Annotated in this window: 52 protein-coding genes (2 of these 52 only partly in view); 42 read left to right on the forward strand and 10 right to left on the reverse strand. The window is 70.4% G+C overall.

Annotated features, from left to right (window positions below; genetic code table 11):
• The 3 genes in view from ACGFQ9_RS34730 to ACGFQ9_RS34740 are tightly spaced (each overlapping or abutting the next) and all read right to left on the reverse strand, a layout consistent with a single transcriptional unit that may run on beyond the window.
• On the reverse strand, positions 1 to 1584 hold the 5' portion of the coding sequence (locus tag ACGFQ9_RS34730) for a hypothetical protein (RefSeq protein ID WP_393579511.1). Its footprint begins 21 nt before the window's first position; only the first 1584 of its 1605 coding nucleotides appear in the window; the start codon lies at positions 1582 to 1584; the stop codon falls past the left edge of the window.
• Positions 1581 to 1979 (reverse strand): hypothetical protein, encoded by a 399-nt coding sequence (locus ACGFQ9_RS34735; protein ID WP_393579512.1) that lies wholly within the window; start codon positions 1977 to 1979, stop codon positions 1581 to 1583. The genes ACGFQ9_RS34730 and ACGFQ9_RS34735 overlap by 4 nt, the downstream gene beginning before the upstream one ends.
• Complete coding sequence (locus ACGFQ9_RS34740; protein WP_393579514.1) at positions 1976 to 2395, reverse strand: hypothetical protein; 420 nt, start codon at positions 2393 to 2395, stop codon at positions 1976 to 1978. The genes ACGFQ9_RS34735 and ACGFQ9_RS34740 overlap by 4 nt, the downstream gene beginning before the upstream one ends.
• A 267-nt stretch (positions 2396 to 2662) precedes the next feature.
• Here ACGFQ9_RS34740 and ACGFQ9_RS34745 point away from each other — a divergent pair, with 267 nt between their 5' ends.
• The 12 genes from ACGFQ9_RS34745 (at position 2663) to ACGFQ9_RS34800 (ending at position 15718) form a co-directional block, all read left to right on the forward strand.
• Complete coding sequence (locus ACGFQ9_RS34745; protein ID WP_393579515.1) at positions 2663 to 3406, forward strand: GntR family transcriptional regulator; 744 nt, start codon at positions 2663 to 2665, stop codon at positions 3404 to 3406.
• A gap of 613 nt (positions 3407 to 4019) precedes the next feature.
• Complete coding sequence (locus ACGFQ9_RS34750) at positions 4020 to 5057, forward strand: hypothetical protein (RefSeq protein ID WP_393579517.1); 1038 nt, start codon at positions 4020 to 4022, stop codon at positions 5055 to 5057.
• Positions 5054 to 6415 (forward strand): replicative DNA helicase, encoded by a 1362-nt coding sequence (gene dnaB / locus ACGFQ9_RS34755; RefSeq protein ID WP_393579519.1) that lies wholly within the window; start codon positions 5054 to 5056, stop codon positions 6413 to 6415. Before ACGFQ9_RS34750 ends, dnaB begins: the two co-directional genes overlap by 4 nt.
• A 13-nt stretch (positions 6416 to 6428) precedes the next feature.
• On the forward strand, positions 6429 to 8642 hold the full coding sequence (locus tag ACGFQ9_RS34760) for a Mucin-19 (protein WP_393579520.1): 2214 nt from the start codon (positions 6429 to 6431) through the stop codon (positions 8640 to 8642).
• The gene (locus tag ACGFQ9_RS34765) at positions 8639 to 8890 is read left to right on the forward strand and encodes a hypothetical protein (protein ID WP_393579522.1); all 252 of its coding nucleotides are present in this window, start codon (positions 8639 to 8641) and stop codon (positions 8888 to 8890) included. Before ACGFQ9_RS34760 ends, ACGFQ9_RS34765 begins: the two co-directional genes overlap by 4 nt.
• Positions 8887 to 9687 (forward strand): hypothetical protein, encoded by an 801-nt coding sequence (locus ACGFQ9_RS34770; protein ID WP_393579524.1) that lies wholly within the window; start codon positions 8887 to 8889, stop codon positions 9685 to 9687. The genes ACGFQ9_RS34765 and ACGFQ9_RS34770 overlap by 4 nt, the downstream gene beginning before the upstream one ends.
• Positions 9688 to 9700: 13 nt before the next feature.
• Positions 9701 to 10072: a DUF192 domain-containing protein gene (locus ACGFQ9_RS34775; protein ID WP_393579526.1), complete on the forward strand. Its 372-nt coding sequence runs from the start codon at positions 9701 to 9703 to the stop codon at positions 10070 to 10072.
• A gap of 205 nt (positions 10073 to 10277) precedes the next feature.
• Positions 10278 to 10622, forward strand: coding sequence for a hypothetical protein (locus ACGFQ9_RS34780; protein ID WP_393579528.1), 345 nt, complete (start codon positions 10278 to 10280; stop codon positions 10620 to 10622).
• Positions 10619 to 10882 carry a hypothetical protein gene (locus ACGFQ9_RS34785; RefSeq protein WP_393579530.1) on the forward strand — a complete coding sequence of 88 codons (264 nt, stop codon included), beginning with the start codon at positions 10619 to 10621 and terminating at the stop codon, positions 10880 to 10882. The genes ACGFQ9_RS34780 and ACGFQ9_RS34785 overlap by 4 nt, the downstream gene beginning before the upstream one ends.
• Entirely contained in the window at positions 10879 to 13296 is a 2418-nt protein-coding gene (locus tag ACGFQ9_RS34790) for a Helicase associated domain protein (protein ID WP_393579532.1), read from the forward strand. The genes ACGFQ9_RS34785 and ACGFQ9_RS34790 overlap by 4 nt, the downstream gene beginning before the upstream one ends.
• A gap of 383 nt (positions 13297 to 13679) precedes the next feature.
• The gene (locus tag ACGFQ9_RS34795; protein ID WP_393579533.1) at positions 13680 to 14993 is read left to right on the forward strand and encodes a hypothetical protein; all 1314 of its coding nucleotides are present in this window, start codon (positions 13680 to 13682) and stop codon (positions 14991 to 14993) included.
• A gap of 272 nt (positions 14994 to 15265) precedes the next feature.
• On the forward strand, positions 15266 to 15718 hold the full coding sequence (locus ACGFQ9_RS34800; protein ID WP_393579535.1) for a hypothetical protein: 453 nt from the start codon (positions 15266 to 15268) through the stop codon (positions 15716 to 15718).
• A 76-nt stretch (positions 15719 to 15794) separates the two neighbouring features.
• Here the strand turns inward: ACGFQ9_RS34800 and ACGFQ9_RS34805 are convergent, their stop codons facing one another.
• Together ACGFQ9_RS34805 and ACGFQ9_RS34810 are read right to left on the reverse strand one after the other, a co-directional pair.
• Positions 15795 to 16370, reverse strand: a complete 576-nt coding sequence (locus tag ACGFQ9_RS34805) for a hypothetical protein (RefSeq protein WP_393579537.1) — start codon at positions 16368 to 16370, stop codon at positions 15795 to 15797.
• Between the two features lie 13 nt (positions 16371 to 16383).
• The gene (locus tag ACGFQ9_RS34810) at positions 16384 to 16698 is read right to left on the reverse strand and encodes a hypothetical protein (protein WP_393579539.1); all 315 of its coding nucleotides are present in this window, start codon (positions 16696 to 16698) and stop codon (positions 16384 to 16386) included.
• Between the two features lie 1032 nt (positions 16699 to 17730).
• Between ACGFQ9_RS34810 and ACGFQ9_RS34815 the strand changes: the two genes are divergently transcribed.
• The 12 genes from ACGFQ9_RS34815 (at position 17731) to ACGFQ9_RS34870 (ending at position 32506) form a co-directional block, all read left to right on the forward strand.
• A complete protein-coding gene (locus ACGFQ9_RS34815; RefSeq protein WP_393579541.1) occupies positions 17731 to 18414 on the forward strand; it encodes a restriction endonuclease in 684 nt (227 codons plus the stop codon).
• A 191-nt stretch (positions 18415 to 18605) separates the two neighbouring features.
• Positions 18606 to 19760 (forward strand): ParA family protein, encoded by a 1155-nt coding sequence (locus ACGFQ9_RS34820; RefSeq protein ID WP_393579543.1) that lies wholly within the window; start codon positions 18606 to 18608, stop codon positions 19758 to 19760.
• Positions 19757 to 20800: a ParB/RepB/Spo0J family partition protein gene (locus tag ACGFQ9_RS34825; protein WP_393579545.1), complete on the forward strand. Its 1044-nt coding sequence runs from the start codon at positions 19757 to 19759 to the stop codon at positions 20798 to 20800. The genes ACGFQ9_RS34820 and ACGFQ9_RS34825 overlap by 4 nt, the downstream gene beginning before the upstream one ends.
• Positions 20801 to 20937: 137 nt before the next feature.
• The gene (locus ACGFQ9_RS34830; RefSeq protein WP_393579547.1) at positions 20938 to 22611 is read left to right on the forward strand and encodes a DUF2637 domain-containing protein; all 1674 of its coding nucleotides are present in this window, start codon (positions 20938 to 20940) and stop codon (positions 22609 to 22611) included.
• A 471-nt stretch (positions 22612 to 23082) separates the two neighbouring features.
• Complete coding sequence (locus ACGFQ9_RS34835) at positions 23083 to 23976, forward strand: hypothetical protein (protein ID WP_393579549.1); 894 nt, start codon at positions 23083 to 23085, stop codon at positions 23974 to 23976.
• A 50-nt stretch (positions 23977 to 24026) separates the two neighbouring features.
• Positions 24027 to 24293 carry a hypothetical protein gene (locus ACGFQ9_RS34840; protein WP_393579550.1) on the forward strand — a complete coding sequence of 89 codons (267 nt, stop codon included), beginning with the start codon at positions 24027 to 24029 and terminating at the stop codon, positions 24291 to 24293.
• Positions 24290 to 25402, forward strand: a complete 1113-nt coding sequence (locus ACGFQ9_RS34845; protein ID WP_393579551.1) for a conjugal transfer protein — start codon at positions 24290 to 24292, stop codon at positions 25400 to 25402. The genes ACGFQ9_RS34840 and ACGFQ9_RS34845 overlap by 4 nt, the downstream gene beginning before the upstream one ends.
• A 13-nt stretch (positions 25403 to 25415) precedes the next feature.
• Entirely contained in the window at positions 25416 to 25703 is a 288-nt protein-coding gene (locus ACGFQ9_RS34850; protein WP_393579552.1) for a hypothetical protein, read from the forward strand.
• Positions 25700 to 26317 carry a hypothetical protein gene (locus ACGFQ9_RS34855; protein ID WP_393579553.1) on the forward strand — a complete coding sequence of 206 codons (618 nt, stop codon included), beginning with the start codon at positions 25700 to 25702 and terminating at the stop codon, positions 26315 to 26317. The genes ACGFQ9_RS34850 and ACGFQ9_RS34855 overlap by 4 nt, the downstream gene beginning before the upstream one ends.
• Before the next feature lie 14 nt (positions 26318 to 26331).
• Complete coding sequence (locus ACGFQ9_RS34860) at positions 26332 to 28875, forward strand: ATP-binding protein (protein ID WP_393579555.1); 2544 nt, start codon at positions 26332 to 26334, stop codon at positions 28873 to 28875.
• Positions 28872 to 31355 carry a hypothetical protein gene (locus ACGFQ9_RS34865; protein WP_393579556.1) on the forward strand — a complete coding sequence of 828 codons (2484 nt, stop codon included), beginning with the start codon at positions 28872 to 28874 and terminating at the stop codon, positions 31353 to 31355. The genes ACGFQ9_RS34860 and ACGFQ9_RS34865 overlap by 4 nt, the downstream gene beginning before the upstream one ends.
• Positions 31352 to 32506, forward strand: a complete 1155-nt coding sequence (locus ACGFQ9_RS34870) for a C40 family peptidase (RefSeq protein WP_393579557.1) — start codon at positions 31352 to 31354, stop codon at positions 32504 to 32506. The genes ACGFQ9_RS34865 and ACGFQ9_RS34870 overlap by 4 nt, the downstream gene beginning before the upstream one ends.
• 48 nt (positions 32507 to 32554) lie before the next feature.
• On the opposite strand, the gene ACGFQ9_RS34875 is transcribed toward ACGFQ9_RS34870, so the two are convergent.
• Positions 32555 to 32923 (reverse strand): hypothetical protein, encoded by a 369-nt coding sequence (locus tag ACGFQ9_RS34875; protein WP_393579558.1) that lies wholly within the window; start codon positions 32921 to 32923, stop codon positions 32555 to 32557.
• A gap of 85 nt (positions 32924 to 33008) precedes the next feature.
• Here ACGFQ9_RS34875 and ACGFQ9_RS34880 point away from each other — a divergent pair, with 85 nt between their 5' ends.
• Both ACGFQ9_RS34880 and ACGFQ9_RS34885 read left to right on the forward strand, forming a co-directional pair.
• The gene (locus ACGFQ9_RS34880; RefSeq protein WP_393579560.1) at positions 33009 to 33410 is read left to right on the forward strand and encodes a hypothetical protein; all 402 of its coding nucleotides are present in this window, start codon (positions 33009 to 33011) and stop codon (positions 33408 to 33410) included.
• Between the two features lie 867 nt (positions 33411 to 34277).
• On the forward strand, positions 34278 to 35720 hold the full coding sequence (locus tag ACGFQ9_RS34885) for a serine/threonine-protein kinase (protein ID WP_393579561.1): 1443 nt from the start codon (positions 34278 to 34280) through the stop codon (positions 35718 to 35720).
• Positions 35721 to 35840: 120 nt separating this feature from the next.
• On the opposite strand, the gene ACGFQ9_RS34890 is transcribed toward ACGFQ9_RS34885, so the two are convergent.
• On the reverse strand, positions 35841 to 35972 hold the full coding sequence (locus ACGFQ9_RS34890) for a suppressor of fused domain protein (protein WP_393579622.1): 132 nt from the start codon (positions 35970 to 35972) through the stop codon (positions 35841 to 35843).
• A 343-nt stretch (positions 35973 to 36315) separates the two neighbouring features.
• On the opposite strand from ACGFQ9_RS34890, the gene ACGFQ9_RS34895 reads away from it, so the two are divergent.
• From ACGFQ9_RS34895 to ACGFQ9_RS34905, 3 genes are read left to right on the forward strand one after another with little or no spacing between them, the layout of a single operon-like run.
• The gene (locus ACGFQ9_RS34895) at positions 36316 to 36777 is read left to right on the forward strand and encodes a hypothetical protein (protein WP_393579562.1); all 462 of its coding nucleotides are present in this window, start codon (positions 36316 to 36318) and stop codon (positions 36775 to 36777) included.
• On the forward strand, positions 36774 to 38948 hold the full coding sequence (locus tag ACGFQ9_RS34900; RefSeq protein ID WP_393579563.1) for an ATP/GTP-binding protein: 2175 nt from the start codon (positions 36774 to 36776) through the stop codon (positions 38946 to 38948). Before ACGFQ9_RS34895 ends, ACGFQ9_RS34900 begins: the two co-directional genes overlap by 4 nt.
• A 17-nt stretch (positions 38949 to 38965) precedes the next feature.
• Positions 38966 to 39907, forward strand: coding sequence for a replication-relaxation family protein (locus tag ACGFQ9_RS34905; protein WP_393579565.1), 942 nt, complete (start codon positions 38966 to 38968; stop codon positions 39905 to 39907).
• Positions 39908 to 40199: 292 nt separating this feature from the next.
• Here ACGFQ9_RS34905 and ACGFQ9_RS34910 read toward each other — a convergent pair whose 3' ends face one another.
• Positions 40200 to 40871 (reverse strand): winged helix-turn-helix domain-containing protein, encoded by a 672-nt coding sequence (locus tag ACGFQ9_RS34910; protein WP_393579567.1) that lies wholly within the window; start codon positions 40869 to 40871, stop codon positions 40200 to 40202.
• Positions 40872 to 42364: 1493 nt separating this feature from the next.
• Here ACGFQ9_RS34910 and ACGFQ9_RS34915 point away from each other — a divergent pair.
• From ACGFQ9_RS34915 to ACGFQ9_RS34970, 12 genes are all read left to right on the forward strand, one after another.
• Positions 42365 to 42964 carry a hypothetical protein gene (locus tag ACGFQ9_RS34915; protein WP_393579568.1) on the forward strand — a complete coding sequence of 200 codons (600 nt, stop codon included), beginning with the start codon at positions 42365 to 42367 and terminating at the stop codon, positions 42962 to 42964.
• A 440-nt stretch (positions 42965 to 43404) separates the two neighbouring features.
• Positions 43405 to 43848: an ATP/GTP-binding protein gene (locus ACGFQ9_RS34920; RefSeq protein WP_393579624.1), complete on the forward strand. Its 444-nt coding sequence runs from the start codon at positions 43405 to 43407 to the stop codon at positions 43846 to 43848.
• A gap of 59 nt (positions 43849 to 43907) precedes the next feature.
• The gene (locus ACGFQ9_RS34925; protein ID WP_393579570.1) at positions 43908 to 44576 is read left to right on the forward strand and encodes an SAF domain-containing protein; all 669 of its coding nucleotides are present in this window, start codon (positions 43908 to 43910) and stop codon (positions 44574 to 44576) included.
• Positions 44573 to 45454 carry a hypothetical protein gene (locus tag ACGFQ9_RS34930; protein ID WP_393579572.1) on the forward strand — a complete coding sequence of 294 codons (882 nt, stop codon included), beginning with the start codon at positions 44573 to 44575 and terminating at the stop codon, positions 45452 to 45454. Before ACGFQ9_RS34925 ends, ACGFQ9_RS34930 begins: the two co-directional genes overlap by 4 nt.
• Entirely contained in the window at positions 45447 to 47012 is a 1566-nt protein-coding gene (locus ACGFQ9_RS34935) for a CpaF family protein (RefSeq protein WP_393579573.1), read from the forward strand. Before ACGFQ9_RS34930 ends, ACGFQ9_RS34935 begins: the two co-directional genes overlap by 8 nt.
• A 139-nt stretch (positions 47013 to 47151) precedes the next feature.
• A complete protein-coding gene (locus ACGFQ9_RS34940; RefSeq protein ID WP_393579575.1) occupies positions 47152 to 48072 on the forward strand; it encodes a type II secretion system F family protein in 921 nt (306 codons plus the stop codon).
• The gene (locus ACGFQ9_RS34945; RefSeq protein WP_393579576.1) at positions 48069 to 48959 is read left to right on the forward strand and encodes a type II secretion system F family protein; all 891 of its coding nucleotides are present in this window, start codon (positions 48069 to 48071) and stop codon (positions 48957 to 48959) included. Before ACGFQ9_RS34940 ends, ACGFQ9_RS34945 begins: the two co-directional genes overlap by 4 nt.
• Before the next feature lie 18 nt (positions 48960 to 48977).
• Positions 48978 to 49163: a hypothetical protein gene (locus ACGFQ9_RS34950; RefSeq protein ID WP_393579578.1), complete on the forward strand. Its 186-nt coding sequence runs from the start codon at positions 48978 to 48980 to the stop codon at positions 49161 to 49163.
• Between the two features lie 28 nt (positions 49164 to 49191).
• Positions 49192 to 49614, forward strand: a complete 423-nt coding sequence (locus ACGFQ9_RS34955; RefSeq protein ID WP_393579579.1) for a TadE/TadG family type IV pilus assembly protein — start codon at positions 49192 to 49194, stop codon at positions 49612 to 49614.
• On the forward strand, positions 49611 to 50054 hold the full coding sequence (locus tag ACGFQ9_RS34960; RefSeq protein WP_393579580.1) for a TadE family protein: 444 nt from the start codon (positions 49611 to 49613) through the stop codon (positions 50052 to 50054). Before ACGFQ9_RS34955 ends, ACGFQ9_RS34960 begins: the two co-directional genes overlap by 4 nt.
• Positions 50051 to 50509: a pilus assembly protein TadG-related protein gene (locus ACGFQ9_RS34965; RefSeq protein ID WP_393579582.1), complete on the forward strand. Its 459-nt coding sequence runs from the start codon at positions 50051 to 50053 to the stop codon at positions 50507 to 50509. The genes ACGFQ9_RS34960 and ACGFQ9_RS34965 overlap by 4 nt, the downstream gene beginning before the upstream one ends.
• A 7-nt stretch (positions 50510 to 50516) precedes the next feature.
• A complete protein-coding gene (locus tag ACGFQ9_RS34970) occupies positions 50517 to 54119 on the forward strand; it encodes a LysM peptidoglycan-binding domain-containing protein (protein WP_393579584.1) in 3603 nt (1200 codons plus the stop codon).
• 93 nt (positions 54120 to 54212) lie between these two features.
• Here the strand turns inward: ACGFQ9_RS34970 and ACGFQ9_RS34975 are convergent, their stop codons facing one another.
• Together ACGFQ9_RS34975 and ACGFQ9_RS34980 are read right to left on the reverse strand one after the other, a co-directional pair.
• Complete coding sequence (locus ACGFQ9_RS34975; protein ID WP_393579585.1) at positions 54213 to 54446, reverse strand: DUF397 domain-containing protein; 234 nt, start codon at positions 54444 to 54446, stop codon at positions 54213 to 54215.
• A 35-nt stretch (positions 54447 to 54481) separates the two neighbouring features.
• Positions 54482 to 55927, reverse strand: coding sequence for a Twin-arginine translocation pathway signal (locus tag ACGFQ9_RS34980; protein ID WP_393579587.1), 1446 nt, complete (start codon positions 55925 to 55927; stop codon positions 54482 to 54484).
• A gap of 333 nt (positions 55928 to 56260) precedes the next feature.
• Here ACGFQ9_RS34980 and ACGFQ9_RS34985 point away from each other — a divergent pair, with 333 nt between their 5' ends.
• A protein-coding gene (locus ACGFQ9_RS34985) for a cytochrome P450 (RefSeq protein WP_393579589.1) crosses the window boundary here: on the forward strand, positions 56261 to 57432 show its 5' portion. The gene runs 1 nt beyond the window's last position; 1172 of the gene's 1173 nt are visible here — the first part of the coding sequence; the start codon lies at positions 56261 to 56263; only part of the stop codon is in view: it crosses the right edge, with 2 bases visible at positions 57431 to 57432.

The following is a 57432-nucleotide window of genomic DNA, read 5'->3' on the forward strand; positions in this document are numbered from 1 at the left end:
CGTCGTGTTGCTGAAGGCCCTCTTGGCCGCGGCGCGGCGTTCGTAGACCCAGGACTTGCCCGGCTCGATGGCCTTGTCGCCGTGGATGTCCGTACGGCGCCGCATCGTCTCCGCCGTGATGCCCTTTGCGGTGGGGATCCGGCCGTCGCGGATCTCGCTGCGGATCCACTCCTCGACCGCGGCGTTCTCGTTCGCGTCGTAGCTCTTCGCGGTTTCCGCGGCAGCTCGCCGAGCGGCTGGCGAGAGCTTCCGCAGCGGGGCCGTCACCGACTTCCGCTTCGCGCTCGCGGCTGCGGCTTCACGCTTCCGCGCGGGTGCCTTCTCGGGTGCGCGCGCGGGCGGGGGGACGGACGGGTTGACCTGCGAAGATCCATTCCGCCGGAAAGCGTTCGCCGGGCCCTCTACGAGTCCGTCACGGGTTCCGGCGAAGACCCGCGTGGGGAGGATCGCAGGCTCTTCCGCGACCGGCTTCACGGACTCGTCAGGGACGTTCTCGGCCGCCACTGCGGACACCTTCGCGGAAGCGGTAAGGCGCATGCGGCGTGCGTCCGCGAGGTCCTCCAGGACCTCCGCCAGACGGCCTTCCGCGTCCACCCGCAGCCCGAGCATGTCGGCCGACAGGTGCCGCAGCAGTTCCTCCGGCAGCGAGTCCTCGCCGGTGCCCTCGTGTACGGCGAAGGCGGCGTGCCAGGCCTCGTCCTCCGAGAGCCGTTCGTGTCCTGCGATCGCCCGCAGCCGCTTCGCGGTGGCCCACACCGCCGGCAGCAGCGCTTGGCGCTCCTCCCGGGTCGTCTTCACGTCCTTGCGCCGGACCCGGTCGGCCTTCATCTGCGCCCGGAACTCCTCGTGCCGGCCGAGCTGGACCAGCTGCCAGACGGCGATCGGGATGATCGAGGAAGCGGCGAGGACCGCACCCAGGATGGTCCCGTACTTCTCGCCGCCGACCTGGTGGCCGTGGAGCCAGTTGATCCAGGCGGCCAGGCTCGCGAAGGAGTAGATCGCGATCCGGTACGGCCAGGGTGAGCGGCCCTGCTTCATGGCCTTGGCCTCGCCGGCCGTGGCCGCCCAGGCGGAGCACTCCAGCATCACCGGCAGCAGGGCGACCAGCAGGTAGGCGGTCCACCCCATCTCGACGAGGATGCCCGTGCCGGTCAGCGAGGCGGCCTGCGAAATGAGGGCCGGCACGATGCTGCAGGCCATGACGGCCAGCGCGGCGGCCAGGTCGAGGTGTTCGGCCAGCCACGCCGGGGCGGCGTTCAGCCGGGCGGCGAGCTGCTCGCGGGCCTCCTTGCGGCGCCGGGCCTTCTCGCGCCGCTTCTCCTTGTCGGCCGTCGCCCTTGCGGCCCGGTCGGCCTTCTCCTTCGCGAGCTTGGCGGCGGCCTCGGCCTCCTTGGCCTTGAGGCTGCGCTCGGCCTCGCGGTCCTTGACCTCCTGCTCTGCGGCGCCGCGCGCCATCTCCTGCTCGAAGGCCTGCTGCTGCGCCCGGAGGCCCAGGTCGGCGCGCAGTTCCTCGTTCCGGCGGTTCTGCTCGGCCTCGGCCGCGTTGTCCTCGCGGCGGGCGGTGCGGAAGTCGGTGAGGCTCACGGGGTACCTCCGGCGGTCGGGGTGGCCGCGTGCGGGGCGTAGCGGTACAGGGCGGCGACGAGGGCGATGACCAGGCAGACTCCGATGCGCTCGGCGACGCCGGGGGTGAGGCCGAGGAGCCAGGCACCGCCGGCCACGGCCAAGGGCAGCTGGATCGCGCCGAGTTCGGCGAGGAGCCGGGTCACGCGGGCGCGGATCTCGACGATGGGCGTGTGACCACGGCTGTCGAGGTAGGCGAGGGCAGCGACCGGGAGCGCGAGCAGTACGCGCTGCCACCAGGTCGCCTCCAGGCCCAGGAGCCAGCCGGCGCCGAAGAGGATGAAGGCGGTGATGGACCACGTCGTCACCAGGGCCTGGACCTTCAAAGGCAGGCCGCGCGGGGTGCTGGTGCTCATGCGACCTGCACCTCCCGCCCTGTGAAGACGAGCGCCGGCACCGACTTGCCCTTCCGGACGGAGGCCACGAGCGCGATGGTGACCGGGAAGGGGATGGAGGCGGAGCGGTTCGGCTGGGGGTCCGCGGGGACCGGGCCGAAGACGCGGTCGGTCTGCTTCGCCTCGGGCTCGCCCGTCAGCCGGCGGATCAGCCCGGCGACGCGGGTGGCGGTCTTCGGGTCGCGCTCGGCGATGCCGAGGATCACGTCGGCCTGGAACTCCAGGCGCGCCGCCTGCTGGTCGGCCGACTCATTCAGCGGGGCCAGCCAGTCGACCGGCCTCACGCCGGTCATCAGCTGCAGCTGGCGCAGGATCTCGACCTCTTCCAGACCCTGCGGGCGGGTCGTGCGGCTGCTGGCTGCGAAGATGGTGTTCACGGGTCGTTCTCCTCAGATGTGGACGGCCTGTGCGACGGCTCCCGGGGCGCAATCCCGGGGGCCGTTTTTGGCATGGCGGTGCCTATGCCGCTCTGCTCCGGCCCTATCGGACCTCGCTAGCGACGTGACAAGGAAAACGTGACCTCGCTATAGATGTCAACACCTCACTAGCGATGTATGCTCGTGTCGTACAGGGCAGCCGTGCCGAACTGCGGCATGCTTCGGCATAGGATCGCTAGCGAGGTAGGAGAGGGGATGACTGGCGGAATGACTAAGCAACCGAAGTTCCTGGAAATCGCTGATGCTCTGCGAGAGGCGATTCGTCTGGGCGAGTACGAACCGGGTGACCGGCTCCCCGGCGAGAATCCCCTCGCCGTCCGGTACGGAGTCGCCGCGATGACCGCACGTCAGGCCCTGAATGAGCTGAAGAAGGACGGCACTGTCGAGTCGAGGAGGGGAGCCGGGTTCTTCGTCCTGCCGCCTTTCACTCCCATCCGCCGCCGCGGGATCGCCCGTGTGGCACGGGACCTGTGGAGCGCGGGCAAGTCGATCTTCTCCGCCGACGACTCCCGGCCCCTCACCACCGACAACCACGTCCTGGGCGCAGTGACACCTTCCGCGGAGATCGCCGAGGTCTTGCAACTCGGCGCCGGCGAGCGAGCCTTCGCCCGGTCTCGCCGACATGTCGTGGAAGGCCGGCCCGTCCTGCTGTCGACGTCGTACCTGCCGGACGAGCTGGTGGCCGGAACCGCGATCACTCATACGGACACCGGCCCCGGCGGCACGTTTGCCCGGCTCGCCGAGCTCGACGCCGAGCCGACCCGCTGCCGCGAGGAGTTGCGGGTACGCAAGCCCTCACCAGATGAATGCGCCAGCCTGAACATCGCAGCCGACACACCGGTGATCGAGATCTGCCGAACAGCGTTCACCGCAGACGGCCGGGCAGTCGAAGTCAACGAAATGACCCTCGACTCGCGCGCTTACATCCTTGAGTACGAGTTCGACCTGTGAGCCGGCATCGGCGCGGCTGTCCCCAGATGAATGAGACCCAACCGGAGAATCCCGCTATGCATCAGCACTCCTAGCAAGACCAACGGCCGCCCCTGGTAGCACAGGGACGGCCGTCGAAAGCGACTCCCCAGCCGGCAAGCACACGGAGTCGTGGTCAGCGCGGTGACCGCGCTGGGTGCCTGGACCACCAGGGCCCATCGATCACCTACCCAACAGCATAGACAACGACCCCCGGGCCCGCCCAGACAGGCTTGCCCAGTGGCCTGAGTCACACAGTTGATCAGCTGATCCACGGCTCCCTGAACAAGGGACCGTATGTGTCACACCTGAACAAGGCCGCCACGGCGGCTGTACCCCGCACCTCTCAGCGACCCTCCCGCCCGTTCGCTCCCGTTCCGGCGCACCCTGGCTTGCCCAGTGCTGGCCTGCCCACGCAGCGCGGGAATGGGCAAGCCCGCCACCTGGGCCTTCCGAGCAGCGGGCAAGCCTTCGGGCAAGCCCGCATGTGGAGAGTTCACGGCACAACATCCACTAGGAGGTGTGCCGTGCACGTACCTGTGCACCCCGGGTCCGCAGCGATCCGTCCCACCGCCCTCATCCCGGGAGGGGCGGTATGGGCCACGATCTGATCCCCCGGGTCGTCAGCGCGGCCGCCATCGACTGGATCAAGTTCGACGCTCTGCTCGCACGCGACGGCAGCGTCGAACCTGTGGACAAGGCGCTCTACGCGGCCATCGCCTCCTTCGCCGACCAGGGAACCCGTGAGACCGTCGACGGTCCGGACGCCGACGACATCCCGACGCGCAAGGTGCTCGCCCGTTGCATCGGGCGCTCGGTCGACACCGTCGACCGGTCCACGAAGCGGCTGGAGGACAAGGGGCTGCTTGAGGTAGAGCGGCGCCCGGACCCCAGCAACCCTCGCGTGAACATCCCCAGCCTGTACCGGCTGCTCGACCACGAGCGGTGGGACGAGCGCGCCGCCGCCCGGGCCGAGAAGCGGCAGGCCGAGCGGGAAGCGAGAGCTGCCCGAAAGGCGAAGCAGCACGCCAGCAACCCCAAGGGGGGTGGCCGCATGGGTGCGGCTACCCCTGAGGAGGGGGTGGCCGCACCGGTGCGGCCAGGGTGGCCGCATGGATGCGGCCAGGGTGGCCGCACCGGTGCGGCGGTTCCTTCTTCTCTTAAAGAATCTCTCTCTCAAGAGGGGGGTGCGCTCGATGCGGCACCCGTTGAGGGTGGTGCTGTCGTGACGGAGAGAGAGACTTTGGCTGCGCCGGAAAACCACGGGGTGGTTCCCGCCCAGCGGACGGCAGCCGAGGAGGCGGATCAGGTCGTGTCTGCCTACAGGCAGGCGCTCCGCAGGCCGATCACCAGTAAGGCCCTCGGTACGATCCGCTCCGCAGCCGCCGAGCTGCTGACCGACGGCTTTCCTGCCTGGTGGCTGTGCGACCGGGTCCAGGAGATGGCTCCGCGCGGGTGGACCGACCTGCACAAGCATGCCGATCGCTCCACCGCGCCGACCGAGCGGAGTGCCGCTGCTGTCGAGTGGTGCGGGGACTGCGGCCAGCATGACCGCAAGCGCTACAACGATCAGTACGAATATGTGGACTGCTGGACTTGCAGCCCGATCGCCCTTGCCGGAGTGGGCCAGTGAAGGAACTCGAACTCCCTGAGCAGCGGGGCGGCCTTGAAGGTGCCGCCCCGCCGCACGACCTCGACGCCGAGATGGCGGTCCTCGGCGCGATGCTGATGTCCCGGGAAGCCATTGCCGAGGCCGTCGAAGTCCTGAAGCCGGAGCACTTCTACAAGCCGGCCCACGCAACGATCTTCGAGGCCACGGTCGGGATGTACCTGAAAGGAGAGGCCGCCGACCCCATCACGCTCTCTGCCCTGCTCACTCAGCGGGGCGAGAGCGCCCGGGTCGGCGGCAGCGCCTACCTGTTCACCTTGACCGGCTTCATGTTCGGAGTTGGCTCCGTCAGGTTCTACGCGGAGATCGTTCGCGAGACGTGGTCGGTACGGCAGGTCATCGTCGCCACCCGTACCACCCTGAACACCGCTCTGCGCGGCGAAGGAACGGCCAGCGAGCTCATCGCCGCGCAGCAGCTGGCCCTGCTCTCGGCAGTCGACGAGGATGAGGACGACGGCCTGGGCCTGCTCGGTCCAGCGCTGGAGGACTTCCACGACGACTACGAGGAGCGGGCGGCCAACGCTGGCAAGCTCAGCGGGATCAGCACCGGCTTCACCGACCTCGATGCGCTGACAGGTGGTCTTCAGCCCGGGCAGCTGGTTGTTGTTGCCGGCCGCCCGGCGATGGGCAAGTCGACCCTCGCTCAGGACTTTGTGCGGGCCTGCTCCCTGAGGGACCGACAGCCTTCCGTGTTCTTCTCCCTGGAGATGGGCCGGCGCGAGATCACCCGCCGAGTGATCTCGGCCCAGGCCATGGTTCCGCTGCACCACATCAATCACGCGATCCTGCCGGACGAGCTGCGCGCCAAGGTCGACCGAACGACGACGGAGCTGATGGATGCTCCCCTGTGGATCGACGACTCCGCCAACTTGAACCTGATCACCATCACGGCCAAGGCCCGAAAGCTCCGAGAGCGCCAGGGACTCAAGCTCATGGTCATCGATTACCTGCAGCTGATGCAGTCCGGCGCCGGGCGGCGTCCGGAAAGCCGTCAGCAGGAGGTCTCCGACATCTCCAGGGCCCTGAAGATGCTCGCCAAGGAGCTGCAGATCCCCGTGGTCGCCCTGTCCCAGCTCAACCGCGGATCCGAGCACCGGACGGACAAGAAGCCGGTTGTCTCCGACCTGCGGGAGTCCGGCGCGATCGAGCAGGACGCGGACATGGTCATCCTCCTGCACCGCGAGGACGCCTATGAGAAGGAATCGCCACGCGCGGGCGAAGCCGACCTCATCGTTGCAAAACACCGAAACGGCCCGACCGCCACGATTACGACCGCGTTCCAGGGCCACTATTCGCGCTTCGTCGACATGGCCAGCACCTGAGGGGGACCACGACATGAACAGCAAGGAATTCTCCACCGGCCTCGGCGAGCTGCGGGCCGTACGCGACGAACTCAAGCCCCTGGAGCGCGAGCTGACGCAGCTCCAGGCCAGGATCGGCAAGCTGCACGACAGCCGCGCCGAGAAGATCCGGCAGCTCGGCGAATACGCGAAGGCCACGTCGGACCGGATCGCGACGGCCGCCGGCCTTTCCGTGATCGACATCGTGGCCCTAGTGCCCTCTCTGGCCCCTCAGAGCGCCTCTGAGGCGCCCGCGGGGCCGCCCGCGACCGAATCCGTCACCGTTGATCAGCTGGCCGCTCAGGCGCCCGCTGAGCCGATCAAGAAAATGGTCGCGCCGCCGTCGGCGGATGAAGCCCGGCCCGCCGAGCCGGCCGGTGCTGTCGCCCGCCTCGGCGCCGCGTCCACCGACGCCGACACCGGCCGGGAGGAACCGGCCGGGTCCAACCAGGTCGAAGCCGCACCGGCCCCCGCTGCCACCGGGTCGGGAGAGGCCGAGCGCGTCCTGCCCTCGATTCCCGAGGGTGACGACGGAGACAGCTGGTTCCGCGCCGAGCCCGGTCTCGCGTCGAAGCGGCCGAACTTCAAGCAGGCCGCGCGCGCGATGGCCTTCCTCGACGCTGCGACCGGCGTCCTGGTGTGGCAGGGCGGCACGGTCCGCCTGGACCTCGGCCAGGCCTCGGTGGCGGAGGTCCTCACCGCCGTGTACGCGGAGGCCCCGGCCACCGTCGAGCGGATCTACGTCACCGCGGGCGACCCGTGGCACCAGGGCAGCGAGCGGCACGAGTTCCTGAAGGACGCCGTCGCAGCCTGGCTGAACGGCCCGCTTCCGGAGGGCTGGACGGTGGAGTCTTCCCGCGGGAAGGACCGCCAGGCCGGCCACCTGGTCCACCCCCGCAACCCGGTCGGACGGTGGCAGCGCGGCGACCAGCACACCGAGATCCGCAGCGTCGGCGAGTGGTTCGACCCCGAGGGCGCCGACCCGGCGACGGTGCGCGCCGCGTTCGTCGAGCTGTGGAAGGCGCTGCGGCCGCACTTCGAGGACGTCGTCCTCATGGGCTCGCCGTCGCAGACCGGCCGGGACCTGTGGTCGAGGACCATCCCGACCAAGGCCGGCGCGAAGTGGGCGGACGGCTTCCCGGTCATGTCGCAGGAGATCCGTGGTCTGCTCCACGCCACCGCCGGTCAGGGCCGCACCGAGCTGTTCACGCCGCCGCGCGTGCCGGAGCGGGTGCCCGGCTGGTACGAGGTCGACCGCACCTTCGCCTACGCCAAGCACACCTGGGCGTCCGGTGTCGGCGTGCCGAGGAGGATCACCGCTGCGGCCTTCGCGGCGATGACCGAGAAGGAGCAGACGAACGCGTTGTTCGCGCCGTCGCACTGGCAGGTGCGGGTGACGATCCCGCAGGGGTGGAGCCACGTTGGGCTGCTCCCGGCGCCGGCGCCGGGTGAGCGGTCCTGGCACTACCCGTACGAGGGCGGCCGTACCTTCGTCACCTGGGCGGGAGGCGCCGAGGTCAATCTCGCGCTGCGCAACCCGATCGCGCCGTGGCGGATCGAGATCCTCGACGGCCTGCTGTGGGAGTCCGGTGACCCGCTCAAGAGCTGGAGCACCAAGCTGCAGAAGGCCTGGCGTTCCTTGCGGGCCATCGCCGAGATGCACGGCGACGAGCAGCAGAAGCAGGCCTGTCGCCTGGCCTCTCGCGCGGTGCGCAGCATCCTGCTGTACGGGATCGGCACGTTCGCGCAGCGCCCGCGGATCACGACCGGCTCCCTGGAGCTGGGCGCCGGAGGCGCGGTGCCGGACCTGCCGGACGGTGCGCGATTGACCGGCATCACGGACACCCACGTCACCTGGGAGCGCAACCAGGGGTTCGCGCGGGATCAGTACGCGCACCCGGAGTGGGCGGCGGGGGTGTGGTCGGCGGCCCGGGCGGCGCTGCTTTCGGTGAGCACCAGCTCGAAGGACCCGTCGACCGGGAAGCCGGTGAAGGCCGGTGCGCTGCACCTTCCGGCCGGGAGCATCCTGGCGTTCCGGACCGACGCGATCTACACCTCGGCGCCGGTCGACTGGGAGTACGGCGGGGAACCGGGCGACTACCTGCTCAAGGGCCGCATGCCCTGGGAGCAGACCACCCCGCGCACGGACGAGGAGTTCTACTACCTGCAAGGCCTGGGCCGCCAGGCGCTGGAAGCGGAGGGCATGTGAGCAGCGCCGACGTTGTCTGGGGCGGCCAGTGGGAGCACCCGGCCTGTGGCGCCTCGGGCGAGGCCATGTGGGACGACGAGGACACCGTCCACTCCGAGCACGACTGCGGCCGGGACGGCGCGGTCACCTGGAGCGCGGAGTGGCGGTGCCACGGCTGCGGTGACGAAGGCGACGACCAGTTCGAGGACGACAGCCCGGTGTACGCCGACCACGAGTGTGAAGACGAGGACGAGGAGGTGGCAGCGTGACACCGCGCAGGAGGAAGCCGGCGGGCGGCCGGGGCGCGCAGCGCAACGAGGCCGCCCGGCTCACCGACGAGCTGGCGCGAGCCGGGTTCAGCCGGAAGCAGGTCGGCGAGATCCTCGGCCGCAACCCGTCCCTGGTCAGCCAGTTCTTCACCAAGAACAAGGGCGCGTCGATGGTGGAGGCGCTGCGGGCCGTGGTCCAGGAGGTGCAGGCCGGCGGCCCGCGGGATCTCGCGAGCCTCAAGGCGCTGGCCGCCGGGCACGTCCAGCCGCGGCTGAACCGTGAGGGCTACAAGGCCCGTGTGCGCGGGAAGGCCCGGGTGCGGGCGGAGCGGACGGTCAAGGACGCCAAGGGCAAGCCGGTCATCGGCGCCGACGGGAAGCCGCTCAGGGCCTGGTCGTCGTCCCTGGCCAAGGCCGGCAAGCAGCACATCTCCTCCGGAGCGGGTCGGCTGCGGCCCGTGGTCGACGACGCAGCCGCCAACGGCGGGAAGATCGCCTTCACCGTCCGGGCCCGCAAGGGCTCCTTCAAGCACGACGCCGGCCGCAGGGCCGACTCCCCCGGCGTCCGCCGCAACGTCGTCCAGCGCCGCGATGGGACCGAGGAGCGGGCCTACGCCGACAACCGCGGCGGCCCGGGCTCGGGCGAGGAAGGGTTCGACGGCGCCGAGTTCAAGGCCCTGGTCGACGCCGCCGGCGGGGACGTCGCGGCCGCCGTGCAGAAGTGGCTCGTCGACAACGACCGCATCGAGCCCGGTACGCCGATCGTCGGGCTGGAGATCCGGGCCTGGAAGCCCTAACTAGGGTGGCCGCATGGTGAAGTGGCGGGACGGGAGCGGGCAGTTGCGGAGCGGTCCGGTGGAGGTGGAGCTGGAAGTGGCCGCCTCCTACCGGGCCCGGACGCGGGGGCTGCTCGGGCGGGACGGGATCGCGGGGGCCCTGCTGCTCACTCCGGCCGGCAGCGTGCACACCTTCCGCATGCGGTTCGCCATCGACGTCGCCTTCCTGGACCGGCATCACCGCGTCATCGCGATGACCACTATGCCTCCCAACCGCCTGGGCCTCCCGCGATTCCGCTCCGGCCACGTCCTGGAGGCCGAGGCCGGCGCCATGGCCGCCTGGGGCCTGCACGTCGGGAGCGTGGTGGAGCTGCAGCAGGGTCCTGCGCAGGTGGACACCCCCTAGCCAGGTGTGGAGATGTGGCGGCCCGGGGCGGTTGCCCGGGGTCATCCACCCGCAAATATGCATTCTCTTGAAAGGCATTCAAGGAGAATGCATAATTGTGGTGGCGGTGCACTCGCACCGCACAGACCACCGAGACCGGCGTGACCGACGGACTGCCGGACTGACCCGCAACTCCCCCGCGAGCCCTGCCGAAACGGAGCAGCCGATGACCGACCTCCCGCCTCCCTTCGACGCCGCCTACGTCAACGCCCCTCACGTCCAGGAGGAGACCGAGGAGCTCATGCGCCTGCGACGCGCGGGCCGGATCGGCGAGCGGGACTGGCTGCTGCGCCACGCGGCCCTCACCGACCGGCAGACCCTGGGTGCCGACCCCGCCGACGGCAAGGTGCAGACCGCACTCCAGAGGAGCGTCGACAAGCTCATCGCCTTCGACACCACGAACGGCACGACGGCCGGCTCCCTCGCCACCGACCACCCCGCCTGGGCGGCCGACTCCCGCGGCTACGTCCGCCAGGAGTACGCGGTCTGGGCCGGGAAGTCGCGGCCGTGACCGCCGGAAACATCCCGACCATCCGCTGCGACCACACCGGCGAGACCGAGGCCGGCGACGGCGACGCCGAATGCGCCCGAGAATGGTTCGCTCCGGTCACGATGCCCCACCACCGGGCCCTCCGCGCCTGGCTGCGCGCACGCGGATGGCGCAGGCTGCGCGACGGCCGCGACCTCTGCCCCGACCACGCCCACAGCTCCTCCACCCCGACCGCCTCCCGGCCCCAGGGCCCGGAACCCGAGAGCAAGGCGAGCACATGACCGACACCCGCACCGCTCCCCCGCCGCTGCGCCCCCACCAGAGCGAGGCCCTCGCCCGCGCGGTCGAGGAACTCACCCCCTGCTCCCCCGCCGAGCCCCCGGCCACCGGCCTGCGCACCCAGGTCATCATGGCCACGGGCAGCGGCAAGACCCTCGTCGCCGTACGCGCCGCCGAACAGGTCGGCGGGGAGCGCGTCCTGGTCCTGGTCCCCTCCCTGGACCTCCTCGACCAAACAGCCCGAGCCTGGCGGGACGGCGGCCGCCGTGGCGCCTTCGTCGGGGTGTCCTCCCTCGACTCCCACGAGACCGGCTTCCCGCACACCACCGACCCGCAGACCCTGGTGCGGCTCACCGCGCACGAGAGCGTCACCGTCTTCGCGACGTACGCCTCCCTCGGCAACGGGATCCTGGAGGCCGCCCACGAAGTCGGCCTGTCCCCCTGGGGCCTGATCGTGGTGGACGAGGCGCACCGCACCAGCGGCCGGGCGGGCAAGCCCTGGGCCGTCGTCCACGACAACGCCCGCATCCCGGCCGCCGCGCGCCTCTACATGACCGCCACTCCCCGCATCTGGGCCGCGGGCGACGGCGACGATGAGGACGGCGAAGAGCTCGTCGCCTCCATGACCGATGACCCCGACGGCCTGTTCGGCCGCGTCGCTTACCACCTGCCGCTGGACACCGCGATCGAGGCCGGAATCGTCGCGCCGTACCAGGTGGTGGTCGTGGAGGTGCAGGACCACCAGCTCAACGCCGCGCTCCTGGCCGCCGACCAGGAGTCCGACACCGTCCGCGGCCTGCGCCTCGGCGCCCTTCAGGTGGCCACCCTCAAGGCCGCCGAGGAAGAGGGCCTGCGCCGGGTGCTCTCCTTCCACCAGCGGGTGTCCGAGGCCGAAGCCTTTGCCGTTGGCCTCCCCGGCAAGGCCCGCGACCTCCGCCGCGAGGACGGCGAAGCGGAGCCCTTCGAGGACACCGGCGTCTGGGCGCAGTGGCTGCACGGCGAGCACAAGCCGGCCCACCGGCGCAACGTCCTGACCCAGTTCGCGGCCGGCCTGACCGACAGCGGACAGAATGCGCGGCTCTCCCTCATCGCCAGCGTGAAGGTCCTCGGCGAGGGCGTCGACACCCGGGAATGCGAGGGCGTGATCTTCTGTGATGTCCGCGGCTCGATGCCGGACCTGGTCCAGGCCGTCGGCCGCGCCCTGCGGATGCACCCCGGCGAGGGCAAGATGGCCACCCTCCTCGTGCCCGCCTTCCTCGCCACCGGCGAGACCACGGAGTCGATGCTCACCTCCCCCGCGTACGCGGGCCTGGCCAAGCTCCTCGCCGCGCTGCGCGCCCACGACGCCCGAATCGAGCAGCTCACCAACCCCGGCAACCCGACCCCCGCGCGCACGGACGCCCCCGGCGCCGGGCCCGCCGACCACGACGGCACCCCGGACGACGAGCAGGCCACCGTGAGCTCCCCGGCCCGCGAGCTCCTGCGGTTCTCACAGCCGCGCGACGCGGGCCAGCTGGCCAGCTTCGTCCAGCTGCGGGTCCTCAACCCCGAGCGGGTCCAGTGGCGCCGCGGCCTCCAGGCCGCCCAGCGCTACCGGGCCGAACACGACGACCTCCGCGTCCCGTACGGCTTCCGCACCCCCGACGACTGGTCGCCCGCCAGCTTCCCGCTCGGCGTCTGGATCGCCGACTGCCGGCGCCACTACAAAGCCGGCGCTCTCGACGGCGGCCGGATCGTGCAGCTGGAGAAGCTCGGCATGCTCTGGAACCTCTTCGACGCCCGCTTCGACGAGGGCCTGGCCGCGGCCGCTGCCTGGGCAGCCGAATCCGGCATCGGTCTGGCCGCCCCCGTGGACGCAGACTTCGACGGCTACCCGGTGGGCCGCTGGCTGAAGAACCAGCGCGCGGCCGCCCGCCGGGCGAAGACGCCGCTCTCCCCCGAGCGCCGCGCCGCCCTCGCGGAGATCGACCCCGGCTGGTGCCCAGAGTGGAGCATCGACTGGCAGCGGGCCTTCCGTCTCGCCCAGCGGCACGTGAGCGCCGGCGGCGCGCTTCCGGCAGGGCCTGGCGTCCTCGGCGAGGACGGCGAGGACCTCGGCCGCTGGATCGCCGCGCAGCGCCAGGGATTCGGGAAGCTGGTGGGGGAGCAGCAGGAGTTGCTCGCCGCGGTCGGCATCGCGGCGGCTTCCGCTCCCGCCAAGCGGACCCGTGAGGAGACGTGGGCGCACAACCTGCGGGCGGCTGCCCAGTACCGCGCCCGAGTCGGCAACCTCAACGTACCGCGCAGCCACACCGAGGAGGTCGACGGCGAAACCGTGCGGCTCGGGGCATGGATCAGCCAGCAGCGCGCCAAGGCCGGGAAGCTCTCGGTTCAGCGGGTCGAAGAGCTGTCCGCCCTGGACATGCGCTGGCCATAGAGAGCGCGCCGCCGTCGGACCTCCGACGGCGGCGCGCGGGCGAGTGCCACCTCAAGGGCAAGTGGATGAAGCCGGCCAGCGAGGACCAGGCCCGCCGAGCGCTGGCGGGGCTTGGAGTAGTGCCAGCACTGCCGACCTGCGGCGGTGCTCGACGCGCTCGACTGACCGGCAGCCCTCCGGCCTGCGCTGTACGGAGAAGTTCAACGTCTGGCGCCTGTGACGTGGGCGTGCCGCTCGGCCGGTCTCCCGGCAGAGGGGGATTCGGCGAAGTGGCCCTTGCATGAGCCGCCGATTTGAGACGCCCGTGCGGTTCACGGTTTCGTTGGCATAGGGTGATCATTTGGCTACAGAGAAGGGTGCACCGTGTCGTGAAGGCAGTCCGCATGCCCAGCAGTTCCACCTTGATCGCCGCCCTCGCGTTGGTCTTCGTGGCTGGCTGCACGCAGCAGCCCGAGCGAGTCGATTCCGCCCCTCCGGCTCCGACCGGCAAGCAGGCCATACCGGCCCGCCCGGTCTACGATCCCCCGGCGAAGTTCGACACCGAGGCGGGCGTCCTCATGCCCTGGGAGTCCACATCGGGGCTGTTGACCTTCGCTCGCGGCACCTGGCTGGGCGACGGGCGGATCCCCGTGGCTCTCCACAAGGACAAGGCCTACATCGCAACTCTCGACCGCCTGCTGGCCTTCAACACGACCACCGGCTCGCTCACAGCCACCATCACCCCCACAGCCGAGGCACTGAGAGTCCTCGACAAGGGCAACCGGAACAACGCCGCTCCTCCGGTCATCACCCCAGGAGCCAATCCGCTGGTCCTCACTCCGTTCTTCGTACGGCAGCCGGGAGCGGGAACCCAGGCTCCCCGAGAACTCATCGAGCTGACAGCCACCGATGCGTCCAGCGACAAGGTCGCCTGGAGGCTTCCCCTGGCGCTGCCGTCCTGGACAAAGGAAGGCCGCGCGCACTTCGTCTCGGTCGTCGGCGCCACGGAGACGGTGGCCGTCGTGACGGTCAGCACCGGCGACTCGCCGTTGTTCTCCGCTGCCACCACCTACGGCATCGACCTCGCCACCCGACGTGTCCTGTGGACCAAGGACCTGTTCAAGGCGACCGCCATGACCGAGAACATCGTGGCAGGCGAACTGGAAACCGGCAGCACCTACGAAGCCGCGGCCGGCTACGACCTGCTCACCGGCGCCGAGCGGTGGCGAGGTGACGACCGCTATAGCCTCGACGTCAAAACCGCAGGGCCCCACCTCCTCCTCGTCCAGGCACGACACAAGAACGACTACCTCCTCAAGGTCCGACAGTTCCTCGATGCTGAGACCGGCACGGTGAAGCGCGAGGTCCCGGAAGACTTCGCTGGCTCCCGATGCGACCACGACGGGAAGACCACCATCGTCTGCTCCTGGGACCTGGGAAACCTCTACAAGGTCCGGGCCTTCAACGACCGCACAGCCTCACCGATGTGGCAGCTGCCAGACCAGACCGCCAACCGCATCGCCCCGCGAGTGACAGCAGTCTGGAACGGACGGGTCTACGGCAAGACGGATGACGGCCCCCTCGCGCTGGACGCACAGACCGGAGCGGACCTGCCAACGCAGCCAGGCGTCGCCCCGTTCCTCGTCAACGGGTACACCGGACTCGCCCTGTCCCCTGCCCCGGAAGATGATCTGACCGCGTACCCGGCCACTGGGTGACGACAGCTCAGTCACGGCCGGCGATGTCCCTCGCAGTCACCTTGGACATGCCCTGGAGATCGTGGAGCGGCCGCGGGCCAGCCGCGTGTTCACGCCTCGCCCTTGGAGGGTGAGGCGTGAACACGTTCAGGAGGATGAGTAGCCGGCCTTCAGCGCCAACCCCCTCCTCATTCCAAGGAATGTGAGCAAACGCCATACAAACGAGTTGGCGGTCGGTAGCGTGTGTCCTCGTCAGCATGACGTCTATCCACGTCTTCTGTAAGGAAGCGCTCATGGACATCCAGCTCACGATCACGAACGTGACGCCCGAGGCTTACGACGACCTGAAGGAGTTCCTCGCGAAGCACGCCGCGCGTGTCACACTCGACGCCAAATGGACCCGGGAGCGGGCGGAACGGTACTACCGGCAGCTACCTGACCGCGCGAAGAAGATCGTCCGCGAGGCGGCCGTCCGGGACGGCTACGTATCGGCCGACGACCTCCGCGACACCGAGGACAGCAGCCTGCGCGGACACAGCGCCGCACTCAAGCAGGTCCTCGAACGTGGAGAGCGCAACGCGTGGTGGCCTCACGAAATGCCAGCCCCCATCCAGCCGCAGGGCAAGGGCTTCGGGAAGGTCGACGGATACCGGATGCCCGATGAACTGGTGGGCATCTTCTTCGCGGCGATCAAGAAGGTGCACGACCAGGCGGCTGCAGCCAAGAGCACAACGGGACGGGTGTGAACATGGACCCGGACCAGATCAGTACGCCGTCAAGGGCGACGGCCGGCTCGCGCACCGAGCCCCCAACCATCCACCCCTACTGCTCGGGTTTCCCCATCGCCTGGGCGGTGACCGTGGCGGTGACCTTGGCTCCGGGGTAGAGCTCCTCCAGTTCCTTCACCAGGGCGTGCACACGGTGGGGGGTCTCCCCCGGGCTGACCGCCCGCAGCACTGGAAGCGTCGACAACTCCCCGCCATCTGACCATCCTCCATCGAGGACCAGGTCCGGACCGATCATGCGCGATCGGCTCTCCTGGTGCTCCGCCGAGGCGGCCAGTGGCGGCGACGTCCGCGTCACCCGCAGCTGCAGCACCCGACCTGCGTGAGGCCCCTCACGAACCGGCTCCGGCCGCGCCGGCCGTGCCCGGCGGGGCTCAAGCGGATGCCCTCGGCCGATCGGCCACTGCCGCGGGGCGTCCCGCTCGGATTCGTACTGCAGCAGGTAGGTTCGGCCCGTCGCCGGGTTGACCGTCTTACGGGCCTGCTCGATCCACCGCTCCAGCTTGCGGGAGTAGTCCGCACGCTCATGCCCCTCACCCTTCACGGGGAGTCCGTAGACCTCGGAGATGGCCCGCCGGGGGGCGAGCCCGAGGTGCAGGGCGTACTTGTACAAGACGGCGATGGCTTCAGCACGCAGCCGCGCCCCCGTCCTTCTTCTTGTGGGGCGTCGGAAACGCGAGCGAGACCAGCCAGATCGAGCTGCCGGGCGCTTCCCGTGCCTCCTCAGCCGCTCGCTTGACCCGCGCGATCAGCTCGGGGTCGTCGCAGGGCCGACGAGCGTTCCGCCGGGTTCGCGGTGGCGCGATGTCCCGGACCTGCCTCGCCATCCCGGTCGGCCAGTCCATGTCGACCTCGATCGCCCACCCCGGCCACCCGGAGGGACTCCGCAGGATCGCGCCCTCGTCGGTCAGCTCCAGCTGCGTGTCCTTGAACCTCTGCACCGCCCACACCACACAGCCAGTATCTCAACGGCCCGATGGCCGCCGCCCGTAGACGGGAACGGGCCCGGTGAAACTCCCCCGAATTTGTCGGCCAGGTTCCGCTGGAGATCCCCGCGAGTCTCTCCTTGCGGGACTAGCCCACCGGTTCCGCAAGATGCCACCACTCGGCGGGAGCCAGGACGACGGTGTCCGGCACCCTTCCGCGCCCGCATTCACAGAGACAGAGGGACAACATGTTGGACGACTTGCTCACCGGCTCGGCGGCGGAATTCCTCGGCGGCCTGGTTCTGCTCCTGGCGATCTGCCTCTGGCGGCGAAGCCGACAGCGCCGAGCGACCCGTCCCGGCGCGGTGGTCCCGAGCTCCGCGTCCCCGGCCGCGGGGTCCGCCCGGGTGTACACCCTGCTCGGCGCCCGGGCCACTGACGGCCAGCCCGTGCACCTCCCGAGCAGTAGGCCCGCTGGGACGTGCGTCACCTGGATCGGACAATCTGGCCCTGAAGACTTTGAGCTGACCGACGCGGTGCTGCTGGACGGCACTTTCGCCGCCGAACCGCGAGCACGCTATCGGTAGAGGTCTTGGCGGGCGTGAGGACGAGGCTGTGCCCCGATCCAGGCCGGCCTCCCATTCAATGAACACGCTGGCACCGTCTGCATGGCCCGCAGCGCTCTCGGGCGGACGTTCCCGCGATATCCCACCGGGGAAGCGCAGCTGGTTCGGACCCTGATGGTGTTGACCGCGGTCAACACCATCAGGACCGTGCTGCTTACGACTTCGGCAAGCCCACGGGTTCAGGCACCTCCCGCTGGGCAAGCCCCCATCTCGGCCACTTAAGAGCTGGGCAAGCCTTCGGGCAAGCCACCGTGAGGATGCTGAAGGGCGACTCCCACCACCTGGTGGGATGCGGCAGCCTGCTCACCATTCCTCCCGAGCTGGCGCCGTCACCGCCCCGCTCCAGGAAGGCGCCATGCCCGGACGCCGTAACTCAGCTCGTACCAGTGCCCGCCGACGGCCACGACTCGGACGTCGCCCTGTGCACCGCCGCAACACAGGGCGCGGCAGCGACATCGCCAGCCTCCTGGTGGCGGCCGCGCTCGTGTGCGGCCTGGTGCCACAGGCCCGGCAGTGGCTTGAGCTCCATAGCTCCAGCATCGCCGCCATTGCCGTCGGGGCCCTGGCCGTGGGAACACTGGTGCTGCTGCTCATGAAGGCCGGGCGGCGAGGCGCCACCGGCTGGGCCACCCGGCGCCAACGACCGGATAGCTGGGACATCCGCATCCTGGACGGCCTGCATCACAGCCAGTTCGAGGAAGCCGTACGGGACCTGATGCGCCGCGACGGTGCCCTCGATGCCGTGCGGGTGGGCGGCGCCGGTGACAACGGTGCCGACGTCAAGGGGACCGACCCCGAAGGCCGCCGATGGGTCATCCAGTGCAAGCACCGTCGTGACGGCGCGGCCGGGGCGGCAGTCGGCACACCTGACCTTCACGTCCTCAACGGCACCGGCCGCCCCGTCCATGGAGGCGACGTGGTCGTCCTGGTCACCAATGGCCGGTTCACAGGTCCGGCTGTGCAGTTCGCCCGGAGTCAGCGACTGCACCTGGTCGACCGCCGCACGCTGAACCAGTGGGCCTCCGGCCACCAGCCACTCTGGGATCTCCTCCCCCACCTTCCTGCACCACGCGGCGGTGGATCCCGCTTCCGCCGTCGCCAGTAGTGAGGCCGGACGGCATGGAGGCGGTCCGGCGCCATGCCGACAGGGCGCACGTCGCGGAGCCCCAGATCAGTGCGACGGGTTTCGCGTCCGTCTGGCCGCGCCCTGGCGCTGATTCCGAGGCAGAGGCATCGCGACACACCGGCCGTGAACCGTGAGTGACTTCAAGCATCGAAAGTTAGTAAGGTTGCCACATGAGCACTCAGAACCCTGCTGGAGACAGAGAGAAGGTTGTCTCCAAGTTGCCGGCCCTGATGCGGCAGGACTTGAAGGTCCGGGCAGCAGAGCGCGGTTGCGACATCCAGGACGCGGTTCTTCAGGGACTGCAGTCGTGGATGTCCACGGAGTCGGCACTGCCTCCGGTGTCCACAACCGGCGCCATCCCGTTCTCCACTCACCTGCCGGTCGGCTTGTGGTCTGCCGTACGCGACGTGTGTGGACAGCGCGGCCTTCCACTGGTCCAGGGGCTGTCTCAGGCCGTTCAGCTCTGGCTCGCTGACAATCCTTCGCCCAAGGTCAGGCCAGTCACGGGTATCCCCCAGCGCCTGGTGGTCTGCAACCAGAAGGGAGGAGTCGGCAAGACAGCCATTGCGGCGGGTCTGGCACAGGCCAAGGCCGAAGCGGGCGACCGCGTACTGCTGGTCGACTTCGACCCGCAAGGGCACCTCACCGAGCAGCTCGGGCTGGAGGAGATCCCGAACGACAAGGACCACGACAGCCTGGCGAAGCACATGGTGGGGGAGAACGACCGCCCCTTGCAGGACCTCCTGGTGCCGCTGGAGCACAAGAAGTTCGACGGCCGGCTCGTGGTACTGCCGACCTGTATGGACGGCTTCCTGCTCGACACCATGCTGGCCCTCTCCAAGCTGCGCACGAAGGAGAGCGCCCTGGAGAAGGCCCTCCGTTCCGTGGAGGAGCAGTTCGACGTCGTGATCATCGACTGCCCTCCGAGCCTGGGCATGGCCATGGACAACGCTCTGTACTACGCGCGGCGACGTGACGGAGAGGCAGCGGACACTTCAGGCGTGGTCATCCCGGTGCAGGCGGAAGACAGCTCGGCGAAGGCATTCCGGATGCTGGAAGAGCAGATCTCCTCCCTGGAAGAGGATTTCGCGCTGGAGGTCGACTATCTGGGCTTCGTGGTCAACCTCTACGAGAGCCGTCGCGGATTCGTGGCGACCTCGTCCCTGGAGCGCTGGGAGAAGATGGACACCCCCAGGCTCCTCGCCGTTGTCGGTGATCTGAAGGAGCAGCGGGAAGCCGTCCGGCTGCAACAGCCGCTCCTCGTCTACGCAGAGGACTGCGAGCAGTCCGAGATGATGCGCACGATCGCGCGGAGGCTTTCATGAGCAGCAAGAAGGAACTGCTTAGTCGGGCTGACACCTTTGAACGGGTGGCGAGCGACAGGAGTGCTCGCCGAGGCATGATCGACCGGGTGACCGGAAACGATGGCGTGCCTTCCCGACTGCCGCTGCGAGAGATCAGCGCGAACCCCGAGAACCCTCGCGAGGAGCTCGGTGACGTAGATGAACTGGCGGAGAGCCTGCAGACTGTAGGCCAGGTACAGGCCATCACGATCGCCAGCATCGACGCGTACCTCCGCGATCGACCGCACATGGAAGGCAGGCTCGACGGCGAGGCCACGTATGTAGTCGTCGACGGCCACCGCCGTCTGCTGGCAGCGGAGAAGGCCGGGCTCAAGACGATGAAGGTCTTCGTGGACGACGCGCTCGCCACGACCGACCAGAACCTGCTGGAGGCGGCCTTCGTTGCCAACGCCCAGCGCAAGGACTTCACGGACCTGGAGGCGGCGCAGGCTCTGAAGCTGCTGGTGGACCTCCATGGCTCCCAGCGGGAAGCAGCGCGTCGGGTCGGCAAGTCACAGGCTTACGTATCGCAGAAGCTGTCGCTGCTGGGTCTCACACCTGAGCTGCAGGCCGACCTCGCGGCGGGCCGCCGACAGGTGAACCACGTCCGGGGCTTGGCCGACCTTCCCGCTGAAGACCAGAAGGCCGTCGCAGACCAACGTGCTCAGGAGACGGCCCGCCGGAAGGCCGAGAAGCGAGAGCAGCGGGAGCCGAGTGATAACTCAGTTATCACTCAGGCCGTACCGGAGCCGCGCAACGGAGAGGTCCGCGGTGCGGCCGATAACTCAGTTATCACCCCGGATCGTCAGGCAAGTGCCGTCGGCGAGGCCGCGCCACGCGAGGGGACCGATAACCCAGTTATCACCGTCGCTTCGGGGGAGACCAGCGATACCGACACGCATCCGGCACTCGCCATGCACTTGTGGTCTCCGCTCCCTGACCTGGTCAAGTTGGCCGAGCTGCTCCGCGCCCAGCTGGACGAGGACCAGCGCCTTGACCTTGCTGCCCGCCTCGTCGATTAGGCGTGGAGTCCACCTCATCCAATGGTGCCTCGGGCCATCGCCCCGGGGCACCACCTGTTGTACCCATGCCCTCGATTGAAGATCAGAAGCATGGGACAGTCGATCATTCGAGACCTCATGATCAGCATGCGAAGGAGGTGCCAACTGTGCAGCTGACGCGCACCCACCGGCTACTCATCGGTGTGGTGATCGCAGGTGCGGTCATCATCGCGGGAATCGGCTTTGCGGGTTCGTACGCGGCGGTCCGCGAGCTGGCGCTGAAGAAGGGCTTCGGCAACTTCTCGCTGGTCTTCCCGATCGGCATCGACGCGGGCATCTGTGTGCTGCTCGCGCTGGACCTGCTGCTGACGTGGATCCGGATCCCGTTCCCGCTGCTGCGCCAGACCGCCTGGCTGCTGACGATCGCCACCATCGCGTTCAACGGCGCGGCGGCCTGGCCGGACCCGCTGGGCACCGGCATGCACGCCGTCATCCCGGTGCTGTTCGTGGTCACCGTGGAGGCGGCCCGGCACGCCGTGGGCCGGATCGCGGACATCACCGCGGACCGGCACATGGAGGGCGTCCGGATCACCCGGTGGATCCTGTCCCCCGTACCCACCTTCAAGCTCTGGCGCCGGATGAAGCTGTGGGAGCTGCGCTCGTACGAGCAGGCGGTCGGCATGGAGCAGGACCGGCTGATCTACCAGGCCCGCCTGCAGGCCCGTTACGGGCGGGCCTGGCGGCGGAAGGCCCCGGTGGAGGCGCTGATGCCGCTGCGGCTCGCCCGGATCGGCGTCCCGCTGTCGCAAACTGCCTCCGCGGGACTGGCCGCAGCCGGCCTGAGTCCGGTGCTGCTCTCTCGTGCCGAGCCTGAGCCCACCCGCTTGCCGGAGCCCGAGCTGGTGGCCGCAGCCCCCGCGCCCGAACTACCAGTGGCCGCCCAACCCCTTGGCGGCGACGCCCCTGCGCCGGCTCCGGAAGCGGAATCACCGACCGAGCCCGTGGCCGCGGCTCCCGAGGCCGGGGAGGAGCTGCCCGAGCTTGCTCTCGCCGACCTGGCCCAGGCCGGGCGGGATTTCGTGGCGCAGTACAGCCGCATCCCGTCCGCGGAGCAGTTCGCCGCCTTCCTCGCGCGGAACTACGGCCTGACCGACCAGGACACCGGCGGGCTTCTGCCTGACGCCCTCCTGGAGCAGGTACTCGCCGAACTCCGCGCGGCCGAACTCGAAGCTGCCGCACGCGTGGCCGCCGCGCCGACTGCACAGGCGCCCGTGACCGACGACCCGGTGACCGACGAGTCGGCCGTTCCGGCGCCGGTGTACGAGGAGCAGCCGGCCGGGGCGGAAGGGCCGCACCCCTTCTTCGGGGAACCGGTCAGCCTGCGCAGCCTGTCGGTGCCGCCGGTCGATACCGCGCCGCGTCCTGCCGAATCGGTCCCGGCGCCGACGGCTTCTGTGACCGATGCCGGCCCGGCCGGACCCGCCAGCCGGGCCGGCGAGCAGCCCGTGCACGGGGAGCCGGCAGGCGCGGAGGTGCAGGGCTGGGTGGCCGACGTGGCCGCGTCTGGTGAGGCGACCGCACGGGTGCCCCGGCAGCAGACCGGCGAATCATCGGTCGAGGCGGACCCGATCCAGCACGAGATCGATCAGGTGGCTTCCTGGCTGGCCGAGGCCGAGGAGACAGGGGCGCGGCTGTCGGGAGCCGAGGTTGCCCGTCGCCTGGGGGTCTCGCCCAAGACCGGTCAGCGTCGCGTGCTCGATGCTCAGCGGCACCGGGAGGAGCAGCGCAAGCAGCAGGGCCGGGCGCACCTCCGTTCCGTCGCCAGCAGCTGACCGAACGCCCTCTCGGGTCCCGGTGACCGGTCATCGGTCACGGCTGCCGACCGCCTTGGGCTGCTGGTGGGCCGTGACCGATCGGGGCATGACCGATCCCGTGACCGATGGCCGGGGCGGCCCGTGACCGATGCCGGGGCCGGTGACCGGTGACCGATCCGAGCCTCATCGGTCACCGGTCATGACCGATCCGCGGCCACCGGTCACCCGTCCGCCTCACCCACCGCCTGGGCAAGCCTGCGTACCCGAAACCGGGGGCTTGCCCACCCCCAGGGGAGGCTTGCCCAGAGTTGCACGGACCGGTCACGAGGGGGCTTGCCCAACCCCCTACCAGGCTTGCCCAATCGGTCACGGGAGGCTTGCCCAGCTAGAGGGCAAGCCTCCCATCTGCGCTTTTAGGGCTTCGGGCAAGCCTTCGGGCAAGCCGGTCTGAGGAGTGTGTACGGCACGAGATCCGAGAGGAGACGTGCCGTGCATGACGTTTCGCACCCCGCCGCTGGCGGCGGGTTCTTCGACCGGCTGGATGCCGACTGGGCCGCGCTGTGCGCGGACCCCGGGCTCCGGAACGCGGTGACTGACTGGGTGACCGATGGCCACCTGACCGACGGCATCGCGGCCGTGACCGATTCCTGGGCCGGCTCTCTGACGCCCGCCCAACTCCTTGCCGCGCTCCGTCCGGCCGCCGACGGTGTGACCGATGAGCTGACCGATGCCGTCCTGCGCGCCCTCCTCCGGCGCGCCGCCGGCCGTGACCGATCGGCCGCCTTCGCCGGCCGCGTCATCGTCCAGGCGATGCTCCCCGCGGTCATCCGCATCACTCGCGGACAGGTCCGCTCGACCGGCGGCCGCACCCGTGACGCCGTCGGTCACGTGACTGTGGCCGCCCTGTACGAAGTCGCCCGCGCCGGCCGCATCCACCTCCGCCCCGGCCGGCCCGCCGCCAACCTCGCGCTGGACACCCTGCGCCAGGTCCTGGCCGAGCTCGCCGCCGAGCAGAGTCCGGCGGGTGAGGACCTCTCAGCTGCCGAGCACCTGACCGACCCGGCGCCGGGCCCGTACGAGATCGCCCGCGCCCGGACCGTACGGGCGGCCGCCGCCGAGGCCGGCCTCCATACGGGCCCGGCCGACGACGCAGCGACCGCCCCGGCCCGGCTGGAGCTCCTGGAGCTTCTCCTCGACGCGGTCCGCGATCGCGCCCTGTCCACTGCCGAGGCTCAGGCACTGGCCTGGCGCCACATCAGCGGTGGCATCCCGGACGCCGAGGCCGCTGCCCGCGCCGGGACCACGGCCAGCGCCTGGCAGCGCCGCCGCTCCCGGACCCTGGCCCGCCTCAAAGCATCCCTCCAGCCCGAGGCCGCGGCATGACCTGGACCACCGCCCCGGCCACCGTCCGCTCCCCCCTTTGGAGATGCGTCTTGACCACACCCGCCGCGACGTCGCTGGACGCGGACGAGGAGCGCGTCACCCGCGCCCAGCGTCTGCTCATCCACCTCGGGGCCGCTCTTGTTGCCCACCCCTTCGACACCGGCACCCACGAGAGGCTCCGCGCCTTCCTCGACGAGGACGCCGAGCCGGTCCTCGCCTCACTCGCCACGCTGCGCCGCCGCCCGGAAGCGGAACTCCGCAGCCGGATCGAGGAGCTGGCCGGCCACACCCTGCGCTCGGCCGGAGGCACGGCATGAGCCCCGTACGCACCGGACTCCGAACGCTGGCCGCACCGGCGGACCCGCAGCCCGCGGACGTCCAGGAGCCGGAGGCCGAGCAGAGCGCCGGCTGGGTCGGTGGCTGGTCGACCGGCGCCCAGGCCAACTCGGCCGCGCTGCTGCGCTGGACCGTCTGGGGCCTCATCCTCCTCGGACCGTTCCTGGGCGCGCTCGCCTACCTGTCCGTGCCCACCACCTCCGCGGCCCCGGCACCGAAGGCCGCCCCGTCCGCACCCTCTGCCAGCGGCGGCCAGGGCGCGGCCGGCTTCGCGACGCTCTTCGTCTCCGCCTACCTGTCCGCCGGGCGCGGCGACGAGCCCAAGCTCGCCGCTTACTACCCGCTGGCTGCCAGCATGCAGCTCGACGGCGTCTCCGGCCAGCACCGGGGCGAGCAGCTGACCGTCGTCCGGCTCCGCCAGACCGACACCGCCGTCTGGGCGGTCACGGTCGCGGCCCGCGTTCCCGGCGCGCAGCCGTCGGCGCCTCCGTCCACGCAGCCGGGCGCCTCCCCGTCTCCGGCAGCGGACGCGGTGCGCTACTTCCAGGTGCCCGTGGCCACCGCGCCTGGCGCCGGGGGAGCAACCGCGTACACGGCGCTGTCGATGCCGGCCGAGGTCGCCGCCCCCGAGCGGGCCAAGACTCCGGAGCTGGTCTATGGGGCGATGCGCCCGGCGCTGCCGTCCGACCCGCGTACCCAGGCCGTCACGAGCTTCCTGAGCGCCTACCTCACCAAGGCCGGGGCCGAGCTCGACCGCTACCTCGCCCCCGGTATCCGACTGGCCGCGCCGTCCCCGGCTCCGTACTCGGGCGTAGCGGTGGACCAGCTCGCTGTCGAGGGCGAGACCGGCGGTGAACCGGTCGTCTCCGTCCCTGGCGACGGCAGCACCCTGCGCCTGCTCGTTGCGCTGCGGGCCACCGGCCAGGACGGGGTGCGGCTCCCGCTCACCTACGCGCTCACCCTCAAGGCGCGTGCCGGCCGGTGGGAGATCGCCAGCCTCGACGGCGCCCCCACCACCTCCTCAAGGCCCCCTACCCCTGCACCGGTTGTCTCCGGCTCGCCGAGCCCGGCCGCCACCCACACCCCGTAGAAGGAGCACCGACATGCTGAACGACTCCGTCATGCTCGCCCAGGGCTGGATCCAGACAGGAACCGGCCTCGGCAACGGCATCAAAGACCTGATCTTCAACGTGGCCATTCCCACCCTCTGCGGCGTCTTCGTCGTCGTGGTCGGGTGGAAAACCAAGTCGCCCGGTCCGACGATCATGGCCGTCATCTTTGCGGCGATCGTCTGGGGCCTGTCCGCCAACATGGCCACCCTCAAGAACAAGACCCAGGAGGACATCGTCCAGTACCAGGGCGGCGAGTATGCGCCCAGGGGTGACGAGTGACAGCGTCCCCCGACGCGGGCGAGCTGGACTTCGAGCTGATCGGCCGCTGCTACACCAAGGCGCGGCGAGCACCGCTGGTCCACGGGGTGATCCGGGACGTCAACGGTGGCCGGGGGATCCGACTGCCCGGCGGCCCGTACACCCTCACCCAGCTCGCCGGGATCGTCTCCACCGTCGCCGCCCTGATCCTGACCCGCCCGCTGTGGGGCGGCCACGGCTGGCTCGACGCCGCGGTCCTGCTCGGCATGCCCTTCGTGGTGGCGTTCGTGCTCCGCCACCTCCACATCGACGGCCGCAACCCGGCCGCCGCCCTGCTGAGCATCGCCCTGATGCTGGCCGCGCCAAAGCGCGGCCAGCTCCGCGGCCGGGCCTACCACCCGGCCCGGCCCACACGCGGCGACACCCGCATCCACCTGCCCGCAAACGAGCCGCCCGCCAAAGCCGCTGCCACTGGGGACGATCGCGATCCCAAGCGGGCCGCTGCCCGGCCGAAGCCGGCGCAGCCCGGCCCCGCAGCACCCGCAGCACCCGCCGAGCCTGCGGCCCCGGCCGCTCCGGTGGTGTCGGGAGTACAAGCCCTGCTCGCCCGCCGCGCCCCCACACCCCGTAACTGACTGGAGAACTGACGATGCGCCTGCCGATCCGGCACGTCCAGCGGAACCTCATCTTCACCACCCACGGCACCGTCTGGGCGGTCTGGCGCGTCACCGCGACGAACTACAGCCACGCGCCGACCGCCGTCAAGCGCCGCCGCCTCAAGGCGCTGGAAGGCCTGTTCAAGGCGCTCACCGGTGAGCCGATGCTCATGAGCCTGTGCCCGCAGATCGACCCGACCGCCGTGGTCCGCGCCATGGTCGACGACATCGACCTCAAGCGCGCCCCCCGCTACGAGAGCCTGGGGCACGCCGTACTGGACCGGCTGGAAAGCATGGAACTGACCGGCCGCACCGACTGGCTGGCGCTCCCGCTGCCCCCGCTGTCCCAGCAGGACGCGGTGCGTTCGGCGTTCCGGGCGGCGAAGGCGGAAGTTGCGCTACAGCTGGGCCTGATGCCGGCCGTCGTCACCGACGCGGAAGTACGGCGGCGCCTGGAGCAGGCCCAGCGGATCCAGGCCCAGTGGCCCTCCGGTGTGGCGATGCGCCCGGCCTCCGAGGCGGAGATCCTGTGGATCTACGGCCACAGCGCGCGCCGTGGGCTCGCCGAGCCGTTCCTGCCGGATGGCACCGAAGCACCGGTTCGCGGCCGCGGCCGGAACGTTGCGGCCCTGGGGGAGATCCTCGTCGCTGAGGGCGGCACCGACTTTGCTGCCGGCCCCGCGCTGCCGGCCAACCCTTTCGCCCGTCGCTTCCTTCAGGTCTCCAGCCAGTGGGGCCACTCCTACCAGGCGCTCCTGGCCCTCTCGGAGATGCCCGAGGCGTTCGCCCTGCCCGGAGCCGCCTACCTCCAGCAGCTCGACGACCTCGCCTACCCCGTCGACTGGACCGCCCGGCTCGTCATCGTCCCCGGCTCGAAGGCCGAACCGAAGATCCGCAAGCGGGCCCGGCACCTCAAGGCCCAGGCCGCCGAATACGAGGGCGACCCGGCCGGCCCGCCCGCTGCCGTCGCCCGCAACCAGGCCGACAACGAGGAGTACCACGAGCGGATCACCGCCAACCGGCGCGAGGTCGAGATCCGCGCCATGATCACCCTCGCCGTGTGGGGCAACAGCCCCGACGACGCCATGGACCGCGCCGCCGCCCTCGCCTCCGACTTCGGCTCCACCGACTACACCTTCTCCCGGCCCGCCGGAGAGCAGACCAGCCTCTGGCAGGCCATGCTGCCCGGCTGCCGCACCCCCCGCGTCATGACCAGCTACGCGCAGATCCTCCTCGCCCGCGACTTCGCGATGGCCATGCCCTGGTGCGGATCCCAGCTCGGCGACGAACGCGGCGGCCTCTACGGCCTGCAGGTCGCCTCCGGCGGCGCCCGCCCCGTCCTCATCGACCCCGCACGCGGCCCCCGTGAGAACGCCAGCGCATCGATGGCCTGGCTCGGTGAGCTCGGAGCCGGAAAGTCCGTCGGCATGAAAGGCGCCGTCTACAACGTCCTCGCCCGTGGCCACCAGCTCGGCCGGCCCGGCAGCCGCGGCCGCGCCGTCATCGTCGACCGCACCACCGATCAGGAATGGGCCCGCTTCGCCCAGGCATGCCCAGGCACCACCCAGCTGATCCGCATCGACCACACCGCCGAGGTCTCCCTCGACCCCCTGCGCCTCTACGTGAAGAACAGCCCCCAGGTCGCAGCCCGCTTCACCGAGTCCTTCCTCACCCTGCTGCTCGGGGTCCGGCCGATGGATCTCGAAGGCGTCGCCCTGTCCGAAGCCGTCCAGGCCGTCCTCACCCGGCCCGATCCGTCGATGCGCGCTCTGATGGACGAACTCACCGCGCGCGGCGCCGACGACGCGGCGGCCCACGGCCTGGCCCGCAAACTCGCCGCGGTCGCCCGCAAGGACCTGGCCCGGGTCGTGTTCGACGAGACGCTGCCGGTCATTGACACCCAGCGCGCCGACAGCGTCGTCTTCCTCGTCAGCGCGCTGCAGCTGCCGAAGAAATCCGAGCTCGCCTCCGAGCACCGCATCCAGCGCCTGGAGTTCGAGAAGATCCTGGGCCGGGCCCTGATGTACCTGATCGCCGCGGTCTCCCGCGAAACCGCGATGCGCAGCCGAGACGAATTCGCGGTCACCGTCTTCGACGAATGCTGGTGGCTCACCTCCAGCGACGAAGGCCTTGAGCTGCTCCTGGAACTGCTGCGCGACGGCCGCAAGCGCAACGCCGCCGCGTACGTCGGCAGCCACGACGCCGACGACATCGGCCCTGCCGACAGCGAGAAGGGCGCCATCGTCCGCGGCCTCATCCCGCACCGGTTCGTCTTCCGGCAGACCAGCCGCACCCTGGCCGCCCGCTCCCTGGAGTTCCTCGGCGTGGACTCCACCGACACCGACCTCCTGGACCTGGTCACCGGCGGCCTCTCACCGCTCGGCCTGCCCGAGGACCAGCGCCGTGCCCGCGCCGGCGAGTGCCTCTACCGCGACCTGGCCGGCCGCATCGGCCTCATGCGCGTCCTCATCCCGATGGACCGGGCGATCGAGCGCGTCATCCACACCACCCCGACCAGCCAGCAGGCAGCGGCATGATGACCGCTCGCGCCCCGTGGAAGCGGCTGCGCCTGCTCGGCGCGGCCCGCCTGCGCCTCGCCCTGCTCGTCGCGGCCCTCGCTGCCACCGCCTTCACCATGCTCACCTCGCTGCCGGCCCTCGCCGAGCCGAGCCCATCGGCAACCCCGACTCCGACTCCCACCAGCCCGCCGCCGACCAACCCTCTTGGGCCCACCACACCCGGTACGCGCACGCCCACCCCGGAGGAGCTCGCCGAGATCGAAAGGATCCTTGAGGACCTCAACAGGCGTGTCTCGGACGCCATGAAGCAGTCCTATCTCAGGGATCAGGAGGAGCGCCTGCGCAAGCTCCTGCCCAACGAGGGCGGCATCCTGTCCGTCTTCAACGTCACCGACGCCAACAACCTGCCGATCTCGGCCTACACGGTCAAGAGCGACACCGGAGGCCTGACCGACTGGGACCTGGGCATCCAGAACCTCATCGCAGAACTCTGCTTCATGATCACTAAATGGGTCATTGCGTTCTGCTGCTGGCTCATCGGCTGGTCCCTCAGCTTCGGCCTCGCCAAGCTGCTCCTCACACCTGTCCTATCCGCTGCCAACTCCCTGCACACGCAGGTCATCCTGCAGATGGGCCTACCGAGCCTGTTCCTGTCGGTGTGTGCCCTGGTGACCGTCGCCCGCATCTTCTTCGGGGATCGGGCCAAGGGATGGGGCGATGCCGCCCTGTCCATCCTGATCGCCGCACTCACGGCCACGCTGCTCTCCTCGCCCCCGGAGCTCCTGCTGGGCGAGCGGGACGGTGCCATCGCCGCCACTCGCGGCATGGCCCTCGAAGTCGCCGCCGTCATCCTCAACGCCAACCCCAGCGAGCTCGCCAAGGACGCTGAAGATGATCGGTCAGCCAGCGAGAAGTCGCTGTCCCGTCCGCTGACAGACGCACTGACCAGTGCCTTCATCGTCAAGCCGGCCATGCTGCTGCAGTACGGACAGGTCTTCGAAGGCGATTGCTCGAAGAAGTACTCCGACGCCAAACTCTCTCAGCTCGCCTACGAGCGTGCGTTGGACGAGCAGACGGGGCGGCTGCAGAAGTTCAGCCGCTTCCAGAGCTATTTCAACCCCCTCGGCAAGGGCCCGGAATGGGCGCTGGACTTCGCCACGCAGTGGGCGTCCGATCACTTCGGCAACCCTCCGATGCAGGAGTTCGAGAAGCAGTGCGTTCAGGGCGACGTACAGGCGGCCAAGCGAGCCTCGATGGACAAGGTCGGCGGAGCGATCTTCCTCCTCATCGCCGCCCTCATCGTGACCGTCCTGATCACTGGGCTGGCCGGGTCCTTCCTCGTCGCCCAGTGCCGGATCGCCTGGGACGCCGTACGTGCCGAGCCGGCGCTGGTCGCCGGTGTCGTTCCGGGAGCCGGACGCGCCTTCCTCTGGGATTGGGCGGCGTCCGTCCTGCACTCTCTTGGCCAACTGCTCGCCTCGGTCCTCGGCCTCGCAGTTCTCATTCTGATCATCCAGGCAGTCCTCGACCCCGTGCAGGAGGGCGGGGGTACTGAACTCACGCTGCGGTTCCTCGCCGTGGACATCGTGTGCATCGGTGCTGTCAAGAAGCGCAAGGCACTCAAGGCCAGGTCCAGGCAGGTCGCGGCGAACTTCCGTGCCAAGATGTCCGCCGCGCGTATCGGCGGGACCAACGGTTCGGTCTTCACCCCCGCCTCCACCCCGGTTGCGAAGAACCACAACATCGGCCGCACCATCACCCGCGGGGCGGTGCGCACCGCGATGGTCGGCGTTGCTGTCGTCTCGGGCAACCCGATTGCCGCGCTCGGCTACGCAGGCTCCTCCAACGTCAGCACAGTCGCTCTGGCCAACCGACTCCAGTCCGGGAGCCGGAGGGGCGGCAGTCAACCGGCCAGGCCCGCAGGCCACCAGCCGCAGCCGCAGCCGCAGCCCCAGCCGCAGCCCCAGCCCCAGCCCCAGCCCCAGCCCCAGCCCCAGCCCCAGCCCCAGCCCCAGCCGGGCAACGCCGGCACCCCAAACCAGACACCGGCCGCAACTCCGCAGCCTGTCCAGCCGCCGAACCAGCCCGCTCAGCCGCCCAACCCTGCCAGCACCCCGGCGAACCAGGTGCCGGGAGGCCCGGCGCGCACCCCCGCAACCAGCAGCCAGGCGGTCACCGTTCCGAACCGGCGGCCTGGAGGACAGGCAACGAACCTGACCACCAGCAACAGCCAGGCGACCACCGTTCCGAACCAGCCCAACGAGCAGGCAGGGCAGGCAACGAGTCGGCGGGCCCAGCCCCGCCACCCGGTACCTACGCAGCCGGCGGCCTCGCCGCGCCAGCAGCAGCTCCGGCAGCGTCTGGACCGTGGCAACCAGCGCCAGCCCAGTACGGGCCGTGTCACCGACGTGACGCCGCGGCGGCCGAGCGACGCGTCCCTCAGCCGTAACGAGCAGTGGGAACTGAACCGGCGTCGCCGCCAGCGGGGCGGTTCATGAAGAAGGGGATCAAGGGGTGGCTGGCCGGCGTCGCCGGACTGCTCGGGCTGGGACTCGTCCTGCTCGCCGCGATCGGCGCCCACGTTGCCGGCCTTGGGCAGAGCGAGGCCGAGGCCGCCGCAGCCCACTGCCCGACCGGCGGCCAGCCCGGACTGGACCCGGAATCCGCCGACATCGCCCGCAAGGTCAAGGAGATGCTGGCCGGCAGCGGCGACGTGAAGGTGCCCGGCCTCTCCCAGCCCGAGAAGCAGATCCCCAACGCGAAGGTCATCGTTGCAACCGGCATCCAAAAGCGGGTGCCAGCCCGCGGCCAGGTCATCGCCCTGGCCACCGCCCTCCAGGAGTCCACCCTGATCAACCTCGACTACGGCGACCGCGACTCACTGGGCCTGTTCCAGCAACGGCCCTCTCAGGGCTGGGGAACCCGCGAGCAGATCATGGACCCCGTCTACTCCAGCACCAAGTTCTACGACGGGCTCGTGAACATAAAGGACTGGGAACAGATGCCGCTCACAGTGGCCGCGCAGAAGGTCCAAAGAAGCGGCTTCCCCGACGCCTACGCCAAGCACGAGCCTCTCTCCACCGCACTCCAGCAGGCAATCGCCCCCTCACTGGGCGCCGCACCTGCGGGGCCGGCCCCGGGTCCGCCGGCTCTCGGCTGGGGCTTCAGCTCCGCAGGGTGCAACAGCCAGCCCGACGCCGACTTCGGAAACATCCCGCCAGGCACTCTGCCCGAGGGCTACCAAATCCCGCAGGCCGCCCCCATGGAAGTCCGCACCGCGATCCAGTGGGCGCTCGGACAGCTTGGTACGCCGTACCAACTGGGCGGCAGCTGCACCAACCCGCACGGCCCCAACCCCTCTGAACGGTGCGACTGCTCGTCCCTGACACAACGTGCCTACGGCGTCGCCGGCGAAGAGATCACCCGAACCACGTACACGCAGATTCATGACGGCCGGGGCGTCCCCATCGGTCAGGTTCAGCCAGGAGACCTGCTGTTCTCCCGTGGTACCGCTGCCGCACCCGAGCACGTGTCCATGGCGATCGGGTACGGCTACGTTGTTCACTCGCCCAAGCCGGGCAGGGTCGTCGAGGTCTCGAAGCAGGAGTACATGGGTGAGATCCTCGTCATCCGGCGCATCGTTGGCTGACGCAGCCGTGCCCGCCTCCCTCCAGGGCGGCGGGCACGGCGGAGACGGTCAGCGCTGAATGGTGACGCAGGGGCGCTCGCTGCGGTGCTCGAACCTGGAGCAGATCCGGTCTCCGTGCCGGAACGACTTGCCCACTGGCCAGGCCGCGATCTCGAACTTGTGCCCCCCATGCTGCACTGACTCGCTTGCCTTCCAGGCCCCCACCGTCTGGACTCGCTTACCGCCCCGCAGCACGAAGGTCTCGGCCCGGGCGCCCGGGTACCAGCCAGTCAGAGTGGCTCGTACCTCCTTCACCTTCAGACCCTCGCCGATCACGCCGACGCCCACCGGCCCTTTGTCGGCTCCACCGCTCGCGTACGCCGGAGCCGTACCGACCAGCAGAAGTGCAGCCGCAGTCATGTAGATCGCTTTCCTCATGACGAGATCAACGGCACGAACGTCGTGAAGGCACTGCCCCTGCCCTGCCAAAGCATCCTGAAGCCCCGAGGCCGTCGAGCGGGCCATGGCCGATGCCAACGCCCGCTCCGCCGAACTGGTCCTCGCGCTCGTCACCGGAGCAGGGCCCGGCCACCACCACCTCGTCGTCAGCGCCCACCTGGACGGCGACAACCAGGCGGCGGGCACCTCGTGGACCAGCGACGGCATCGGCTTCGGATTCCACGAGGACCCGACCCCGGCCGCAGCCATCATCGGAGTCGCCCTGACCGCCGACACCGTCGGCGGGATCGTCCTGCACACCGCAGAGGAGAACGACCGGGGGACCCTGCGCGGCTGGGCCCGCACCAGCATCCCGTTGCGCGAGCCGAAGGTGTTCTCCGCGTACTGCGTCGGGGCGGCAGGCGAACCGATGCCGCCGCAGCCCGACACCTCGTACGCCGACGCCTCCCTCTTGTCGGCCCCGTAGCTTGCGGCGCGGCTGGCCGAGCCGTGAGACGAGGAGACGTTGACCCGATTTCAGCAATAACATCCACCGCTGTACCGCCTCTGGCTGCTCCCCGGCCTGTAAACGGCCGCCCAGCTGTACCCCCTACCGCCTCCCTCCCAGAAAGCCCGCCCCATGCCCCGCATCCGGTACCGACTGCTGCCGAAGTTCGCCCCGAAGATCAGCGTCACCCCGCGCGGTATCAAGATCCGCCTGTTCCTCAAGCCGTACCTGCGCGTCAGCGGACGCTAAGACTGTCCCGAAAGGACCCCGCTCATGAACACGCCGCTGCCCGACACCTTGAAGGGCATCCGAGAGGCCCTGACCGTCGGAGAGGGCTACCCCGAAGACCTCGCCACCCTTCGAGGCCGACATCAACCGGATCGTCCTCGCCTACCGCGACCGCATCGCAGCCAAGCGATCCGAAACTGCCCTGTTCTCCGACCCGAAGCTCACCGTCCACGACGACCCAGAGGAGCAGCCGCAGTTCACCAGTACGCGCCAGTTCTTCGGGTTCGTCGGCAAGGCGATAGCCACGGCCTGGAAAGAATCCTCCTCGGAGCAGGCTCTCCGTGACCTGCGCTCGCAGGAGGAGAAGGCTCGCGATCTGTGGGAGGAGGTGTGCGCGCAGGTCGAGGAGTTGCCGGTGCGCAGGCATCACGACGGCTGGCGCGAGGTCAAACGGCAACTCAAGGAAGCCCGCACCAAGATCCGGCAGCTTCCCGCCTGAGCCAGCACCGACATCTGTCCACGGCGATGCCGGCCGAGTAGAAGAACTGGCTAGGTGTGCCCGAAATGCGCCCGCCCAGTCTCTTCCCCCAACGCAAGCACACAGAAAGAAGCACTCCGTTGAGCAGCGCAGGTTCCGGTGTCCCGGACCGTATCGGCCCCTACGAGCCCTTGCACCGCATCGGCCGGGGCGGCATGGGCAGCGTCTACTTCGCGTACGCGCCGGGCGGGCATCCCGTGGCCGTGAAGGTCATGCACGATGCGATAGCCGCCGACCCCGACTCCCGCCGTCGCTTCGCCCGCGAAGTCGCCGCTCTCGCCAAGGTTACCGGCCCCTACCTCCTACCTCTCCTGGACTCCGACACAGCCGCGGAACAACCCTGGCTGGTCACCCCCTACGCGCCGGGTCCCACCCTCGACACCTACATCCGCCAGTACGGCCCCCTGACCGGCCCCAACCTGAACACCTTCGCAGCCGCCACCGCACACGCCCTCGCGTGCATCCACGCAGCAGGCATCGCCCACCGCGACCTCAAGCCGCAGAACGTCATCCTCGCCGCTGACGGCCCCCGCGTCCTGGACTTCGGTATCGCCCACCACCTCGACGCCACCGCCGTCACCGCCACCCGCATGACCACCGGCACACCCGGCTGGATGGCCCCCGAACAGCTCTCCAAGGGCGAGACGGTCACCGCCACGGACCTGTTCGCCTGGGGCATCCTCACCGCCTACGCCGCCGCAGGAAAGCACCCGTTCGGAACGCCGACCGGCATAGAACACCGCATCCTCAGCCAGGCTCCCGACCTGGAAGAAGTCCCCGACGATCTGCTCTCCCCCGTGGTCGCCGCCCTGGCGAAAAACCCCGCCGACCGGCCTCTTGCCTGCGACCTGGCCGACCGGCTCGCGGCACTCACCGGACCCGAGGGCACTCGCGTCTTCCCCACCCTCGTCTACACCCGGGCAGCACCCATGGGTCCCGCCGGGATAATCCCGAGCGGCCAGTGGAACATCCCGGCCCCAGCCGAAGACCTCACGGCCGTCTACCAGCCGCCCGCACCCCGGCCCGAACTCCTCGCGGAACTCGTAGACATCGGCAACCGCTACTTCTTCCTGAAAGAAGAGATCCGTAGGCATCATGACACTTGGAGGGATCAGCCGATCTCCGATCTCATCGCCGCGACGGACGCCGTCTATCCCACGACACACGAGCAGCGTGCAGCGATCAGCAGGGAGAGCCTAGCCGACCTCCGCAACCGGGCCGACCTGCTGGAATCACTCTTCGAGGACTTTCTACGGCGTGAACCTGAGCGCACAGCCGACGACGCCCTCCACGAACTCGGGGCGCTGCATCACCGGATCAGCCTGATCGCCGACCCGTTCCAGCGGGCCCAGTACCGGCAGACCCTCATGAAGGCAGACGGCCTGGTCCCGCCCACTGCCGAACGCGGCCACGTCACCGCAGAGAGGGCCGAGCTGCTCGCATACGCGGTGGAGGAGGCGTTCGACACCCTGGACCCGCTGCTTCCCGAATTCGAAGCCCGAAACCCTTGGCTTCGTTCATGAAGGCGCGGACAGCGTTTGTCGATGACTTTGGGCAGCAATCGGTGATCACTGAGCCTCAACATGTCGACGCGTTTTGAAGGCGCTGGAGGGCTCCCCGGCTTCCGCTTGTGCCCGCAAGGTTCAGGCGATGGACGGCCGCCTTGGATCGGTCGGGACGATCGCGTGCTCGTCGAAGAGCTGTCCAAGGGCTTCGTGGCCGTGCTCGCGACGGTATTCCATCTCGGCTGCGGTGACCGGAAGGGCCCAAAGGATGCGTTCATGGACGCCCGTAGTTCGGTGCTCGTGTCGGCGAGGGCGTCCAGTCGGCTGAGGACGTCTTGGGCCATGCGTGCCATCAGCGGAGCCTGCTCCTCGATCTGACGGTCTCTGCGGTCAGCAGTGGTTCCGGGATGCTGAGGGGCATTTCCCCCTGCTCCGCAAACGCGTCCTGAATCGGGGCACCCACCTCATCCGCAAAGTGCTGGTAAAGCATTCGGGCGTGGTGTCTGAACTGGCCCCGGATTCCTACTTAGTCCAGGTGAAGGCTTCTTCTCAGCTGTCCTGGAGGCACCGTGCAGCACACCATCCCGTCCCGGCCGGCCCTGGACTGGCCAACATGAGTTTCTCGGCCCTGCCCGTCAACGAGCTGCTCGCCCACCTTCTGGCCATCCTGGGCGCGGCCGCCCCGTACCTCCTCGCTCTCAGCCTCCTGGGGACGGCTGTCTGGGTGTGGTGGACGATCCGGCGCGCGGCGCTCGTCAGGGAAGCGCTCGCCGACCGGGTCCAGGTCGAGGCGATCCCGACGGCCACGTTCGATCCCGGTGAAGGCGAGGTGGGCCGCTGGGCCCGCCAGCTCGGCCGGGTGCACTATGCCGCCGCCGGTGTCCCGGCCCGCGGTTCCGCGGTGCGCCTGCGGTACACCGCCGTGGACGGCAAGATGCGGTGCTACATCGAAGGCCCGGCGGCCGCGGCCGCGATCCTGGCCATGCCGGGCTTCGCCGAGGTCGAAGTCCGAACCCACCACGGCCAGAGCGAAATCCGCCCGGTCCGCTTCAGCGGCCCGGGCGGCACGCCGTGACCGCTGTCATCTCCCTCTCCAAGCTGGCGAAGACGCCCACCGCCCAGGCGAGCGGCCGCCAGTACGTGCAGCGCGCCGAGCTGACCCTGGGCCTGCCCGACTACAAGGCCCTTGCCTCGCTCGGCCTGAACCCGGACCCCCTCCAGCAGCTGGCCGCAGCCATGTCCTCGGTCCGCACCGAGGACGGGGAGAAAGCCGAGGCAGTCTTTGACCTGGTCCCCGTCTCAGAACGCCGCCTGGCCCGCCGCCGGCGCCGCCTGATGGCCCGGGCCGCCCGCCGGGGCCCGTCCGCGTACGGCGAGCGCCTCACCGGCGGCCTCGGCGGGGGAGGATTCTGGGGGGCAATGACCTCTGCCTGGTCCGGCGGCGCCGGGGCCTTCAGCCGATCCGAGCGGATCCCGCGGCAGACCGACCTGCGCGACGGCGTCGGCAAGCTAGAACCCGCCGCCGGGGCGGTGTTCGCCGTGCAGATCCTGCTGCGCACCGAAGCCGCCCACCCGCAGCTTGCCCTGGCGCGGATGCACCAGCTGATCGCCGCGCTGTCGATGACGTCGGGGGAGAACTACCTCAAGGCCCACAGGCCCCGGCGCTGGTCCCTTGGAAGGTTCGAGCGCCGGTTCGCCACGGGCGAGTTCGCCCCCATGCGCCGACAGTGGCTGACCGTGCCCGAGCTCGTCGGCTGGCTCAAGCCGCCCACGGTGAAGTGCACAGCCTCCAGCGTGGTGCGCTCCGGTGGCCTCGTCCCGCCGGCCCCGGCCGACCTCCCCGTCTACACCGGTCAGCGTGACCTGATCCCGCTCGGCGCCGTCGTCTACCCCGACGGCCGCGAGCGGATCGCCGCCGCTCGTGTGCAGGACCTCCTCTTCGGCCTCCAGCTCGGCAAGGCCGGCCACGGCAAGACGGAGGAAGCCCTGGTCCAGTGCATCGCGATGGCCCACTCCGGCTACGGCTGCTGGTTCCTCGACCCGCACGGCGAGGGCTGGATGAGGGCAAAGCCATACCTCGCGCACCCTGAGATCACCGACCGGCTCTGGGAGATCAACCTCGCCAAGGCCGACCCGGACCAGCCCGTCGTCTCCTGGAACCCCCTGTCGATGGAGGGCCGCACCCTCTCCGACGTCCAGGACATCGTCCGCTCCGTCACCGAGGGCATCGCTGCGGCGCAGGACTGGGGCGACAACGCTCCTCGCGCCCGGACCATCCTTGCCCGAGCCTCCCAGGCGCTGGCCCTGCTCAACCTCCAGGCCGTCCAGGCAGGCCACGCCGAGGCGCAGTGCACACTGTTCCAACTGCGCAGCTGGCTCACCGACGAGGACTGGCGTGAGCGGCTCCTGCCCAAGCTCCCGGACCGCGTCCGCGCGTACTGGGAGACCACCTTTCCCAAGCTCGGCCCGGACGCGGTCCCCACCGTCACCTACGCCATCGACCGCCTCGACACCAGCCAGAGCCTCCAGGGCTTCTTCGGCAGCCCCCGCTCCGCGTACGACGTCCGCCACGCGATGGACACCTCGAAGGTGGTGTTCGTCTGCCCGTCCGGCAGCGAGAGCGACGCTCTGGTCAGCTGCCTCCTTATCCACGATCTCCACCGCGCTGGCCTCTCCCGGCAGGACACCCCGCGCGAGCAGCGCAAGACCTTCTGGGCCTGGGGCGACGAGCTCACCGCCCTCGACAGCAGCAGCAAGGGCTTCCTCGCCGCCATCGCCGAGCAGCTGCGCAAGTACGAGGTGCGCTTCATCGGCATGACGCAGATGGCGCTCCGGCTCTCCGCCATCACACGCCAGGCCCTGCTTCAGAACCAGAGCTGGCTGAGCACCTGCGCCGCGGACTACGACGAGGCCGCCTTCGTTGCGAAGCGATGGAACGGGCACGTCAGCCCGGAGACGATCACCGAACTCCCGAAGTACCACTACGTGATGTCCGTGAACCTCAACGGCGCCCGTACCACGCCCTTCCGGGTCCGCGGCCTGCCCGTGGACGAAGTCTTCGCGCACTACAACAACCCGGCCGGCGTCCCCGACATCGACCAGGCGATCGACAGCAACCTCAACCGCCGCCCGCTCGGCGACATCCTCGCCGACCTGGAAGAGCTCGACGCCGTCGTCCTCGCCCACCACACCGGCCGGCGCCCCGGCGCCCCGAGCGCCGGCGACCCCACCAGCGTCATCGACTAGAAGAAAGGGGAGCTCCCATGCCATACCCGCAGTCCACCCCCACCGGGCTGGGCCAGGTCGCCCAGCAGGCTGCCCAGGTCCTCTACCAGCACCGCCTCGTCTCCACACGACAGCTCCACCGGCTCGTCACCCCGCACCAAACCCGCACCGAGTACCTGCGCCGCCAGCTCCACACCCTCCGCCAGGCCGGCTTCGCCGAAGCCGTAGGACGCCGCAGCACCGGCCAGACCGAACTGCTGTGGTGGCTCACAGAGAAGGGGGCCCAGGCGGTCGAGGCTGTCGGCCTGCTCCAGCCCCGCGCCTACCGGATGAGCCCGGAGGCCGCCCTCGGCCCGCTCCAAGAGCACACCCTTGCGGTCGTCGAAGCCGGAGCCGCCTTTGTCGAGCACGCCCGCCGACTCGGCCACGAGTGCGGCCCCCTGGACTGGTCACCCGAGATCGCCCACTACTACCGCGACGAAGCCCGCCCGGGAGAGGAGCTGTGCCTCGTCCCCGACGCCGTTCTCAGCTACGTCCACACCCGGGACAAGCAGCGCACCCTGCTCACGTTCTTCGTCGAGGTCGACCGCACCCAGATGACGATCGCCCGCCTCGCCCAGAAGCTCCACGCCTACGCCGCCTACCACGAGTACGCGCCCCAGCCCCAGACACCCAAGGGCACCCGTGGGCCCCGGCGCCAGGCCGCGATGCCGGCCTGGCGCTACCGGTACCCGGCGTTCCCCCGACTCCTGCTCGTACTGACCGGAGCCTCTGAGGACCGCCTCGCCCGCCGTACCGCCGACCTCCGCAGCCTCGCCGCCAGCGACCCCGCACTTGCCTCCACCCCGCTGCGTGCCGGTGTCACCACCCTCGACCAGCTCCGTGCCCGGGGCCCCTTCGAGGCGGTCTTCACGCCAGTTCTCGGACCGGCCCAGCCGGTGGACGCCTGGATCCGCAGTCCCGCCGCCGCAGCAGCCTGACACGCACGAGAGGGGTGGGAGGTCTACGCCTCCCACCCCTCGAAACGTGCATCTTTCCCGTAGAGCGCAGTGCGATGGGCTGCTCTGCGGAGTGGCTCAGCGGCCCGACCCGCTGGCCTAGCCCGTGATCCTGTGCAGGGGAACCACGACCTCGCGGCCGGTTGCTCTCTCGCCGAGGCGGAAGAACTTCACCTGGCCTTCCTTGTGGGTGAACTCCAACCACCCGTCTGCTTCGAGCTCCCGGCGTGCCTTCGAGAAGTGTGGTGCGGGCACGCCGGCCATCTCAGCGAGCTCAGCCGCAGTCTTCTCGACGGAAGTCTCCAGGCCCCCCAGGATCGCGTACCTCATCAGCACGTTCTGCTTCAGGTGCGGCAGTTCGCTTATGCGCTGCGCGAGCGCTTCGAGCTCCGGGTACAGATGGCGAGGCATTGGTCTTGTCCTTCTTGGTAGCGGGTCGCCCCGGCACGGTCGGCAGGTGGTAGGCCGCAGCTTCCTGCGCCTGTTCCTCCCCTGAAAGGCTGGAGATGATGTGCGGACTCGCGCGGTACTTGATGGTCCGCCCGACCCGCTCTGCCACCAGCAGGCACTTGTGCTCTGCGAGCATCTTCGCGATCCGCCGAGTGGCCTGGGGTGTCAGGCCCAGGTGGTCCGCGGCTTCGTTCGCCGTGGCCCCGCCCTTCTCGAAGGCCCTGATGCCACAGAAGAGGAACACCCGAATCGCATCGCCGGTGAGGCCGGACTCCTTGTTCAGCATCTCCATGACCCGCGGGATGGAGAACTGTCCATGCCGGCCGCCCAGGTTGTATGAGATGCGACGAGGAGCCGGTGGATCCACCGGCTCCAGCAACTCGTACACCTCACCGGTGGCCCGGTTGAACACATCGCGGGCCCCGCGCACTTCTCTTGGCACTACCGACCCCTGACCTGTGCTGAATGAACGCCCCGATCTTACGGCAGACGACATGTCGGCAACGGTAATTGAGCGAACCCGGCGATTCCTTCCCTGACCACTGGCGACATGTCGCCTCGGGTCAGGGAAGGAACCTCAGCGTTCCTTCGGGTGCGCCGAAGGTCAGATCAGCCGGAGCCTCATGCCGTGCGACAGAACCGAAGGAACCCTCAGGTTCGTTCGATGTCGCAGAGCGACATGACTATCTGCGACATCTATCGGCATCCTAGGATGCCGATATGGAACCCTGGGATGCCGATATCGGCATCCCAGGGTTCGCTCATTGGGTGCATTTCCGCAGGTCAGAGACCTGCGGTGGCTGCGCCCTCTATACGTATCGAGGAGGAACCCCCAGCTTGGAGTCCAGCCGCCGACTTCCCCAGGACTTCCGCAGCGACATCAGCCGACCACCCACCAAGCTCAAGCCGTCGATCAAGCTCAGGTTCACCTTCCACATCGGACCTCCGGCCCGATACCGGGGGGCCAGCCCCCCGGACCCCCCGCCAGCGCCTAGGCCGCGCTGGACCGGCCTTGCCTCGGGGGCTAGCCCCCGGACCCCCAGCAAGGGCTGTGCCCCTGCACCCCCTGCCGGGGGCTCCTCGCCCCCGGACCCCCCGCCAGCGCCTTTCGGCTGCGCTGGACCAGCCACTGCCGCCTGGCCTGCGCGGCCTCCCTGACGGTCGCCCCCGCACCGCTCCGGGCCCTAGGGGGCCCTCCACTGGCCAGTTGCCCCTGGAACAGGGGCTGATCTTCGACCGTGTGAAGGCCTTACCCACTGTCTGTGAGCAGGGATACCGCCACTGCGGTTGCTCTCGTGGGCTGAGGCGGGCGGAGGTGGATCGAGCAAGCTGTAGCGAGGAGTGCATCTGGATGGAGCGAAGTACCGCTGGCCGACCGCGCGCCGGGTTCGCTCGAACCCCTCGGCGACCAGCACCGGTGGGAAGTGGGTGGCCCTACCCCCGGGGCCGAATGGAGACCACGCGCTCCACAAGCTGATTGCATTTTCTCCCGACGCAGTTCAGTCCTCCGGGCAGTGGATGCGCTGTCCGAGATCGGGAGGAGGCCGGATGGGGTTGCCACGCGTGTTCCACGGACACCCCGAGCGGAGTTGGGAGGCTCGCGATCCCGGGTCTCTTATCGCCACCAGCGATTGCTTTCGGTCATTCAGGCTTCGATATTTGGCCACTCTTCGATCTGAGTCCGAAGTGCAGATGAATCGACATTCCCGCTTGCCGGGAAGAGCGTGGGGCTGGGCGTTCCGGACCCTTGGCATCCCACCCCTCGGACTGAATTCCGATGAGCTCCCGCACGGGTGTCGAAACGCCCGTTTTGTACCCGCTCCATCGCCGTGAACTGCACTAACGGCTTTCTATATTGGCTGCCGCTGCGTAACGTATGGGACGAGCCCGGTCGCATGTCACGGTTGTGGATAACGTTGCGAGAAACAGGCAGCAATCGCCTGCACCGGTCGCGATGGCTTTCTGGTCTACGGGGAGGCAGCGGTACCCATGGCACGACTCAATGAGCTTGGCTGGAACGGCGGCTGGGCAGTCCCTGCATATCTAGCCCTCTGCGTGGCCCTCACCGCGGCCTGTACCTCGTCGAGTGACTCCGCCAGTGAGAAGGACAAGGCCCCGCAGCTGTCCGTTTCGGCCGCACCGAGCAAGTCGGCGCCGATCGATCCGTCTGAGGTCGCGAAAACGGACGCTCTCACTGCCTATAAGGCGTACTGGACAGAACTGCCCAAGGCCTTCGCGGTTCCGGCCATCGAAGGTACAGACCTGAAGCGATATGCCGCTGCCGAGGCACTCACCAAGGCCGAGGCGACAGTCACAAATCTGAAGAAGAACGGCCGGATCATGACCGGGGAGCCAGTCGTCTCCAATTCCACCGTGACCGCGGCAGAGCTGGAGAAGAAGACCCCGAACGTCTCCGTCTCCAGCTGCCTGGACGTGTCCAAGTGGCAGATCACCGACAAGCAGACCGGGAAACCGGCACCCATGGCAAGCAACCCCGTGACCAAGTACGTCATCACCAGCCTCCTGGAGCGCTGGGACGGTTCCTGGAAGGTCCTCAAGTACGACCTTCACGCGGACCAGCCGTGCTAGCCCGCCGGTTCGCCGCTATCGCGCTCTCCCTCGCGGCCTCGCTCGCCCTGCCGGCAACGGCTGCTGCGGCAGGCTCCACGTGCGAGACCGATTTTGTCTGTCCGGGTGTCGAAACGCCCGGCGACCGGGGCGGAGTTCGCCCGCCAAGTGACGGCGGCGGAGGTGGTCGGGGCGGCGGCGGAGGTGGTGGCGGAGGGGGTGACACAGGTGGTGGCGACAGCCGCTACACCTGCACCTACACCCTGGCCGACCCGCAACCGCCCGATGACAGCGAGGTGTGGGGCCCTGGCGGCAGGAAGCCCGGAGTCTTTATGTACTTCGAGGCGTGCCACGATATCGAGACCGGCCTCAGGGTGAGGACAGTCCTGACCACGGCGCCACCAGATGGCAGCGGCCCTGTGATTGACCCTGCAGTTGTCGCTCGCCAGGCGGTGGACAAGATGCTCCTGCGTGGCGCCGAGATCGGCATCACACCGAAGCCAGGCGGCAAGGGCGTGGTCGGCATGCCGGTCTACATGTGGACGGCGACGGGACCGGAGACGTACGGGCCGAACGTGGCTTCTGCGTCGATCGGGCCGGTGTCGGTGACAGCCACTGCCCGGGTGTCGAAGATCGTGTGGAACATGGGCGACGGACACACCGTCAGCTGCACAACGGCCGGCACGCCCTACAAGCCGGAGTACGGGAAGAAGCCGTCCCCGGACTGCGGCCACCGCTACAACAAGCCCTCCTCCACCACAGGCTCCGGCAAGTACCACGTCACCGCGACGTCTACCTGGTCCATTGACTGGCAGGTCACCGGCGGCGCCCAGGCCGGACAGCTCACCGAGGTCCGCACCAGCGCGGTGGACATCACCGTCGCTGAGGTCCAGGTCCTCAACTAGCACTGCTTGCACTTCCCCGAGAGGCAGTTCCCCCAATGGATTCCCCTGTCGCGCCCCCGGTGCCACGTCCCGCTGGCCCGCGCTCCGAGCTCCCCATCACCATCGCGGCCCCGGTGAAGAAGCAGCGCCGGTACGCCGCAGCCGCCCTGAGCACCGTGCTGGCCGTCGCGGCCGCCCTCGGCGCGGCTGCCGCAGTGTCCGCCGTCGGCGACCGTACGAAGGTCCTGGCCGTTGCGAACGACGTCCCGGCCGGTCAGCCGCTGACCGACGCGGACATCATCGTCGCGGAGGTCTCCTCCGACTCCGCCCTGACCCCGATGCCCGCCACCGGCCGCGCGACGGTTGTGGGCAAGCGCCCCGCCGTTGACCTGCGCAAGGGCAGCCTCCTGGTCGCCAGCCAGCTCCAGCCCGGGACCGGCCTCGGTGACGACAAGCAGCAGGTCGGCGTGCAGGTCAAGCGCGGCCAGGCCCCCGCGGGCTCCCTCGTGCCTGGAGACAAGGTCCTCGCGGTCACCGTTCCTGGCCAGGGCGAGCAGCCCACCGGCAAGGACGGCGCCGAGGCCCCGCCCACGTCGGTCAAAGCGGTCGTCGTCTCCGTCAGCCGGCCCGACGCGTCCGGCGCCGTCGTCGTCAACCTGGCGGTCTCGCCCTCGGACGGGCCGCTGCTGGCCACCCGCGCCTCGTCCGGCCGGGTCGCCCTGGTCCGCGACGTCCGGAGCCGATCGTGACCGTCACCGCGCTGGTGAGCGCGAAGTCGTGCGGTGTGACCACCAGCGCCCTCGCCATGAGCCTGTCCTCCACGCGGCCCTCACTGCTGGCCGAGTGCGATCCGGCTGGCGGCACCCTGCGCGCCGGCTTCTTCCAGACCCAGATCACGGCCGCGACCGGCCTCTACCACCTCGCCGTCGCCGAACGCGCCGGCGAGGACGCCCTCGCGCAGGCCTTCGCCAGCCACCTCGTCCGCCTCGACGCGGCTGGCCACCGCCAGGTCCTGCCCGGCCTGACCGACCCCGCCCAGGCCCCCGCCCTGGCACGCACCTGGCCCGCGCTGGCCCAGGTGATGCGGGTGCTGTCGGACGAGGGCGGCTACGACGTCGTCATCGACGCCGGCCGCCTGGCCCTGGAGTCCGGCCACCTCCACCCCACCCTCACCCCCGCACCGCTCCTCCAAGGCGCCGACCTGGTCCTGCTCGTCGTACGCGCCACCGACCAGTCCCTCACCCTGGCCCGGCACATGACCGAACCGCTGCGCAACGAGCTCACCGACCGCGGCACCGGCGCCGACGCACTGGGCGTCCTCCTCATCGAGGACGGCCCCCACCGCGCACACGAAGTCGCCACCGCGCTGGGCCTGCCGGTCATGGCCGCGCTGCCCTGGGAACCGGACACCGCCGCCTATCTGGCCGGCTCCGCCCGAGCCCCGCGGAAACTGAACAAGTCCGCGCTCTTGAGCTCCGCCCGCACCGCCCTCGGCCACCTGCAGGCGGCCGCCTCCCGCCGGGCGCTGCACCAGCAATACCCGCCCGCCCTCCCGGCACCGGCCGCCCCGCAGATCGCCGGGGTGCTCCAGCGCCTGGGCCACGGAGGGGCGGACCCCCGTGTCTGACACCCAGCAGCGCCCCAACGGCGCGACCGCGCACGGCCCCGCCGACATCGCCGGCCTGCTCACCGGCCGCATCAGCCCGACCCGGATCCCCCAGCCCGCGGCCGCACCCGTACCGGCGCCTGCTCTGCCGGCCCCCGCCGGCCCGGCGCCGGCCGCCAGCCCGGGAGCCGTCCCGAAGCTGGCAGGGCTGCCCGGCCAGCTGCCGGTGGGCTGGGAGGTGATCGAGGCGCTCCAGGCCGAGGTGTCCGCCGAGCTGTCAGCCCACGATCCCAGCCGCCTGCTCGAAGAGGATGACCGGCGGGCCCAGGCTCGCTCCATGGTGACGAAAGCCGTCGCGCTGTGGGCCACGAAGTACGCGCACGGCAGGCCCGCGCTGTCGGCGGCCGAAGAACACGCCGTCGGAGCGGCCGTGTTCGACGCGATGTTCCGCGGCGGCCGCCTCCAGGGCCTCCTCGACGAGCAGGGCGTTGAGGACGTCATGGTCGACGGGCTCCGCGCGCACATCGAGTACTACGACCGGCCCCGCCGCACCATCGAGCGGGTCGCCGACTCGCACGCGGAACTGATCACCTGGGTCAACCGGATGGCGGGCCTGTCAGGGCACGGCGAGCGCGCCCTGACCCCGGCCACCCCGAACGTGGGCTTCCGCATGCCCGACGGGTCCCGCGTCACCGCGAGCCTGCTCACCACCCGCCCGTCGGTGGTCATCCGAAAGCACCGCATCCGCCAGCACGGGATCGACGAGCTCGTCCAGTGGGGCTCGATCAACCCGCTGCTGCGGGCATTCCTGCAAGCGTGTGTCCAGGCGAAACTCAACATCCTGGTCGTCGGCGACATGGGCGCGGGCAAGACCAGCCTGCTGCGCGCCCTGGGCCGGGAAATCCCGCCCGGGGAGCGCATCGCCACCCTGGAGTCCGACCGAGAGCTCTACCTCGACGAGCCCGGGCCGGCGGACAAGCCGGGCCCGCTCACGTTCGCTTTCGAGGCCCGCCAGTCCAACGGCGAGGTACGCGGCGGCGGAGGCGCGGGCGAGGTCACCATCGGCGACATGTTCCCCACGGCCCTGCGCTACAACGTCCACCGCGTGATCGTCGGCGAGGTCCGCTCCACCGAGGTCCTGCCCATGCTCCAGGCCATGTCCGCGGGCGGCTCCGGCTCGATGTGCACCCTGCACGTCCGCCGCCCCCACGCGATCATCTCCCGCCTCGTGCAGCTGTGCACCGAAGCCGGCATGCAGACCGAGGCCGCGAACCACCTGATCGCCTCCGCGATCGACGTGGTCGTCTACCTCACCTACTTGGACGAGACCGCGATCGGGGGCCGCAAACACCGCTTCGTCTCCCACATCTACGAGGTCCACGACGTCGTCGGCGAGGGCGGCCGCCCCACCACCAGCGAACTCTTCGCACCCCACGGCGACGAACCCCGCGCGGTGTACCGCAACATGCCCAGCTTCATAGACCTCCTCGAACGCACCGGCACCTTTGACCGCCGGTGGCTGACCCACAACCCCGAGGGCGCCTGGGGCCCGGCCCTGCAGGTGGTGAAGCCCCGATGACCAACCTGATGCACTGCACGCCCCGCAATCCGCGAAAGGGCCTACGTCGCCGCCATCACGGGGACGGCCATGCTCCTCGCTGGCCTGCTCCGTTGGTGGCTTCACAGCCACTGCCCGCACCGACGACCCGGGAGGCCCGGTGAACTCCTCGCAGCTCGCCCTCGTCGCCGCGCTGTGCGCCCTGGCCATGGTCCTCGCCGGTCTCGTAGCCGTACGCGAGTGGCGCGGACGCGTCATGGACCCGGCGAAGCCCGCCTCCCGCCGTGCCAGCCGGATCCGCGCTGCGAAGGCCAGCCTGCCCGAGGCTTGGCAGCACCGCTGGCGCGCCCTGGTTACCACCGCCGCTATCACCGTCCTCGCGGTATGGGCCTGGACCGGGTGGCCCGTCCACGGCTTCCTCGCGGGCGCCGCCGTCCTCGGCTTCCCCTTCCTCCTCAACCCCGGCACCGCCGCCGAGCAGCGCATCGAGCGCCTGGAGGCGATCGGGCAGTGGCTCAACGGCCTGGCCGGCATCCACACCGCGGGCATCAGCCTCGTCCAGACCATCCGCGCCAGCGCCCGCAACGCCCCCGCACCCATCGCCGCCAACGTCCGGGCCCTCGATGAACGGCTGCGCTCCGGCATGGACGCCAAACAGGCGTTCGCCCTGTTCGCCGACGAACTCGCCGACGGCGTCGTGGACCACGTCGCGCTCCTGTTCCAGTCCCACGCGGCGAACATGGGCCCCGGCCTCAGCTCGGCCCTGGAGGCCCTCGCGGTGACGATCCACCAGCAGGCCGCTGACGCCCGCGACATCGAGTCCGACCGCGCCAAGATCCGCAAGTCCAGCCGCATCGTCTCGATCGTGATCTGCATCGTCTTCGTCGGCTGCATGCTCAACGAAGCCTGGTCCGCCTGGTACCAGAGCGGCATGGGGCAGATCGCCCTCGCCATCCTCGGCGGGCTCTTCGCCTGGACACTGTCCTGGCTGCGACGCGCAGCTGCCACCAAGCCGGACCCCCGTCTCCTCAACCCCCTGAACCCGGCCGAGCCGGCCCCCGCGACGGGAGCTGCCCGATGATCCCCATGGAAGCGGTCCTGCCCGCCGCAGCCGCCGGCGCCTTCACCGGCCTGGCCATCCGCGCCCTGTGGCCCGCGCGGCCCGACCTCGCCTCCGTCCTCGACCGGCTCGACGCCGACCACATCGCCCGCCAGCCCAGGGCCACCGCCACCAGCACCGGGTCCCTGCCCGAGAAGGTCGGCACACGCATCCTCAGCGCCTTCGGCGAGCGGATCACCCTGCCCGTCCGGGACCTCAACCTCCTGCGGATCAGCCCCGCCGAACACCTCGGCAAGAGGTTCCTGTTCGCCCTGTACGGGCTGGTCCTGCCGCAGCTGGCCGGGGCGCTCCTGTCGATGCTGGGGGTGAGCCTGCCGTTCGTGATGCCCGCCGCCGCAGGCCTCGGCCTGGGCGCACTGTTCTGGCTGTGGCCCGGCCAAGAGGTCAAGAAGGAGGCGGCGTCCGCCCGCCTCGTCGTACGGCATGCCGCCGCCTCCTACCTCGACCGCGTCGCCCTGGCCCGCATCGCCAACTCCGGCGCCGCCCAAGCCCTGACCGATACCGCGGACGTGGGCGACGGCTGGATTTTCGAACGGATGCGGCAGGCGTTCTATGAGGCCGACCTCGCCGGCGTCACCGTTTGGGACGCCCTCAAGCAGCTAGGCGAGGAGCTCGACATCCCCGAGCTGACGCGTCCCGCCGACACCCTCGCCCTCGCGGGCGACGGCGCCGCCGTCTACACCACCCTCCAGGCCCAGGCCCGCCAGCTGCGCGTCGCGATCCTCGCCGATGCCAAAGCCCAGGCCAACGAGGCTTCGACCTCCATGGTGCTGCCGGTGACCTTTGCCGTGCTCCTCATGCTGGTCTTCGTCATCCTGCCGCCCGTCGTGACCATGTTCAACGGCTGAACCCCAAGGGAGAACACCATGCACATCCGCGCCCTGACCACCGTCCTCGCCGCCCGCTGGGAGCGCCTGAAGATGGGCGGCGACGCCGGCCAGACCTCGGCCGAGCTCGCCGTCATCGCCGGAGTCGTCATCGCCATCGCGATCGCGGTAGTCGCCGCGATCAAGACGTTCACCGACGCCAAGCTCCCGCTCATCAGCGGCTGAAACACCCCACCGGGAGGAAGGAAGAGGCGTGAAAGACCAGGTCAGCAACCGGTGGCAGTGCCTATGCGCACGCCTGCGGAACCAAGGCGATCGAGGCTCGGGCAGCGTAGAGCTGGCCGTCCTCGCCGTCGTGGTGCTGTTTCTGGTCTTCGCCGCGATCCAGACCGGCCTGTACTTCCACGCCCGCTCCGTTGCACGCTCCGCTGCCACCCAGGGAGTCGAAGCCGGGCGCCAGCTTGGCGCCGGCCCCGGCGATGGCGTAGCCCAGGCCCAGGAACTTCTGACGAAGTACGGCAGCGTCCGCGGGGCGAGCGTCTCCACTGAGGGCAGCGGCCCGGAGCAGATCCGCATCACCGTCCGCGGCACCGTAGCCACCCTCGTCCCCGGCTTCGAACTGGACGTCGTACAGAGCGCCGAGGCTCCCGTCGAGCGCTGGGTGGCGGCCCAGTGAGGCAGGCCCGGCGCTACAACTGGCGCGAGGACCGGGGAAGCTACTCCGTCGAGACCGTCATCCTCGCCCCGGCCATCATCGCCCTCATGCTGCTGATGATCGGCTTTGGCCGGATCACCGACGCCTCCGGCGCCGTCGACGGCGCCGCCCGCGCGGCCGCCCGCGCCGCCTCCCTCGAACGCGAAGCAGGCGCCGCACAGGCCGCCGGAGCGGCGGCCGCGACCCGCAGCCTCACCGGCGAGGGCATCCACTGCGCCTCCTCCAGCGTCTCGGTCGACACCTCCGGGTACAGCCTCGACATCGGCCAGGAGGCCACCGTCCGCGTCACCGTCACCTGCACCGCTCCACTCGGCGAGATCGGGCTGCCCGGGCTCCCCGGATCCCGCACCCTACGGTCGTCGTGGACCAGCCCGATCGACTCCTACCGGGGCCGCCAGTGATCACCGCCCTCGCCCGCCGACTCGCCCGCCTGCGAGACCGGATCCGCCACGGCGGAGACCAGGGGTCGCTCTCACCGTTCTACGCGCTCAGCGCCATCGGCATCATCATGATCATGGGACTGCTGGTCGACGGCGGCGGAGCCCTCAACGCGACGAACAAGGCAACCGGACTCGCGCAGGAGGCCGCCCGCGCGGCCGGCCAGCAGCTCAACGTCCCCGCCGCCGTCCAGGGCACCGAGATCACGGTGGACCCGGACGCCGCGGTCGCTGCCGCCCAGGACTACCTCGCCACCCAGAACGTCAGCGGCACCGTGACCATCACCGACGGCGGCCAGCGCCTCGAAGTAACCGTCCACGACACCTACACCACGTTGTTCGCGCAGTTCGTCGGCAGGTCGACGATCAGCGTGTCCGGCAAGGCACACGCCCGACTGCACACCCAAGCCGGAGGCTGACCGCCCCATGAGCACCCCCCTACGCCTGCTCCGCGCCCTGCTCGGCCTTGCCGTCCTGGCCGCACTCATCGCCGGCATCCCCCTCGTCCTGCTGGCCGTCGGCCACCAGCCCACCGACCTCGCCGGCGGATGGGACCTGCTGACCCAGCAGGACGACGGCCGCCTGTTCTTCACGGTGCTCACGACCATCGGCTGGATCGGCTGGACCGCCTTCACCTTCTCCGCCCTCGTCGAGATCGTCGCGATGCTCCGCGGCCGCAAGGCGAAGCGGATCAAGGGCCTCGGCGGGATGCAAGGCTTCGCCAGCCTCCTCATCGGCGGCCTCGTGCTGCTCGCCCCCACCGCCGCCTCGGCCGCGACCACCGGTCCGGCCGTCGCGGCGACCGCCGTACAGACCACAGGCACCAACAGCATGGCGGCTGCCCCCGCAGCCGCGGCCGCGACGGAGCAGGACACCTGGCCCACCCACACCGTCACCGGAGACTCCGAGCTCCCCTGGGACCTGGCGGAGCAGTACCTCGGCAACGGCCCACGCTGGAAGGACATCGCCGCCCTCAACCCCAGCGTCTCCCAGCTCGCCGCTGGCGACCAGTTCCTCCCCAAGGGCGCCGTTATCCGGCTCCCCGCCGACGCCAACATCGCCAAGCCAGCCACGCCGGCCACCCCTCCCACTCAGGACTCCCCCGAGACGATCCCGCCCGCGCAGCAGCCCACAAAGGCCAGCCCCACGGACGCGAAGCCCGCCCCACCCCAGGCCGAGCACGTCACCGTACGGCCCGGCGAAAGCCTGTGGACCATCGCCGACGACCACGGCGACCCCGAGAACTGGCCCGCGATCTTCGAAGCCAACAAGGGCAACCCGCTTCCCGGTGGCGGGACTTTCGACAACCCCGACCTGATCGTGCCCGGCCAGGAACTCACCCTCCCCACGGCAACCGCACCGACTCCTGCTCCCGACACCCGTCCCGCCCCGGACACCAAGACGCCCCCGAAGCCGGACACGGCGAAGGACACCCCCTCGCCGACGGCCCCCGCACCCGCCCCCTCGAAGCCCGCCAACCCCTCCACTCCCGCGCCCGCCGCGTCCACGCCGAGCACCGCCGTGCCAGCGCCCGCGCAAAACGGACAGAAGGCAGACACCGCACAGCAGGCGCAGGACGCCGACGAAACCCTGGCACCCGCCGCCGTCTGGATGGGAGCCGGCGCCCTCGCTGCCGCCCTTATTGGCACGCTCGCCACCCGCCGCATCCTCCAGCAGCGCCGCCGCCAGCCCGGCCGCCGCATCCCCATGCCCACCGGCAGCGCCGCCACGACCGAACAGGGCCTGCGCGCTGCTCAGCACCCCGCAGGCTTCGACCTTCTCGACGCCGCCCTGCGCACGCTGGCCCTCAACCTCGCCACAGCTGACCGCGAGCTGCCGGTGCTCACCGCCGTCGTCCTGCACGAGCAGAAGGTCGAACTCCACCTCGACACCGACGTCCCGCCGATGAAGCCCTTCTCGGGCGCCGCCGGCCGCACGGACCTGTGGACGTGCCCTGCCTCCAGCCCCGACCTCGCCGACCGCGACGCCCTCCAGGGCGCCGACGCCCCCTACCCGGCCCTGGTCTCTCTGGGCTGGGACAGCGCCGGCCGCCTGGTCCTCGTCGACCTGGAACACGTCGGCGTGCTCCACCTCGACGGCGACGCCGACCACGCCCGCCACGTCCTCCAAGCCATCGCCGTCGAGCTTGCCAGCACCCCCCTGCCCGGCCACCTGGAGATCACCGCGCTCGCCGACACCGCCGCAGGCCTCGACGAGGCAGCCCCCGAACGCGTCGCCCGCACCGACACCCTCGCCGACGCGGTCACCGAACTGACCAGCCACACCGCCGACCAACGGCGCGCACTGGCCGCCCTCGGCACACCCACCCTCCGCACAGCTCGCCTCCAGGACGACGCCGGCGGCTCCTGGACACCCCACATCCTCCTCGCCGCCGAGCTCCCCGAAGGAGACCAGACCGAGGCTCTGCTCGACCTGATCACGGCCCAGCCGCGGGTCGCTGGCGCGGTCGTCACGGCCAGCGAGAACGCCGACCTGGCCCCGGAGGAGGGCTGGACCCTGCTCTGCGCGGGACCGGACGAGACCATCGTCCTGCCCGGCTCCGGCCTGCCAATCAAGCTCCAGGGCCTGACCGACCCGCACTTCGCCGACGCGATCGAGCTGCTCACCCTCTCCGCGGCCGACACCGACGTCCCCGCGCGAGACGAGTGGCTGGACGGCCTCCTCCCCGAGACCGACGAGCAGGCGGACGCGGCAGAGCGCCAGACTGAGCAAGACCAGAAGGACGCGGACGAGGAAGACCCGTCGGACGACGCTGAGGAGACCAGCGACGACGAAGCACCGCAGCCAGCAGCCGGTGCCGACGAGGACGGCATGCCGGACGAGTACGCCGACATCGAGCGGGAGGAGCTGGAGACCGAGCACCAGGCCGAGGCAGAGGCCGACACCGATGACGAGGGGCCCGTACAGTCCGCAGCCCACACGGCCGGGGCTCCCGACGGCCAGGCCGAGCCCGGCAGCAGCGGCCAGACCCTCGCTGACGACCCGCCCGCCGTTCCCGTTCCGGCCCCGCCAGCTGCTGCGCCTGAACCGGCACCTGAAGCCGCCCCAGTGCTGACCAAGCAGGAAGGCGCACCGGTCGAGGCCCCGAAGGCCGAGAACTCGGCCCCTGCCCCTGCCCCTGCCCCTGCCCCTGCCCCTGCCCCTGCCCCTGCCCCTGCTCCGGCTCCTGCCCCGGCCCGGGTCCCGGTGCTGGTGCCCGCCCCGACCCGCAGCGTTGACGACGCCGACGGCAGCGAGGCCACGAACGGCAGCGCGCCGGCGGTTCTCCTTCTCGGGCGAGTGCTCGTCGAGGGGGCAGCAGGCCGGATCGACTCCAACCGTCTGAACGCGGCTGTCGAGCTCGTCTCCTACCTCGCGCTCAACCCCGGCGCCGACCACCACGCCATCGACGACGCCCTCTGGCCGGGCCGCCTAGTCAACAAGGAGATGCGCAACAGCGTCATCAGCCGCACCCGATCCTGGCTCGGCAAGAACGCCGACGGCGACGCCTACTTCCCGCGGGTCCAGCACACCGGTGACAGCCGCTACCGCCTCGCCCAGACCGTCACCTGCGACTGGAAGACATTCCAGAACTTCGCCCGCACTGGCCTCGCCCACCATGACGAAGACGGAGAACTCGCCCTGCGCCGAGCCCTCGCGCTCGTCCGCGGCCGGCCTTTCGCCGCGATCGACCCCCAGCGCTACGCCTGGGCCGAGCCGGCCGTCCAAGAGATGGTCTCGGCCATCGCTGACGTCGCCTACGAGCTGTCCACCCGCCGCCGGGAGGCCACCGACTACGCCGGCGCGCTCTGGGCCGCACACCAGGGACTCCTCGCCGCCGAGGAGAACGAGATGTTGCACCGGCAGGTCTTCCTGGCCCACCACGCGGCCGGAGACGTGGACGCCCTCCGTGCAGCCGCCGCGCGGTTGGCGAAGATCAACGAGGGCCTCGGCGGGGGAGTGGACATGGAGGCCGAGACCGCCCAGCTGCTGAGCACGCTGCTGCCGAAGCCAGTCATCCGCCGCTGACGGCCAGCCGACTGGGTATCGCCATACAAGCAAGGCCCGGATTCCCCCCGCTGCGGGCTGGGGGAATCCGGGCCTTGGCCGTGTGTGGCTTGGTCAGGCCGTGGGGGTGTGTCCGTGGGAGGCGTGCGGGAGGAAGGCGGTGAAGGCAGCCTGCGTGAAGGCGATAGCCGGGCCCATCGGCCGCTTCGAGTCGCGGACGGCGATGAAGCCGCGGGTGGCCCTGACGTCGGCGATCTCGACGCACTGCTCGCCAGCGTCGCTGAACGACGACTTGTGCCATTCCGCCTCGGGCAGGTCGGTGGCGTACAGCCTCGTGGTGCCGGTCATGATGGGGCCTCCCAAAGGTTGCCGTCTTCGGTCCGTCAGGTGCTGGCGTTGCCGTGGTTGTCGATCAGAGGGACGAGATCGCGGACACGTTCGTGGAGGTCCGCGACCCCCGTAGCCGGTACGTGGGCGAGCACCTTGTCGAGACGGGCGAGGCGCGCGCGCGACGTCGAGCGTAGCCGGGCGGTAGGGACGCGGTCGAGGACGTCCAGGGCGCGCTGAGCGGCGTCCGTCGGCTGGGTGGGCGCCTCGGCCTGCGACAGTACAAGCGTGGCCGCAGCCCATCCGGGGGTGGCCAGGGCGGTGGCCCCGATGGATGTTTCGGCGGCGGTACGGGCCCGGTCGTGGCGGCCGAGGGCGATGGCGGACTCGGCCTGGTGGAGGGTGTACTCGGCGGCATCGAACCCGAACCGGCCCGGGGCGAACCCGACTGGGTCGGCTTCGAGCTCGCGGGCGGCCGCGGCGAGCGCGGTGTCTGCTTCCTGCTCCCGGCCGAGGCCCGCGAGGGAGGTCAGCTGCGCCCAGGCGTGTGCCTGGGCTTTCGGCAGGCCAGCGGGGGCGTGGGCGACGGCCCGCTCGGCGTAGGCGAGGGCGGTCTCGTAGCGGTTCTCGGCGCGGGCGACCATGCTCTGCGCGCCCAGGGCCCAGGCGATCAGCCGGGCGTCGTCGGTGCGGGTGCCGTAGGCGGTGGCGGTGGCCAGGTGTGCGCGGGCGCCGGTGTGGTCGTCGAGGTGGAAGGCCAAGTTGCCCATCAGGGCGGAGAGCCAGCCGACGTTGCGGTGCAGTCCGCCCGCGATCTGCTCGTGGACCTGGCCGGTGACCAGGCAGTCGGTGAGCAGGCCGCGGGCGGCCCGTACTTCCTCGAACAGGAGGTACGCGGGGTGCTTGGGGTAGGTCAGGGCGTAGTGCTCGACGGCCGCGTCGGCGAGCTCGGCCACCTCGGCGCTGCCGTGGGGGTCGGCGAGGAGGGCGAGCTGGAGGGATTCGCGGACGGCCGGAAGGCCGGCGGCTGTGGTCATGTGCACCACCATTTCCCGTGCGCCAGCGCTGCACGTGTCGGTCTCGGGCCGACCGTACCGGATCACGGTGGACAACTCGCGTCCCATGACGAGTTGTTCGGGGAAGCCGAGTCCGAGTCCGAGCTGGGCGGGGGTGGCGCCGTAGGCACGGCAGAGCATGACGGTGTACTCGCGGTCGGGGCGCTCGCCCGGATCGTGCTCCCAGCGGCACAGCATCGGGTCGGACAGGCTTCGCGGTAACAGCCCGTCGGCGACATACAAGGCCTTGACCTGGGTGATGGTCTCGGCACGAGACCAGCCCAGCGCGAGCCGCCAGGCCTCCAGCTGCTGCACCTCGGGCAGGGCACGGCGAATCTCGGCGGCGGTCTGTTCGGTGTCGAGGCGTTCGATCTGGCAGCGCATCCGGATGCCGACTGCCTCCTTCTTGATGGCGGCGCGGCGTGAGCGGGTGATGGCGGCGGCCATGGGCACCCCCGGCGGGAGCGGGATATCGGGACAGCAACCGTAGCCGACCCCTGTGACAGGGCGACACCACTTGGTCACTGCCTGTCCGGCGCATTGCGGGTGCCCCGCAATGTCCCTTCAACCCGGTGGCAATGACGGCGGGTCAGGTACGGGCGGAATCTGGTGAGGCGAGCCCGACCGGGCAGCGAATCCCGAGGACGAAGGGGGGTGACCCCGTCATGTCCTACGACCACTGAGCACCCGCGTGTCCCCCGTGACGGGGGCCCGGGCCCGGCCTTGGTCCCGGGTCCGGGCCCCTGTGCCATCCCGCCCCGAGATCACCTGGAGACGCTCGTGCTGCCGGTGCTGACCTACGAACCCCTCGACCCTGCCACCGTGAACAACCCCTATCCGGTGCTGGCCGCGCTGCGCGAGCAGGCCCCGGTGTCCTGGCACGACGGCATGTCCTCGTGGCTGGTCACCCGGTACGCCGACTGCACGGCCGTCCTGCGCGACCACACGGTCTTCGCCCGCGACCGGCGCCGCACCGGCTCTACGGTGCCCGAGGCGAGCCTGAGCGTGCAGTCCCTGGACCCGCCTGACCAGGCCCGCGTGCGTTCCCTTTTCATGAATGCCCTGCGCGCCCAGGACCTGCCCGGCCTGGAGGCCCGAGCCCGCTCCCTCGCCGCCAGCCTTCTGCGCGAGGCGGCCGAGCGGCCGTCGTTCGATGTGATGGCCGAGTTCGCCGCCCCGCTGTCCCTGTCCGTGGTCTGCGACCTGCTCGGGGTGCACGAGCCGCCGTTCGCCGAGTTCGCCGCCGCCTCCGACGCGATCATGCGCAGCATGGACGGCGGCCTTGACCCCGCCCTGGTAGAGCCCGGCCGCCGGGCCCGCGAGGAACTGACCGCCCTGGTCGGCTCCTGGTTCGCCGAGACCGGCCGCCGCGGCGGGCTCCTCGCACACGTCCGCGCCCACATCCCGCCCGCAGCCGACGAGACCAGGGAGCTGTTCGTACGCAACACCGCGCGGGTGATGTTCCAGGGCGGCTACAGCACCATGACCGCTGCCCTCGGCAACGCCCTCCACACCCTCACCGCACACCCGGACGCTCAGGAGCGGCTGCGCCGTGACCCGCGGGTCGTGCCGTCGACGGCCGAGGAACTGGTCCGCTTCGACGGGCCCGTCCAGGGCACCAGCCGCACTGCCACCCACGCCACCACGATCGCCGGCATCCCCATCCTGGCCGGCGACCCGGTCGTGGTGCTCTTCGCCGCCGCCAACCGCGACCCCGCCCGCTTCCCCAACCCCGACCGGCTGCTCCTGGACCGCCGCGACAACCGGCACCTCGGATACGGCTGGGGCACCCACTCCTGCATCGGCACCCGCGCCGCCCAGGCCTGCCTGCGGGCCGCCCTCGACGCCCTGCGCGCCCACCCCGCACCGCTCCGGCCTGCCGGCACCGCCCGGCGGCAGCCGTCGGCCACGATGCGCACCTTCGCCGCTGTCCCCGCCTCGCTCCGCCCCTG

The organism is Streptomyces sp. NPDC048603, assembly GCF_043199475.1.
Lineage (GTDB): Bacteria > Actinomycetota > Actinomycetes > Streptomycetales > Streptomycetaceae > Streptomyces.

Bases quoted from the DNA above. Each gene is read 5' to 3' on its own strand.
- ACGFQ9_RS34735 (WP_393579512.1), bottom strand. From the start codon at position 1,979: ATGAGCACCAGCACCCCGCGCGGCCTGCCTTTGAAGGTCCAGGCCCTG.
- ACGFQ9_RS34745 (WP_393579515.1), top strand. From the start codon at position 2,663: ATGACTAAGCAACCGAAGTTCCTGGAAATCGCTGATGCTCTGCGAGAG.
- ACGFQ9_RS34750 (WP_393579517.1), top strand. From the start codon at position 4,020: ATGGGCCACGATCTGATCCCCCGGGTCGTCAGCGCGGCCGCCATCGAC.
- ACGFQ9_RS34760 (WP_393579520.1), top strand. From the start codon at position 6,429: ATGAACAGCAAGGAATTCTCCACCGGCCTCGGCGAGCTGCGGGCCGTA.
- ACGFQ9_RS34775 (WP_393579526.1), top strand. From the start codon at position 9,701: ATGGTGAAGTGGCGGGACGGGAGCGGGCAGTTGCGGAGCGGTCCGGTG.
- ACGFQ9_RS34780 (WP_393579528.1), top strand. From the start codon at position 10,278: ATGACCGACCTCCCGCCTCCCTTCGACGCCGCCTACGTCAACGCCCCT.
- ACGFQ9_RS34790 (WP_393579532.1), top strand. From the start codon at position 10,879: ATGACCGACACCCGCACCGCTCCCCCGCCGCTGCGCCCCCACCAGAGC.
- ACGFQ9_RS34795 (WP_393579533.1), top strand. From the start codon at position 13,680: ATGCCCAGCAGTTCCACCTTGATCGCCGCCCTCGCGTTGGTCTTCGTG.
- ACGFQ9_RS34800 (WP_393579535.1), top strand. From the start codon at position 15,266: ATGGACATCCAGCTCACGATCACGAACGTGACGCCCGAGGCTTACGAC.
- ACGFQ9_RS34820 (WP_393579543.1), top strand. From the start codon at position 18,606: ATGAGCACTCAGAACCCTGCTGGAGACAGAGAGAAGGTTGTCTCCAAG.
- ACGFQ9_RS34825 (WP_393579545.1), top strand. From the start codon at position 19,757: ATGAGCAGCAAGAAGGAACTGCTTAGTCGGGCTGACACCTTTGAACGG.
- ACGFQ9_RS34845 (WP_393579551.1), top strand. From the start codon at position 24,290: ATGAGCCCCGTACGCACCGGACTCCGAACGCTGGCCGCACCGGCGGAC.
- ACGFQ9_RS34850 (WP_393579552.1), top strand. From the start codon at position 25,416: ATGCTGAACGACTCCGTCATGCTCGCCCAGGGCTGGATCCAGACAGGA.
- ACGFQ9_RS34860 (WP_393579555.1), top strand. From the start codon at position 26,332: ATGCGCCTGCCGATCCGGCACGTCCAGCGGAACCTCATCTTCACCACC.
- ACGFQ9_RS34865 (WP_393579556.1), top strand. From the start codon at position 28,872: ATGATGACCGCTCGCGCCCCGTGGAAGCGGCTGCGCCTGCTCGGCGCG.
- ACGFQ9_RS34870 (WP_393579557.1), top strand. From the start codon at position 31,352: ATGAAGAAGGGGATCAAGGGGTGGCTGGCCGGCGTCGCCGGACTGCTC.
- ACGFQ9_RS34875 (WP_393579558.1), bottom strand. From the start codon at position 32,923: ATGAGGAAAGCGATCTACATGACTGCGGCTGCACTTCTGCTGGTCGGT.
- ACGFQ9_RS34880 (WP_393579560.1), top strand. From the start codon at position 33,009: ATGGCCGATGCCAACGCCCGCTCCGCCGAACTGGTCCTCGCGCTCGTC.
- ACGFQ9_RS34895 (WP_393579562.1), top strand. From the start codon at position 36,316: ATGAGTTTCTCGGCCCTGCCCGTCAACGAGCTGCTCGCCCACCTTCTG.
- ACGFQ9_RS34905 (WP_393579565.1), top strand. From the start codon at position 38,966: ATGCCATACCCGCAGTCCACCCCCACCGGGCTGGGCCAGGTCGCCCAG.
- ACGFQ9_RS34910 (WP_393579567.1), bottom strand. From the start codon at position 40,871: ATGTCGTCTGCCGTAAGATCGGGGCGTTCATTCAGCACAGGTCAGGGG.
- ACGFQ9_RS34915 (WP_393579568.1), top strand. From the start codon at position 42,365: ATGGCACGACTCAATGAGCTTGGCTGGAACGGCGGCTGGGCAGTCCCT.
- ACGFQ9_RS34920 (WP_393579624.1), top strand. From the start codon at position 43,405: ATGCTCCTGCGTGGCGCCGAGATCGGCATCACACCGAAGCCAGGCGGC.
- ACGFQ9_RS34945 (WP_393579576.1), top strand. From the start codon at position 48,069: ATGATCCCCATGGAAGCGGTCCTGCCCGCCGCAGCCGCCGGCGCCTTC.
- ACGFQ9_RS34950 (WP_393579578.1), top strand. From the start codon at position 48,978: ATGCACATCCGCGCCCTGACCACCGTCCTCGCCGCCCGCTGGGAGCGC.
- ACGFQ9_RS34970 (WP_393579584.1), top strand. From the start codon at position 50,517: ATGAGCACCCCCCTACGCCTGCTCCGCGCCCTGCTCGGCCTTGCCGTC.
- ACGFQ9_RS34975 (WP_393579585.1), bottom strand. From the start codon at position 54,446: ATGACCGGCACCACGAGGCTGTACGCCACCGACCTGCCCGAGGCGGAA.
- ACGFQ9_RS34980 (WP_393579587.1), bottom strand. From the start codon at position 55,927: ATGGCCGCCGCCATCACCCGCTCACGCCGCGCCGCCATCAAGAAGGAG.